A 57,045-nucleotide genomic window follows, 5' to 3' on the forward strand; every position below is an offset into this window, starting at 1 on the left:
CCGTCGTCTTGCCGGCGCCGTTGGGACCGATCAGCGCGTGGATGCTGCCCCTGCGGACTTGCAGGTTGACGTCCTTGACCGCGATGAAGCCCTTGAACTGTTTGGTGAGATTCCGGGTTTCCAGAATATTGACGCCCTGCATGCGCTTCCCCCGGGTTGCGCGGTCAAACCGCGCGTGGTCCATTATGGACCTTCTTGTGCTTCGATTCGCCACTGAGGCGTCCCGTGGCCGGAAATCAACGCCCGGACACGGGAGGATGCAACCTAGCACACATACTTCGTAATTTCATAGCTTTTGGTGAATAGACCATCTATCGTGAAAGGCTTGAAATATAAGCGATATATCATTCACCTCCCCACGCATCTGGAGTTGCACAAACGATGAGCGCCGGCTCCTTGCGGAGCCGGCGCTCATCACATGCCGAATTTGAAACGGACCAATACGCCTTCGGGTATCAGGCACGGCCGGGAGAGTAGGACGGCGGATCACTCGCCGGGAAGCTCTGGTCGAGCGCCTCGTCAACCCGGTTCCAGGGGCGGTCCGAGGTGGTGCCGGAACCGCGGCGATCCGCTTCCAAATAGTCACCGGCGCTGTAGCCGCCTTCGCCCGACCGCTCCTCGATCATCGCCTTGATGGCACAGTGCCCGCTCATGCCGCGCGCGGCCAGGAGGCCACCAGCGACGCCCATGATGGCACCCTGCACGCCGCCTCGGCGCAGGCCGGCGGCGGCCAAGACCACGCCGCCAAGCATCGAGGTCCAGCGTTCGACCTGGGAAAGGTTTTCCTCCCCACCGGCCACCCTCTCATAGATGTCTTCGATGACCTTGTTCACGCTCGACTCTCCATAACGGTTTTAACTCAACCGCTTGGGAAACACCTTCACGGGCCACAGGGTTCCCTCCGCATCGAACCCTCCCGATGGTACCGGCGCGATCAGCCGGGAGGCGGCAACCCACCGGCCTGGACGATGAACGAGACGATGTCGCTCAGCCCCTGCCCGCTCTTCAGGTTGCTGAATAGGAACGGGCGGTCGCCGCGCATCTTGCGGGCGTCGCGGTCCATGACCTCCAGGCTGGCGCCGACCAGGGGCGCCAAGTCGATCTTGTTGATCACCAGCAGGTCGGACCGCGTGATGCCCGGGCCGCCCTTGCGTGGGATCTTGTCGCCCGCCGAGACGTCGATGACATAGATCGTCAGGTCGGCCAGTTCCGGCGAGAACGTCGCCGCCAGATTGTCACCACCCGACTCGACGAAGATCAGGTCCAGCCCGGGAAAGCGCGCGTTCAACTGATCGACCGCCGCCAGGTTGATCGAGGCGTCCTCGCGGATCGCCGTGTGCGGACAGCCGCCGGTCTCGACCCCCAGGATGCGCGACGGATCGAGCGCCCCGCTGCGGGTCAGGAACTCCGCGTCCTCGCGGGTATAGATGTCGTTGGTGATGGCGGCGATATCCCAGGCGTCGCGCATCGATTTGCACAGCGAATCGACCAGCGCCGTCTTGCCCGATCCGACTGGTCCACCAATCCCAACCCGCAGGGGGCCTGTGTGCGAACGGGTGATCGGAGCGATGGCGGCGGGTGCCGTTACGGCGGTATGGCTCATGAGCGGAACAACCTCGTATACTGTGTTTCGTGGGACATCGCGGCCCAGTCGATCACGGGTGCCGCACTCCCGAGATCTTCGAGACTGGCCTCGTGGGCCTTTGTGGAGACACGATGCAGGATCGTGTCGAGCAGCGCCACGGCGCGCTGGCCGTCGGTCTGGCCCAGGGGCACGAGTCGCACCCCCGCCGATACCAGATTGGCCGCGAAACCGTGGAGGAAGGCGCACAGCGCCAAGTCGGACGGCATCCCGGCGCAGGTGGTCGCGATGGCGACGGCGACCGCGTGGGCCGGTGGCCGTCCGGTACGGTCCAGCACCGCGTTCCACCGTTCCAGCCCCTCGGGTGCCCAACTCGCCCTGACTGTCCTGAGAAAGGCGGTGCCCTGCGCGGCGCTTTCCAACGCCAGCTCGCTGGAGCCGCGCATGACATCGGCCCGCTCGGCCGCCCACTCGAGCGCGGCCTCGTCACCGGCCCGGACCGCGCGCGACGCGGCGACGAACAGGACGGCGTCGGTCCAGCCGGCGCCGCGCGACAGGGCCGCGTCGATCCAGGTCACCAGGGAGCCCAAGTCGCGGACGCGCCCGGTCTCGACCGCGTATTCGATGCCATGGCTATAGGTGTAGCCACCGACCGGATAGCTGGGCGACAGCCAAGTCAGCAACCGCGTCACATGCTCAAGGTACCAGGCCCCGGTGACCCCGGCCTCAGTGGTCATGATGGGCATAGGCGCCGGATTCCGGAGTGAAGCCTGCGCTCGTCCTGACCACCTCGGCGCCCAGGCCGGTCAGCATGTCCACGATGACGTGGTCCCAGCGCAACCGGATCGCCGCGCCGGCGATCTGGACCGGCAGGTGGCGGTTGCCCAGGTGCCACGCGATGCGGGCCAGCGTCTCGGGAGTGGCGCAGGTCACCTCCGCCAGATCCTCGGGCGCCGCGCGCACGGCGACCAGGGTGCCGTCATCCAACTCCAGGGCGTCGCCGTCGTTCAGCACCACGGCGCGGGCGAGGTCCAGCAGGAACGGCTCGCCGGCGTCGTCGTTCAGTTGGATGCGGCGCCGGAAGCGGTCGTCGAAGGTGAGGGTGACGGTGCCGGCGGCATCGGCGGCCGGCCAATGACCGGCGTGGTGGACTAGGGTGGCGCGGCGAAGCATCTTGGGTTCCCGTGGGGTTCAGAACAGGAAGTATCGCTGGGCGAGCGGCAGGACATCCGCCGGCTCGCAAGTCAGGAGCTGGCCGTCCGCCCGCACCTCGTAGGTCTCCGGATCGACCTCGATCACCGGGGTCAGGTCGTTGTGGATCATCTGTTTCTTGCCGACGGTCCGGATGCCCCGGACCGGCAGCAGCGAGCGCGCCAGTCCCAGCCGGCCCGCCAGATCGTCCTCCAGACCCGCCTGGCTGACGAAGGTCACCGTGCTGGACGCCAGCGCGCGGCCGATCGCGCCGAACATGGGACGGTAGTGGACGGGCTGCGGCGTCGGGATCGACGCGTTGGGATCGCCCATCACGGCACCGGCGATCATGCCGCATTTCAGGATCATATCCGGCTTGACGCCGAAGAAGGCTGGCGACCACACCACCAGATCGGCCAGCTTGCCGACCTCGACCGAGCCTACATGCTCCGAGATGCCATGGGTCAGCGCGGGATTGATGGTGTACTTGGCAATGTAGCGCTTGACCCGGAAGTTGTCGTTGTCGCCCCGCTCCTCCGGCAGGGCGCCGCGCTGGCGCTTCATCTTGTCCGCCGTCTGCCACGTCCGGATGATCACCTCGCCGACCCGGCCCATCGCTTGGCTGTCGGACGAGATCATCGAGAAGGCGCCGAGATCGTGCAGGATGTCCTCGGCCGCGATGGTCTCCCTGCGGATGCGGCTCTCGGCGAAGGCGACGTCCTCGGGGATGCGCGGGTCCAGGTGGTGGCAGACCATCAGCATGTCGAGGTGCTCGTCCACCGTGTTGACCGTGAACGGCCGGGTCGGGTTGGTCGAGCTGGGCAGGACGTTGGCGAGGCCGCACAGCTTGATGATGTCCGGCGCGTGGCCGCCGCCCGCTCCCTCGGTGTGGAACGCGTGGATCATGCGGCCCTTGAAGGCGGCGATGGTGTCCTCGACGAAGCCGGACTCGTTCAACGTGTCGGTGTGGATCGCCACCGCCACGTCCATCTCGTCGGCCACACTCAGACAGGTGTCGATCGCCTGCGGCGTTGTGCCCCAATCCTCGTGGAGCTTCAGCGCGCAGACCCCCGCCCTGACCTGCTCGACCAAGGCGGCGGGCTGGCTGGCGTTGCCCTTGCCGAACAGGCCGAAATTGACGGGCAGCGCCTCAACAGCCTGGAGCATGCGGGAGATGTGCCAGGGTCCCGGCGTGCAGGTGGTCGCCGAGGTGCCCGCCGCCGGACCGGTCCCGCCGCCCATCAGCGTGGTGACGCCGCTGTACAGCGCCTCCTCCGCCTGCTGCGGGCAGATCGCGTGGATGTGGACGTCGAGCCCGCCCGCGGTGACGATCTTGCCCTCGCCGGCGATGACCTCGGTGCCGGGTCCGACGATGATCGTGACGCCGGGCTGGATGTCCGGGTTGCCAGCCTTGCCAATCGCCGCCACCCGGCCGTCCTTGATGCCGATGTCGGCCTTGACGATACCCCAGTGGTCGATGATCAGCGCGTTGGTGATGACGGTGTCAACCGCTCCGCCCTGCCGCGTCACCTGCGACTGGCCCATGCCGTCGCGGATCACCTTGCCGCCGCCGAACTTGACCTCCTCGCCGTAGACGGTGTGGTCGGCCTCGACCTCGACGATCAGGTTGGTGTCGGCCAAGCGGATGCGGTCGCCGGTGGTCGGGCCGAACATGGCGGCGTAGTCGGCGCGGTCGATGCGGTAGGCCATGGCGGACGCTTCCCCGTGGATGGATGTTTTGCCGAAATGCTGGTTTGGTGAATGCGGCACCGGATCGGAGCTTGCCGCTAGAGCTTGCCCCTAGAGCTTGCCATTGATGGCGCCGGTGAAGCCGTGGACCTCGCGTCCGCCGGCATAGGCGACCAAGTTGACCGATCGGGTCTGCCCCGGCTCGAACCGGACCGCCGTGCCGGCGGGGATGTCCAGGCGGAAGCCCCGCGCCTGGGCGCGGTCGAACGACAGCGCCGCGTTGGTCTCGAAGAAGTGATAGTGCGAGCCGACCTGGATCGGCCGGTCCCCCGTGTTGGCGACCTCCAGGGTGACGGTGTCGCGACCGGCGTTAAGTTCGATCTCGCCGGGCTGGATCAGCATTTCGCCGGGATTCATGGCGGCTCTCCTTCAGCGGATCGGCAGGTGGACGGTGACCAGCTTGGTTCCGTCGGGAAATGTGGCTTCGACCTGGATGTCGTGGATCATTTCGGGGATGCCGTCCATCACCTGATCTCGGGTCAGGACCTCGGCGCCATCGCGCATCAGGTCGGCGACGCTGCGGCCGTCGCGGGCCCCTTCGACCACGAAATCGGTGATCAGCGCGATCGCCTCGGGATAGTTCAACTTGACGCCGCGCTCCAGCCGGCGTCGCGCCACCATGGCCGCCATGGCGACCATCAGCTTGTCCTTCTCACGCGGTGTGAGGTTCATCGCTCCGCCCCCAATTCCTTGGTTATCAAAAACGTCCAGCGACAGGTTCGCGCGGGATGAATCATCCTAGACATCCCACAACCTCGGCAACCGGGCCGGCAAGCCGGCGACATGGGACCTGAAGCCGGCCCAGAAACCGGCATAGGCGCGCCGAACGTCATGCGCCCTGACGCCGAGCCACCGGATCACCAGCATGCCGTCCAGGCAGGTGGCGGCCGCCAGAACGCCGGGAGTGTCCGCGATCGCGCCACCGATCAGACCGCGCGCGGCGTCGAGACACGCCGAGGCGTCGGGCGCCGCGTAGAGGATCGTGCCATAGGCGGTGGCGCCGCCGAAACAAGCGCCGTGATCGAGCGTCGACCGGATGTCGCCATCGAGATGAAGCGCGTCCGCCCAGATCAGCCGGCCATCGCGCCGCACCTCCCAGGCGTCGCGGGCGAGGCCATGGGTGAAGCACTCGCCTCTGGCGATCCGCCCGAAGACGAGCAGTTCTCCAGCCATTAGCCGGGCCGTCGGCGCCATGTCGATCCTGGTGGAGCGGCGCAGCCGGGCGCCTTCGAACAGGATCGCCTCCTGCGGCAGCCATTCGAGCCAGCCCTCGGGCTCCACCGAGACGGAGGTCGTGACCCGGACATCGGCACCGGTCGAGCGGTAGATCTTTTCCGCCGCCTGGGTCGTGATCAGCGCCGCGGCGCCCGGCCCGACCTGGAGGCCGACGTCCAGCCGGTCGCCGCCGACCAACCCGCCGGAGGTGGTGACCAGGGTGGCCACGGCGATGTCGCCGGTCCGGGGGTTGGGGAACAGCACCCGCATCGGATCGTGATGGTACAGCTTCGCCAGCCGGGTGGCCCCGGCCCGGCGTTCGAACCGCACGCTGGCGCCGCCATGGATCGTCAGGCGGGGTTGGACGGCGGGGGAAAACACGGCGGTGGCGGCGGGTGGCAAGGTGTCCGGCGCCATCGTCAGAAGCGGGCACTAGTGGAAGGAGTCATCCATCGTCATCCCGCGAACCCAATGATGCGGCATGATATCGCGCCCTGACGCGGTGCGAAAGAGTATCAAGAGGCCAGAATGGACGCCGGGCATATTCCGTCCGTGGCGCGCACCCGTCAGCCGACCCGATCGTTCCGATCCCCGGGCCGATCCCCGGGCCGATCCCCCGGATTGACCACGGTGAAGCTGCTGAGGTCCTCCTTCAGCCGCTCCTCCCCCGGCAACCGGCCGCGGACGAGGAAGCAGACGGTCTCGGCGACGTTGGTCGCGTGATCGCCGATCCGCTCCAGGTTCTTCGCGATGAACATCAGGTGCGTGCACGCCGTGATCTGCTGCGGCGATTCCATCATGTATGTCAGCAACTCGCGGAACAGGCTGGTGTAGACCGCGTCGACCTCGGCGTCGCGGTCACGCACCGCCATGGCCAAGTCGTAGTCCTCGTCGACATAGGCCTTGACGACGTCATGGACCATGCCCGCCGTGGTGATCCCCATGCGGTTCAGCGACTTCATCGGACCCGCCGGCGGAACTTGCGACAGCGCCATGACCCGCTTGGCGCAGTTGCTGGCGAAATCGCCCACCCGTTCGAGGTTCGTGCTGATCTTGAGCGCCGCGATGACCTGCCGGAGATCCTTCGCCATCGGCTGGCGCAGCGCCAGCACGCGGACCGCCAGGGCCTCGACCTCGGCCTCGCCGCGGTCGATCTCGGTATCGCGGGCGATGATGCTGCCGGCCAGGTTCTCGTCCCGGGAGACCAGCGCCTCCATCGCCCGCATCAGCTGTTCCTCGGCGAGCCCGCCCATTTCGGCGATCTTCCGGTGCAGCGTCGCCAGTTCGGTGTCGAAGGCGACCACAGTGTGTCCTGACGGCATGTTCCGTTTCCTTGAGTCCAGGGTCATCGGCATTCCCAACCAAGGGTACCCGACACCATAACGGAGGGTTCCGCCCAGGTGTTCACCGATTCGCGCCGGCGCGTCAATCCCGCCGTTCGATGAGGACCAACTCCCCAGCCTCGGAGCCGGCCCCGGACAGCGCTGGCGAAGGCGTACCGGCGGGAGAGGCGGCAACTTGATTTTAACCGCTTCGCCATAACAGTTGGATAAAATGCGTCGCTTCGAGCTCCGCTCGATCATGCCGGCTTTCGACAATCGACCGTCACACGACGCGCCACTCCAAATCTTGGGTCAAATCTTGGGACGGATCACTTCATGACCCCACACGAGTTGGTCGCCATCCTCGACAAGCATGAGCGCTGGCTGGGCAACCGCAACGGGGGAGTGCGGGCCAATCTGGCGATGATCGACCTTCAGGGAATGCACCTCGCCGGCTGCACGCTGCAGTCGGCCAAGCTGTCGGGCGCCATCCTGACCGCGTGCGACATGACAAAGGCCAATCTCAGCTACGCCGACCTGTTCGCGGCGCATCTGACGAAGGCGGAGATGTCCGGCTGCAACTTCTTCCGCGCGGACATGAGGGGCGCCCACATGCGGGGCGCGCGACTGAAAGGGGCGATCCTGCGCGAGGCCGACCTGCGCGGCGGCGCTTTGCTGGATGGCCGGTCGTCCGGGACCAGCGTGCTGAAGTCCGATCTCGGTGGCGCCAACTTCGACGACGCCCTGCTGTCGCGCGCCAATCTCTCGGGTGCCGACATGTCCGAGGTCAGCATGTCCGGCGCGGATTGCCAAGGCGCCATCATGACCGGCGTCAACCTGTCCGGCGCCACCCTCAAGAACTCCAACTTGGCGAAGGCCGATCTGAAGGGCGTCAACCTGTCCGGCGCCAACCTGAGCGGAGCCATCCTGCGCGACTGCAACCTGGCCGGTGCCATTCTGGCGGGCGCGATCCTGAAGAACGCCGACTTGCTGGGCGCCAAGCTGGACGGCGTCGACCTGTCCGGCGCCGACTGCACGGGAGCCAACATCGCGCGCGGCGCCGAGAACTTCTCGCTGCGGATCCAGCGCAGTCTCGAAGGTCATTATACCTGGATCAACAGTAACGGCGCCTCCGGTCAGCGCGCCGACCTGCAATCCGAGGATCTGGCCCATATCGACCTGAGCGGCGTCAACCTGTCCGGCGCCAACCTGAAGGGGATCAAGCTGGTCGGGGCGAACGTCTCCGACGCCCTGCTCGTGATGTCGGACCTGTCGCTGGCGGACCTGCGCGAGTGCAATCTGGCGGATGCCACCCTGGACGGCACCAATTTCAGGGGCAGCGACCTGTCGGGCGCCCGGCTGGATGGCGCCGAGCTGGGCTCGGTCGACATAAAGGGGCCATCCGGCAAACCAACGGGACGGATGTGGCCGGCCAACTTGACCGATACCAAGCTGATCGGCGCCAGCCTCAAGCGCACCAACTTGCGTGGCGCCAACCTGACCGGCGCGGACCTGAGTTACGCCGACCTGACGGACGCCATCCTGATCGACGCCAATCTCAAGGGCGCAATCCTGGAAGGTGCCATCCTCGACGGTGCGGCGATGCCGGTCCGATCGGACGACGATGACGACTAACCCAGGGAGAGGTTCGATTCGACGCGGGCCACGATGCCCATTCGATCACCGTCCCCGGCTTCAGCCGAAGATCGCGCGCTTCGCCGAAACCAGCGGCGAAGCGCGGTTTCCATCTTTCAGATGGAAACCGGTTAGATGGTATCCGGTCAGATCGTGTCCGGATTGTCACCGAGATTGATGATCATGCGGTGCAGGACGTCGATCGTCAGGGCCAAGTCGGCCGGCGCGATTCCCCGTGTCGCCAGGTCACTGACCTCGGCGGCGCAAGGCAGCAGGACATCACGCAACCCGCGGCCCTTGGGAGTCAGGTAGATGTTGACCTTGCGGCGGTCGTGAGGATTTCTGACCCTTTCGACCAAGCCGCGCCGTTCCATGCTGTTGAGCGCGGTGACAGTCGTTGGTTCCATCATCCCGACGCGTTGACTGAGTTCGCGCTGGGTCAATCCATCCTCGTCCCATAATGCCCGAAGGAAAAACCATTGTCCCATGCTCACGCCATGAGCGGCGATCTTGGCCTGCAATGAACGGGAGAAGGCACGATGAACGTCCCTTACCACATATCCGACACTAGTGTCAGACTGCGGACTAGCATGTCCAAGCGACCTCTCAGACGCATATTGGATTTTACGACCAAAATTCGCGGCACTTTCGGACATGTAATTAATCTCTCATCGTCTATGGCGACTTGACTGTGTCTTGGATGATGGCGTGTGTCCGTGGAGCTACCAACTCACGAAAAATACTGTTCCGCGGAAATAACCATTCTATGAACCACATCGCACTACCATACCCACTATGCAACGTGGCAAATCGATTTTGAAGGAAGATTAGCAGATACGCTAATATTTTTTCCCTTCGTAGTCTACAACTTCAAAAAAACACACCATAACGGCACTATCAATTAGATACCTAACCATTAGGTCTCACCGTTTTTTTGTGTGGCAATAACTTTCCATGTATTACCCCGACACGCGCGACCGTATTCCGAGTCCGTAAACTCTCTCTTAATCGGAGAAAATTAGCTGAGCCCCGTGTGGCGCTTGGTGGCGGCCCCTACCATTGACAGGTCCAAGGCCTTATTTGATGCCCGGCCCCACACGCAACCACGCCGCGGCGCTGGTCCAATAGACGGAATCCCGGCACGGGCCCGATTGTTTCGCGAGGAAAACGATGACGAACGTGACACTTGCGGCGACCCAGACAAGCTGCACCTGGGACCGCGACGCCAACGTGGCGACAGCGGAACGACTTGTGCGCCATGCGGCGCGCGAGGGAGCGCAGATCATTCTGCTGCAGGAACTATTCGAGACGCCCTATTTCTGCCAGGACCAGAAGCCTGAGTTCTTCGCCCTGGCGGCTCCGGCTGATGATCATCCCGTCCTGCGGCGGATGAGCGCATTGGCCGCCGAACTTCAAGTGGTGCTGCCCGTCAGTTTCTTCGAACGGGCGAACAACGCGTACTACAACTCCATCGCCATGATCGACGCCGATGGCAGCACTCTCGGCATCTATCGCAAGTCGCACATACCGGACGGTCCCGGTTACCAGGAAAAGTACTATTTCAATCCGGGAGATACGGGGTTCGAGGTGTTCAGGACCCGCTACGCCACGATCGGCACGGCGATCTGCTGGGATCAATGGTTTCCCGAGTCGGCGCGCTGCATGGCGCTGATGGGCGCCGAGGTCCTGTTCTATCCGACCGCGATCGGATCCGAACCGCAGGATGCCGGCATCGACAGCCGCGACCATTGGCAAAGGGTGATGCAGGGCCATGCCGGCGCCAACCTGATGCCCCTGGTGGCGAGCAACCGCATCGGGGTCGAGACGGGCGCCAACTCGAGCATCACCTTCTACGGCTCGTCCTTCATCGCGGGCCCCCAAGGCGAGAAGGTGGCGGAGGCTCCGCGCGACCAGGAGGCGGTCCTGACCGCGACCTTCGATCTCGACAAGCTGCGCGCCGCCCGGGCATCGTGGGGCCTGTTCCGCGATCGGCGTCCCGAGCTCTATGGCCCGGTCCAGACCTTGGACGGCCATCTCTCCTCCAGGCGGTGAGCGAGGACGGCGGATACCCGTGGGGCGCCGCGTTGCAGCGGCGCCCCGGAACGGCGAAAATGCCGCGGGCCAGTGTGCCAGTGAGGTGCCGCACCGGGCGGAATCAAACTCCCGGTAGGTGCCCCATGTCTGTTGCGGACGCTTAATGCGCATGCGATAGTCTGCGCGATGTTCTGGGTTGAAGTTTTTCGCCAGACGCACGCACAGATATGAATGACAGGTCATGTTCACCGCCGCGCGCAGCTTTATCGTCCGGTTCATACCGTTGGCGCTTGCCTTGGTATGCCTGATCGGAATCGCGGACGGAGCCGAGTCATATCGCGCTCCCGCTGGAGATCCCGTGCGATCGCGAAAGCTACCAGCGCCGGCATCGGCATCGGCACCGCCCGGACCTGTCGCGACCGACCGGCCCGCCACCGCGGTGGAGGCGGCGTTCAGCCGGCGCGCGGCGACGACGCTGCGCCTCTATGGTCATGAACTGTTCGATCGCGGCGTGAAGCCGGTGGCGCCGTCGTTCGGGACGGCGCAGAACGACTACGTGATCGGTCCCGGCGACGAGTTGAGGATCACCATCCACGGCTCCGCCCATCCATCGAGCCGCCGCTATACCGTCGACACCAATGGCGAGGTCATCGTCGACGATCTCCGCCCCCTGCGCGCCGCGGGGCGCACCCTCGCGGATTTCCGCCGGCAACTGGAGACGGAGGTGGCGTTCGGCATCAGCGACCATGAGGCCTTCGTGTCGCTGGACGGCATGCGGCGGATGCGCGTGCTGGTGACCGGTGCCGTGGCGGAGCCCGGGCGGCACGAGGTCGCGGGGTCCGCGACGGTGCTCGACGCCTTGCTGGCGGCGGGCGGCGTCGATCGCCTGGGCAGCCTCCGGACGATCCGCCTGATCCGGGGCGGTGTCAGCTCGACGATCGATTTCTACGCCTTGCTCCAGGGCGTCGAAGGCTCCGATCCGGAATTGCGGGACGGCGACCGCATCGTGGTGCCGCCGATCGGCCCCACCATCGCCGTGGCGGGACAAGTCAAGCGTCCCGGCATCTATGAGCTTCCGCCCGACACGACCCCCGGCGGCACCCAGCCGATGACGGTCGGCGAGGCGGTGGCCCTGGCCGGTGGCCCGATCCTGCCCTCCGCGACGCGCGTGGTCACCTTCTCCATCGGCGCGGATGGGATCGAGGAGCCGCTCGAGACGACAAGCGACCACATGGCCAGAGACCACGGCGCCGGCGTTGCCAGTGGCGACTTGCTGATCGTGAGCGCAGAGCGCGACCAGCGCCGTGGCACCGTATCCATCGTTGGACACGTCCGCCAATCCGGCCCCCGCGCTCTGGACGAGGCGGACTCGCTGGCGTCGCTCCTGGGCTCCGTCGACCTGATGCCCGGCCCCTACCTGCCCTTCGCGGCCCTCGAGACGACCGGACCGGGTGGCTTCGCGCGAATCCTCACGCCGGTCGACCTGCGGGCGGTCCTGGACCTTCGCCGTGACAGGCCGCTGGCCGACGACGACACGTTGATCGTGCTCAGCCTGTCCGACATTGGTTTCCTGACGTCACGCCCCGTCATCGATCTTCTGCGGGACGGCGGGAGTTCCCGGGAACCGCTCGGCTGCGCGGGGCTGGAGGTTCTCGCGCGCCGGCTTTCCGGCGACCTCGACGGCCCCCTGGTACGTGGCCCGCTCGGGCGCGCGGCCGCGGAACTGACTCCAGCCTCCCTGCCGTGCCCCAAGGTGTTCGACGATCACCCCGACTTGCTCGCCTTCGCCTTGGAGCACGCCGTCCTGTTGCGAGGCGGCGTGGCGCGGCCGGGTCTCTACCCCGTGGTCGACGGATCGGAGATCGCGACCGTATCCCAGGCGGCGGGCGGCGGCGCCCGGAAGCTCGCGGTGACCTCGAACAGCCAATCCGGCGGCCCCCGTGGCGCTGGAGGGACGGCGGGACTCCGGGGCGGCGACATCGTCGACTCGGTGGCGCCCCGGTTCGAGTTGACCGGCCACGCGAGGCATCCTGGAACCCGGCTCCTGTCCGACACCCCCTCGCTCCGCGCGGTTCTCGGCGACGGCGGCCAAGCGCTGTCCGGGCTTTACCCCCTGTTCGGCGTCATCGAACGCTATGATAGGAACCGGCTGGCCGGCCGACTGATCGCCTTCTCCCCCAGGGAGGTTTTCCAGGGCTCCGCGGATCGCCCGCTGGCGGACGGCGATGTCGTCAGGCTGTTCTCCTTCGCCGAAATCCGGCGGAGCACCGCTCGGCATCCAACGCCGCCGAGTTCCCGCGGAACCACGGTCGAACCCTTGGCTGCCGGCATCCTGGCCCTGATGGCCGAACGCGCCGTCGAGGTCCGCGGAGCCGTTCGCGAGCCTGGCGCCTATCCCGTCGAAGGCTTGGTCGGTCTCGACCAGATGATCACCATCGCCGGCGGGATTGGCGATCTGGCGGACCGGGACGGCATCGAAATCACCAGCCGGGAGCCCGCGACGGAGCCTGGGGACATGACCAACACGAGGAGGATGGTGTCGATCGACGCCGCCAACGGCCGCTCCGCCCAGGTTTCGGCCGGGGACGCGATCCGGGTCAATCCGCTGTTCAACGACCGCGAACCCCGTGCCGTCACGATCGACGGCGAGGTCAGGCGGCCTGGAAACTTCGACGTCACCCGGGGCGAACGGCTGTCATCGCTGCTGAGGCGCGCCGGGGGGTTGACCGAGCAGGCCTATCCGGCCGGCGCGGTGTTCGCGCGGGAAAGCGCCCGGCGTCAGCAAGCCGAAACCTTCGGCGCCACCGCGCGGAACATCGACCACGACATCGCCGCGGTGACCGCGATGCCGAACCCGCCTCCAGCAGCCGAGATCGAACTGGCCCGCCAGATGGCGACGGCGTTCCGCGACGCCCGGCCGATCGGACGCATCACGATCGAGGCCGATCCGGCGATCCTGGCCCTAAGGCCCGAGTTGGACATCGTTCTCGAAGCGGGCGATCACATCCACTATCCGAAGCGCCCGTTGACCGTCACCGTCACCGTCACCGGAGAGGTGCTCGCCCCCGCGAGCCTGCAATTCACCCAATGGAAGAACACCGACCACTATCTCGATGAAGCCGGGGGCACCACCCGCTACGCCGACGCCTCACGGGCGTTCGTGCTCAAGCCGGACGGCAGCGCCCAGCGGCTGCGATTGTCCTACTGGAACCATGAATATGTCGCGGTGGCGCCCGGCTCGACCATCATCGTGCCGCGAGATCCGGAACCCTTCCGATTCTTCCAGTTCACCCAGAACATTGGCGGGCTCCTCAGCCAGTTGGCGGTGTCGGCCGCCGCCGTCATGGTGCTGAGCGACCGCTGACCATGCGGGCCCCCGCCACTTCAGCGCCGCACGGCCGCGGGATACCCCTGTTCAGCATCATCACCGTGGTCCTGAACGACAGGGATGGCCTGGAGGCCACCCGTCGAAGCCTGCTCCGCCAAACCTGCCGCGACTTCGAGTGGATCATCGTCGACGGCGGGTCGGCGGACGGAACGGCGGCCGCCATCCGGAGCTTCGGCGACGAGGTCGCGTGGTGGAGATCCGCCGCCGATCGCGGTCCCTATGACGCCATGAACAACGGGATGGCCGCCGCCAAAGGCGAATACCTGCTTTTCCTCAACGCGGACGACACGCTGGTTTCATGCGGATCGCTGGCCTGGCTCAAGGGTGAGATCCTGGCCGGCGCGACGCCGGATGGCCCGCTGGATTTCGTCTACTGCGCCACCCTGGAGCGGTCGGCCGGCGGCGGCCTGAGGATCAAGCCAGCGAGATCGCATCGCATGGTTTGGTACGGGATGTTCACCCATCATCAGGCCATGATCTATCGGCGCGCCGTCGTCGCTGGCCTCGCCTACGATCTATCATTCACGGTTGGGGCGGATTACGCCTTCACCATCGAGGCGCTAGGACGCAGCGCTCGAGTCGCCCGCGGGAAGCAGCCACTGGCCGTTTTCGCACCCGCGGGCTTGTCCGGCAGGCTGGATCGTGTCGGTCGGCTCGACCAAACGAGAATCCGTCGCAAGTTTCTCAGCCTGCCGGTTGTTTTCTGCTTTTTAATAATACAAGTGCAATCTATGACCATGTTGGTGCGTCGCCGCTGGCCGGTCATCTACGAGATTTGTCGGTGCTGGCGGATGTACGGGTAGCCAAGTCACCACTCACACGTGTAGTATGTGTGGAACCTGTACTACACATATTCCATTCCTCTAATCAGATGAGGGTACGCTCGACAGGTTGCGCCGTACTCCACATCATGCACGCGAAAGGTCCTTGCATTTGAGCCATATAAGTCCTTTTGAAATCTAAATTTTTGCGCTACACCTTAATCGCCGGGCAAGTACTCAGGGGTAGATGATGAAATCGAAAAAGTCCCAACCCGCAACTGCGAACACGATATCGCGTCGCGGCGAAGGGCCCCATCCAATTGACATCCATGTCGGAGCCAGGCTCCGTCTTCGCCGAACCTTGCTTGGGCTTAGCCAAGAGAAGCTCGGAGAGGCTGTCGGCATCACATTTCAGCAATTACAGAAGTATGAGCGGGGCGCCAACCGTATCAGCGCGAGCCGATTATATCATCTGGCGTTGGTGCTCGACGTGCCGGTCGGCTTCTTCTTCGAGGACATGCCGAGCGGACACCCCTCCCCCGAGGGCGCGGACGTCATCCATGAGCCGACGGAAACCGACGAGTTCGAGTCGATGGCGAAGCGGGAGACCCTCGAACTGGTCCGCGCCTACTATCGCATCAGCGATCCGACCGTGCGCCGCAGGGCGTTCGAGTTGATCAAGGCGCTGGGCGGCGAACCCAAGGAGAGTGAGACGGCGGTTCCCTGATCCTACGGATAGGGGACGGGCCCACGCCGCCGGGCCCGGACCTTGACGGCGATCTGCCAGTAGTAGAAGGCCCGGGCGATGGCATGGTCCAATCCGTCCAACCCATCGAGGAATCCCAGCCGCAGCACGTAGCTGTGAAGGAAGACCACCAAGGGGCGCGCCGGCAGGCGGACGAAGATCCGCTTCAACAGCCGGCGCGCGCCCTTCTCGCGCACGGCTATCGACTCCAGCCTGCCATCCATCATCAAGGCCGCCTCCCAGTCGGAATAGCGATTGTGCCGCTCGAACCAAGCGTAGGGTGGCTTGGCGTCATGATGGATGACGGGGTGGCGAAGGCGCCCGGCGGTGCCCGCGAGGCGCGGCTGGTAATGGCCCTCGACCTCCCACATGGAAGCGACATCCAGATCGGGAACCGGTGGAAAGCTGGCCCGCCGGCGGTCTAGCAGCGCGATCTTGCTGTTCCACGCCCCGAACCGCAGCGGCCGCCCCGCGAAGACTGGTCGCCCAGGAATATGGTAGCCACTGGCCTCCGGGCCCGCAGCCATCAGCCCGGCGATCTCGCCCGCCAAGGCCCCGGTCACCCTTTCGTCCGCATCCAGGTACAGCACCCAATCGTGACTGAACGGCAGGGCGTCCAGGCACCATTGCTTCTTCTTCGGATACTTGCCGTCCCAGTGGAAATCGATCACGCGCGCGCCCATCGACTTGGCGATCGCGGCGGTGCCGTCCCGGCTGCCGGAATCAACCACGAAGATTTCGGCGAAGCGGCTGACCGACGCCAGACAGGCACCGATGTTGGCGGCCTCGTCGCGCGTCATGACGATCACCGAAACCGGAATGAGGGCTGACCGTCCCGCGGCACGCTGGATCATCGGCGCCAGTCACCAGCATCGCCATCCGCGCCATCTCCCGCGATGACCGCCGCGCGGAACACCATGCCCAGCCCCACGACCAATCCCATGGCGGCCGCGATCGCGAGCACCACGACCGGATCGGGTGTGTCGGGCAGCGCTTCCGCCATGGCTGGCTGGATCAAGGTCGCTGTCAGCGGCAGATCCACATCCATCATCATCGCGAAACGTTCGTGGCCGATCAGCAAGTCGCGCAGCGCCCGCCGGTGGTCGATATCCGTGACGGAGCCGATCTTGCGGCCGATCTCCTCGATCATCTTGCGATTGTCATGGATCGCGGCCGATCGTAGCCGTCGTTCCGTCGTGGCGTATAGGAGGTTCAGGAGCAGCCGGGCGAATTCCGGATCGGCGTGCCGATAGGTGACCCGGCGAAATGGCGTGCCACCGATCCGCTGGATGCGAACCTCCTTCTGGATATAGCGCGCCAAGGTTCGGGCGTCCGGAGGTGTCCACGGGGTCCGTCCCACCAGTTCGTTGATCAGACGCCGCGCTTTCCCGGCGGGACCATCGTCGGGCTTCCAGCCGGATGTGGCCGGATCCCACATGGTCTCGAATACGCGCGGCGCGAAGTTTGGCACCAACGCGAGTTCCTCCGCGACGGGATAGGAGGTCATTTCGTAGATGAACCGATCATAGCTCGACATCATCTCGCCGACACCATGATCTCCAATCGATTCGCCGCCCGTCTCGGGAACCGCGGGCGACGGGGCGCCCCGTCCGAGCAGCCCCCCCGGCGCGATGGGGCCGATGATCAGGGTCGCGGTGAACTCGGGCGGGATAAGGCGGAGCCCGAACACCGCGCAGGCGATCGCCACGACCATCACGCCGACCACGACACGGCGTCCGGTGATCGCGATGGCCAAGCCTTCGCGCAGGAACTTCCGCATGTCGCCCATCGGGGTGACGAGATCGGTCTCGACGGACATGTCAGTCGCCTCCGGCGGCGAGGCTTCGGGGAGGTGGCCGGCCCACCAACCGGGGTCCGGAACGCGCCGGGCGGGCGATGGCCGCGGCGAGTGCCAGGAACGCGTCAGCCGCCTGGTCGGCCGACCACAGCGCCGCGGCGGCCGCGGCTTTCGCCCGTGCCGCGCGATGGAAGCTGGGATCATTGGCGTGGGCCAGGATCACGGTGGCCAGACGCGTCGCGTCTCCGGGGGCCACCACCTCGCCACATCCGTTTTCCGTCAGGAGCTTCGCAGCGGCGCCGCCCGCCGGACCCAGCAGGACGCAGGGCCGGCCGGCGGCCAGCGCGCCGGCGATCTTGCTGGGCACCAGCATTCCCTCCGCGCGCGCGTCCATCGCGGCCAAGTGAAGATCGGCGGCGCCCAGGCTGACGGAAAGGTTGGCGGCGGGCTGCCAGGGAAGCGCCAGGACGTTCCGCAGCGCCATCCTGTCCAGGGCGCTCTTGATCCGCTTCAATCCCCGACCCTCCCCGATCAGCAGGAACATGACGTCGGGAGCGCGAACCGCCAGATCCGCGGCGGCCTCCAGCACGGCGTCGAGCGGATGCGCCAAGCCAAAATTGCCCGAATAGGCGACGGTGAAGCGGTCACCCAGTCCCAAGGCGTCGCGCATCGGATTCCCCGACCACGGGACCGGCGCCACGACCGGATCGGCCCAGTTGGGGATGGTCACGATCCGGCTGGCCGGAACGCCGTCCCGCGCCAGCCGCGCCGCCATGCAATCCCCGATCGCCACGACCGCGTCGCAGCGACGGAGCGACGCCAGGGCGAGCCAGCGCAGCGACGCCATGGCGGCATCGGTCAGCTTGACGTCGATCACCGGCAACAGGTCGGGGTAGAGGTCGTGCGACCAGTTGATCACGCCGCAGCCCCAGCGGCGTCCCAGCGGCGGCCCGAGCGACGCCAGCATCGGCGGGTCGGTCATGGTGACGACGACGTCATGCCGCGGTAGGCGTTTGGCGGCGCGCCACAAGCCACCAAGCGCCATCAGATATCCCAAGCCGCCGGGGACCCGACGTCCGCCCGGCTCCCCGGAGCGGACGACCGCGACACCTGCCAGGGCCTCGTGGGGCGCGTCGACGGCTCCCTGGGCCAACACGGTGACCCGCCAACCCCGCGACGAGAACCGTCCAGCCAGATCTTTCAAACAACGGCCAGTTGCGCCTCGATCAGGCGGAAATACCCTATTTATGAAAAGGATCGAAGGAATATGCACTTTTTCTGATCCAAATCCGGCGCCACACCCCATACAGAAGCATTCGCCCGGCGTCCAGGCAAGTTATTTGGCATCGCTCCGTCCGGTCGGAGGCGGCGTGGCATTCGCGCCACCGCGGGTGACGACGGCGAGAAGCAAGCCGAAGCAGAGATACTTGAAGCTCGTGTGGGCGAAGAGTCCCAGGCCGAGGGCCGGCGCCAGGGCGAAGGCCAGCGACGGCTCGCGGGATATCAGCCTGACCATGGACGGCCATAGCGAGAGCAGGTACGCCAGCGTGGCCAGCGCTCCGATGATTCCGGTCTTCAGCAGCATGTAGGTCGCGAGGCCATGCGTGTACGAGACCCAGAGCTCGCCGACGGCGGGATTGCGGACCAAGGCTCCCCAGCCTTCGCCGAACGCAACGCTGGCGAAGGAGGCACCGACCTGCCGGAACACCACGGCCGTCTCGGCCAGTCGCTCGTTCAGGCCGTAGGTCTCGGTCTTGGTGGCGATCCGCTGGACGGTTCCAAGCACCAAGTCCGGTATCACGGCCGCCACCCCGGCGACCAGCACCGCGACGATGACGAGCGCCATCGGCATCCGTCTGGTCTGATAGAGCACATGGCAGCAGACGGAGGCCAGCGCCATCATGATGGCGGCTCGATGCACCACTCCCGCCAGCGCCGCCGCCGCGATCGCACCTCCGGCGACCAAGGCGGCGGCGCGTGCGATGGATCCAGCGCCAGGCTTCCGGGTCAGTGCCGCCGCCCCTTCGAGGGGCAGCCAGACCGCCGCGAAGAGGACGGCCGGACTATTCAGGAGATAAAGGTCGCCCTCCTCCAGCATGAAGTGCCCGATCGACCACGGGTTCACTCCCGACCACCACCAGCGCGACGCGAAGAGCAGTCCGACGGCGGCCATGCCCCAGGGCAGCTCGTCCCGGCCAGCCTTGACGGCCGGCACCAGCAAGATCGGCAGGAAAAGGTAGATCAGGGGGATGACATCGCGGAGCACATCCTCCGGATCGTTGCCCATCAACGCCGCCCGCAAGGACGGCACCCACAGCAGGTAGAGGAACGCGGCGGTGCCGGTGATCTCATGCGGACGGGCCGCCGGAGCGATCAGCATCAATCCGCTCCCGACACCGAGCGGACGCGCCACCCCGACGGCGCAGAACAAGCCGAAGGCGATCACCGCCTCGGCCGGTCCGATCCCCGGCGGCGCGGGAGAGCCGAGGCAACCATACACCAGCAGCGCCACCGCCAAGCCCACGGCGTGAACCATCGCGCAAATGGCTCGCCATCGATCCGAATTCCGCGTCACGCCGCTCACTTTCCGTCCACCGCGACCGCCTTGACGACATGCCGGTGTGTGCTCTCGGCAGATGACCGCCGATTGGCCGCGAAACGCAACCCGCGACGCGCGGCAGCGTCACCATGTCCCGGGGGTGGCGGAAGCCCGCGGGACCGAACAGAAACATGGCATTGCATCGCGTTCTAAAGTACAGGTGGAGAACCCGCGCGCGTTACCCCATCAAGGTGGCGGCGTGGGACCGATCGAAGGACGCCGCGACGGCTCCGCATCCCGTCGAAGCGCAAAACCACGCGAAGTGAATGCCATGGCCGCCGGACTGAGGCTCGAGGAAATCAGCGTTCTGGTCGTCGAGGACGACGCGTTCACGCGCAACCTGATCGTCTCGATCCTGCGCGGTCTCTGCGTGCGATCCATCACCGAGGCGGAAGGTGCCGGACCGGCGCTGGAGAAGCTCTCGGAGCAGCCGGTCGACGTCATACTCAGCGACATACAGATGGCGCAGGTCAACGGCATCGAGTTCCTGCGGCATCTGCGATCGGGAACGCGGCCCGCCGGCGTGGTTCCACCACGGGCGCAACCGTCGCAGACGCCCTTCATCTTCTTGACCGCGCATGCCAGCGCGAAACTGGTCGAGATGGCGCGCGCGGCCGGCGTTTCGGCGTTCCTGACCAAGCCGATCCGTCCCGCCTTGCTGCGCGACCGGCTGGTGCAGATCGCGGCGACATTGCGCCAAGCGGACCCGATCGGGGGCTTGGAGCGGCAGGATCAGCCCGGTCGCGTGGATCTACCGGCGTGACATCCGGGCTCGTCGTGGGAGCGATCCAGGTCAAAATCCCGGTTCCGAAGATACCGAACGGCACGAGAGAGGGACGGCGATGACCATCACCCAGTTATCCAGAGCGACCAGCCCCCTTCGGCCGCGCGTCCCTGGGGATTGGCGCGGCCCACTGGGCGCGATGCTCGTGGCGCTGCTGGCGGTCCTTTCGCTCTCCGCCTGCGACGATCCGAAGCCGGCCGGGAAAGGCACTATCGCCGAACGGACAGACCAGCCCGCGGCGCCTACGCCCCCAACTCCGGAACGGCGGCGCGTCGCCCTGGTCATGAAGACGCTGACCAATCCCTTCTTCATCGAGATGGAACGCGGCGCGCGCTCCGCCGAGGCGGAACTCGGCGTCGAACTGCTGGTCAAGACGGCGGCGCAGGAAACCTCCATAGAGCAGCAGATCGCCATCGTGGAGGATCTGGTGCGGCAGCGGGTCGACGCCATCGTCATCGCCCCGGGCGACAGCGTCAAATTGATTCCCGCGCTGAAGCGCGCGCGGGACGCCGGACTGGCGGTGGTCAACATCGACAACAGGCTGGATGCCGACGTGGCCCGGGCGGCCGGTCTGGCTCCCGTTCCCTTCATCAGCGTCGATAACGAGAACGGCGCCTTCCTGGCGGGACGGACGCTGGTCGACGGCGTCACGGAGCCGGTCAAGGCGGCGATCATCGAGGGCATCCGAACCGCCGCCAACGCCGAGGCGCGAAAGGCCGGGGCCCTGCGGGCCTTCGCCGGCAACCCGCTTGTCACGGTGGTCGCCCAGGAGACGGCGGACTGGAAGATCGACGAGGCGTACGACGTCGCCAAAGCCATGTTCGCCCGCCATCCCGACATCTCGCTGCTGTTCTGCGCCAACGACATGATGGCGCTTGGCGCCGCCAAATACATCCAGGAGGCTGGTGGCACCAAAGTGCGCATCGCCGGCTTCGACGCGCTCAACGAGGGGGTCGAAGCGGTCAAGAACGGCCTGCTGGTCGCCACGATCGACCAGCAGGCCGGACGTCAAGGCTATCTGGGCGTCGTCACCGCCGTCAGGATGCTGTCCCACCAGGAGGTCCCCCTGGAGACGATGGTCGATGTGCGCGTGATCACCGCCCAGCCAGCCAAGCCGTGATCGCGCGATGTGGCCGCCCCGCCCGAGGCTGAACATTACTGGCCGGTTCATCGCCTATCTGATGTTCCTCAGTTTCCTGCCGATCCTGGCCGTCGGCCTGACCTCGATCGAGGTGTCGCGCTCCATCCTGGCCGCCGAGGCGAAGCGGCACGCGGCGGAGCAAGTGCGGAGCCAAGCGGATCATCTGCATGTCCAGATGGACCAGGTGGAGAGCCTGATCGCCAACATCTCCGGCGTCGACGCCATCGCCGAGGCGGTCAACAGCGATGGCGAACCGCGGGACAGCTTCACAAGCCTCGCCACCCAGGCGCGCATCGGCTACATCCTCAACAGCTACCTGAACATCAAGGGGCTGGTGTCGATCGACATCTTCACCACCGATGGGACCCATTACCACGTCGGTGACACCCTCGATGTCATCCACAGCCGCGACGATGTCCGCGAGCGGATCTACCAGGAAGCGCTGGCCAGTCCGAACATCGTCCATTGGGCCGGGATCGAGGACAACATCAACGCCAGTTCGAGCCACCGCAAGGTCATCACCGCCGCCAAGGTCATGCGGAGGTTCGACCGGGCCACGCTCCGCGAAACGCCGGTGGCGCTCCTCGTGGTCAACTATAGCGTCGACCTGCTGTACCAGCATTTCCAGGACACCGAGACCGAGCAGTCGTCGCACATGCTGGTGACGGACGCCGCCCAGCGTATCATCTACCATCCCGACCGGTCCTTGATCGGCGCCCGCCTCGATAGCGCCTTCGCGGGCGGCTTCGTCGGCGATTCCGGAGATTTCACGCATCCGGTCGATGGCCGTACGGTCGTTGTCACATACCTGCGTTCGGGCCGGAGCGGCTGGCTGATCGCGGAACTGGTCGAACTGGATTCGCTGAACCGCCATGTCGGCACCATCGGCCGGGTGACGGCGGGTGTCATGGCGGTTTGCCTGGCGGTGGCGCTGCTCGCCGCCATGTCCTACTCGCGCAGCGTCGTCGGACCGATCCGCCGCATCACCTCCCGTTTCCAGGCCCTCCAGGATCGGGACGCGCGGGCGGGTTCCGGCGGGACGGACACCCTCCCCAACACCCCCCTGGGCCAGGGCGAGCGGCTGCCGGTGCTCGGCAGCGGCGAGGTCGCCGATCTGACCCGCTGGTTCAACGCCTTCATGGACGGCCATGAGGCGCGCCGTCTTTCGGAAGCCGCCTTGAGGGAGAGCGAACAACGGTTCCGAAGCCTGCACGAGGCGTCGTTCACCGGCATCGCGATCCATGAGCGCGGTGTCATCCTGGAAGCCAACCAAGCGCTCTGCGCCACGACCGGCTTCGCTTACGACGACCTGATCGGCCGCAGCGTCCTCAACCTGATCGACCCGTCGGACAGGACACGGGTTTCGGTGCCGGTCCTGACGGGATCGGCCGAGCCCTGCGACGCCTCGGGCCTACGCCGCGATGGCTCCTGCTATCCGGTCGAACTGCGGTCGCGCCCGATCCCATTCCGCGGCGTCGCCGCCTGCGTCACCGAACTCCGCGACATCACGGAGCGGAAACGCGGCGAGGCCGACCTCCAAAAGGCGAAGGAGGAGGCGGAGATCGCCAACCGCGCCAAGTCCGAATTCCTCGCGACGATGAGCCACGAGATCCGCACGCCGATGAACGGCGTGATCGGCATGACCGGGTTGCTGCTCGAAACCAGGCTCGACGAGGACCAGCGCCGCTATGCCGAGATCATCCAGGAATCGGGAGAGGCCCTGTTGACGATCATCGACGACATCCTCGATTTCTCGAAGATGGAGGCCAACCGGCTGACCTTGGACGAGATCGATTTCGAGTTGCCGCAATTGGTCGAAAGCGTCCTGGAGATCCTGGCGCCCCGCGCCAGCGCCAAGAAGATCGAACTGGCCTACCTCGTCCCGGCGGAACTCCAGGGCGTCTTCCGGAGCGATCCGGGCCGTCTCCGCCAGATCCTGCTCAACCTCGCCGGCAACGCGGTCAAGTTCACCGAGAACGGCTGGGTGTCGCTGGTCGCCAGCGTGGCCGGCCAGCCCAATGGACACGTCACGGTCAGGTTCGAGGTGACCGACACCGGCATCGGAATTCCGGCGGATGCGCTACCGCGCCTCTTCACGATGTTCACGCAGGTCGATGGCTCCGCTACGCGCAAGTTCGGCGGCACGGGCCTGGGGCTGGCCATCTCCAAACGCTTGGTCGATCTGCTCGGGGGAACGATCCGCGTCCGCAGCGAGCCCGCCCAGGGCAGCGTGTTCACCGTCGATATTCCGCTGAAGGTGGTGGCCGACACCGCTGGCCCGGGGACCGGCCGGGCCATGACGCGCGCGACGCCAACGGTCGCTGGAAAGCGGGTCCTGATCGTCGACGACCTTCCGATTAACCGCGACCTGCTACAGCGCCAGCTCGAATCATGGGGAATGGTCGCTGACACCGCCGCCTCCGGCCCGGAGGCCCTGGCGGGACTGATCAAGGCCAGCGGATCGGGCCGGCCATACGACGCCGCCATCATCGACCAGATGATGCCAGGCATGACGGGCGTCGAGCTGATCACGGCGATCAGGGCCGATGCCAGGATCCAAGGGGTGATCATCATCCTGGCGTCGAGTGACGGGTCGGAGGAGTTGCGCCGGCGGGCGCAGTCGGCGGGTGTGGCCGCCACCATCATGAAGCCGATGCGGTGCCACAATTTGCTGGAGCAATTATCCCAGGCGGCGGGCCCCACCAGCCCCGATCCCACCCAGCCGACACAGGTCGCGGGATTCGCCGCCGTAGCCGCCGCGAACGCGCCGGGCAAGGGCCTCCGCATACTCCTGGCGGAGGACAACCTGATCAATCAGCAGGTGGCGGCCCGGCGCCTGCGCAAGATGGGGCATGAGGTCGATATCGCCAGCAATGGCGTGGAGGCGGTGGAGATGCTGGGCGGCCAAGCCTATGACCTGATCCTGATGGATGTCCAGATGCCGGAGATGGACGGGTTCGAGGCGACGGCCGCGATTCGCGCCTTGCCGTGCGGAAAGCGCCGGATCCCGATCATCGCGATGACCGCCAACGCCTTGCCGTCGGATTGCGAGAGGTGCCTCGCCGCGGGAATGGACGACTACATCGCCAAGCCGGTTCACCAGAAGATCCTGGTCGACATGATCGAGAAATGGGGAGCCATCGGCTTCGCCACGTCCCACGCGTCGCAGCCCACGCCCAAGGATCCATCCCCCTCGCGGAACCCCGCTCCCGACTTGTTCGATGCCGGCCCGCTTGATCCCGAGGCAATCGGCGAGTTGATCTCCGTCATCGGCATCGAGGACTACCGCGCGCTCACGCTCCAGTTCTTCGAAAGCCACGCGCGGACACTCGACGCCCTGCGCGCCGCGTCGATCCATGGCGACATGATCGCCGTCGAGCGTCTGGCCCATCAGCTCAAGGGAGCCGCGTCGAACCTGGGGCTGGCGCGGCTCGCCGCCGTCGCGGACGATCTGAGGCGGGACGCGGAGGGCGGCGGGGGTCGGGAGGTCGCGGCCGCGCTCGGAGACATCGATCGCCTGTTGGAGACGTCCCGGACCCTGCTGGCGGAATTCATCGACGCGCGGCGCGCCGAAACGGTGGAATTCCCCCACTGACCGGACATCGCCCCTTTTTTCATCTTGTGCCGCGGCCGTTCGCGTCGCTTAGTTGGCTGACAACGAACCCGGCACAGAAGGTCACATGGCCAAATCCACCGTCACGATACCGCTGCCGTCACAGCACCTTGGCACCACCCGGGTCGTGACGACCCACCGCTATGGCGCGCAGGGTGCCCGTCCCAAGGCCTATGTCCAGGCGGGTCTGCACGCGGATGAGATCCCGGGAATGCTGACCGCCCACCACCTGATCGCGAGGCTGGATCAAGCCGACAGCGACGGTGCCGTGAGGGGTGAGATCATCATCGTTCCGGTGGCGAACCCAATCGGGCTGGACCAATACATGGCGGGACGGCTTCATGGCCGCTCCTCGCTGGAGCAGGGGCAGAACTTCAACCGCGGGTTCGCCGACCTGATCGAGGCCGTGGCACCCGCGATCGAGGACAAGCTGGGAGCCGACGCGGCCGGGAATGTCGCGATCATCCGGCAAGCGCTGCTGGAGGCCCTGGGCGAACGCCGATCGGCGAACGATGTCCAGGAATTGCGCCGCACCCTGCTGGGAATGGCGATCGACGCCGATATGGTCTTGGACCTGCATTGCGACCTGGAATCGCTGATGCACATGTACGTGTCCGACGACCTGTGGCCGGATGGCTCCGACTTGGCGGCGCAACTGGGATGCCGAGCCGTCATGCTGGCCGGCGACAGTGGCGGCGATCCATTCGACGAGGCCTGCTCCATGCCGTGGTGGAAGTTGCGCCTCCGGTTCGGCGACCGGTTTCCAATCCCGGCGTCCTGCCTCTCCGCGACGATCGAATTGCGCGGCAAAGCCGATGTCGACGACGAGACCGCGGCCTCCGACGCCGACAACATCTTCCGTTTCCTCCAGCGGCGGGGCGTGATCGCCGGTACCGCCGGCCCGATCCCGCCGGCGCGTTGCGAGGCCACTCCGCTGTCGGCGGTCGACCGCATGGTGGCACCGGTCCCGGGAATCATCGCTTTCAAGCGCGCGATCGGCGACTCGGTCCAGGCAGGTGAGGTGGTCGCGGAGATCGTCGATCCGACGGCGGAGGATCCGCTGACCGCCCGCGTGCCCTTGGTCAGCCGGACGACAGGCGTGCTGTGGTCGCGCTCGCAGATGAAGATGGCCGCGGCCGGCGAGACCGTCGCCGCCGTGGCCGGCTCCATTCCGCTTTCGGAAAGGTCATGGAGCTTGCTGGTGGACTGAGGATGCCCGGCCCCGATGCGGCCGCCGTGGCCTTGATACCAAGGCGGCCTTGATACCAAGATTGCCAGACCTGATCTTTATCACCTGAACCGCCGAATCGGACCCAATCCATGCTGAAGCCGACCTCCGCCAGAGCCCTGCCCGCCCATCTGCGGCTGTCGGAGGATCAGACCACCGAATTGGCCGACATGTTCAGGCTGATGAGCGATCCGAGCCGGCTGCGAATCATCCTCTCCTGCCTGGAGACGCCGGTGTCGGTCGGCGACATGGCCAATCAGCTTGGCCTGTCGGCGTCGCTGGTGAGCCATCACCTTCGCCTGCTGCGCGCCGGCCGGCTGATCCAGGCGGAACGACGGGGCAATCGCGTGTTCTACCTGATATCCGACGAGCATATCCGGCGCGTCCTGTCGGACATGGTCGACCACGTCGCCGAGAGCGAGCCCGACCTGGAAGCGTGACACCGGGGACGCCTCTCGCAACCGCGTAATAAATCCGACATATCGTTTGACCCTCAAACGATCTTCATTGATAGTGCTTTGGTCATACTCGGATCGTGGCCGCTCCAGGGCGGCCGTACCTTCTCTTGGCCACCCCGCCCTTAGCCCAAAGGGACGTTGGGACGTGAGGAAGCGATGGAGACTTACCGATTTCAACCGGGCGAGACCCCGGTCCTGATCAGCCTTCCCCATGTGGGCACCGATCTCCCGTTGGATATCGCCGCGGGCATGACCGACACGGCGCATCAGGTGCCGGACACGGATTGGCATCTGGACCGCCTCTATAACTTCGCGCCAGCGTTTGGCGTTGGTTTCCTGGCCGCCACCCAGTCCCGTTACGTGATCGACTTGAACCGCGATCCCGCCGGGCACGGGCTCTACCGAGGCCGAGACAACACCGAGCTTTGTCCGACCACCAGTTTCGACGAAGCCGAAATCTACAACGAAGGCTGTCATCCCGATGGCGTCGAGGTCCGGCGCCGGATCGGCGCCTATTGGCAGCCCTACCACCGGCAGCTACGGGAGGAACTGGCATCCTTGAAGGAGCGGTTCGGCATCGCCGTGCTGTTCGACGCCCACTCGATCAACTCGACGGCGCCGCGTTTCATCGAGAGTGGGTTGTGCGACTTCAACCTCGTGACGGCCGACGGCACCAGCGCCAGCCCGCACCTTTCGCGGCGGCTGGCCAACGTTCTGGCCTGCACGGACGCCTACAGTTCCAAGTTCGACCGGGAGTCGAAGGGTGGCTACAACACGCGCCACTATGGCAGGCCGGAGGACAACATCCACGTGATCCAGCTCGAGGTCAGCCAAGCGACATATATGGAGGAGACGGCGCCATTCCGGTACCGGGCCGATCGCGCGGCGCTGGTCCGGCCCGTCCTGGAACGATTCGTCTCGGCGTTGGTGGAGTGGTCCTGGGAGAACGCGGAGGTCCGCCGCCAGCGCGTCGCGTATTATTGAGCGGTCCGATAACCAAAGGAGTGCCGCTGCGGATCGCGGCTCACTCCGGCCAAAGTCGCTCCTCGTCGGCACGGCGGTAGAGCGTCTCGATGACGCTTTTCAGCGCGGGATCCACGGCGATGGGGAAATCGGTCCGCTGACGGGTACGCTCCCGCGCGATGCCGTTTTCCCGCCACGCCAGACCTTTCGAATTGTAGTTCTGGGCGAACCCCTGCATCCGGTCGATGGCCTTGGCGAAGCGCGCCTCCGTGGTCTCGCCAGCCTCGAACTCGCGCCACCAGGCATGGAGATTGGCGCCCAGGTCGGCGGGCAGATCGGCGAACAGCCGCTCGGCAGCCGCGATCTCGCGCTCGGCCTGTCCGATCAGGCCGGCGTCGTCATAGGCGTAGGTGTCGCCCGCGTGGATCTCGACCAGATCATGGACCAGGATCAGCGTCAGCGTATGGCCGAGATCGACCTCGAACCCAAGTTCCTTGTGGAGCAGCAGGGCGAACAGGCCCATGTGCCACGTGTGTTCCGCGTCGGTCTCCCGGCGTGAGCCATCGGCGATGTATCCCTTCCGCTCGATCGTCTTGAAGCGGTCGATCAGCAGCAGGAAGTCGAGGATACGCTCCAGGCGCGGCTGGCCGGTTGGGATTTCGGTGATCAGTGGTTCGGTCGTCATCAAGTCTCCCCTTTCCCCGACACGGGGCGCGTGACGGAGCATAGCATCGGCGGCCGGACAACCCGACGCTGATGTCGTCACCGGCGATCGGGGCGGTTGCCCCAATTTCGATCTGGTCTCGATTTCAAACTGGACTCGGTGGCGCGCCGCCGTCAGATCTTGATCCGACATGAACCCACGCCGATGGGGGCGAACCGCACCATGACGACCGATCCGGCCCTGCTCTCCGCCATTGAACTCCTGGATCTCTACCGAAGCCGCGAACTTTCCCCCGTCGAGGTCACGCGGGCCTGTCTGGACCGCGTCGCCGCCATCGACGCGGAGCTGAACGCCTTCGCGCTTGTCGATGGCGAGGCGGCGCTGGATGCCGCCCGCGCCAGCGAGGCTCGCTGGTCGAAGGGCGAACCGCTCGGCCTCGTCGATGGCGTGCCCGCCACCATCAAGGACCTGATCCTGACCAAGGGATGGCCGACCCTGCGGGGCAGCAAGGCGATCAGCCCGGAGCAGCCGTGGGACGAGGACGCTCCCGCCACCGCCCGCCTGCGGGAACAGGGCGCCATCCTGCTCGGCAAGACGACCACTCCCGAGTTGGGCCACAAGGGCGTCACCGACAGCCCGCTGACCGGCGTCACTCGCAATCCCTGGAACCCGGCGATGACACCGGGCGGGTCCAGCGGTGGCGCCGCCGTGGCGGCGGCCACCGGCATGGGCGCGCTGCATGTCGGGACGGACGGCGGCGGCTCGATCCGCATCCCCGCCTCGTTCACCGGCATCTTCGGGCTCAAGCCCAGTTTCGGGCGGGTTCCGGCTTATCCGTCGAGCCCATTCGGAACGGTCGCGCATGTCGGCCCGATGACGCGCACGGTTTCCGACGCCGCCCTGATGCTACGGGTACTCGCCGGCCCCGATCCCCGGGACTGGACGGCCCTGCCCCATTCCGACAAGGACTATCTGCCGGACCTGGACGCGGGTGTGGACGGTCTGCGGATCGCCTACGCTCCCACGATCAACGGCGCTCCGGTCGATCCGGAGGTCGCCGCCCTGGTTCGCCGCGCGGCCGAGGACTACGAGCGTCTGGGCGCCGCGGTCGAGGAGGTCTCGCTGGAGATGCAAGATGTCGGTCGGATCTTCTTCGCGCACTGGTCGGTGGGTGCCGCCACGGTGATGGCGGGCTTCACCGCCGAGCAAAAGGCCATGATGGATCCCCACCTGCGCGGTTTCGAGGACGCGGGGGCCGCCGTCGGTCTGCTCGATTATCAGCGGGCCGTGCTGGCGCGAGGGCGCTTGGGCGTCCAGATGAACCTTTTCCACCAGCGCCATGACCTGCTGCTGACCCCGACCATGCCCCTGGCCGCCTTCCAGGCCGGGCTGAACCAGCCCAGCCTGCCCGATGAGACCGGCTGGATCGAGTGGACCCCGTTCAGCTACCCCTTCAACCTGACCCAGCAGCCAGCGGCCTCGATCCCTTGCGGACTGACCGCGGCGGGATTGCCGGTCGGGCTTCAGATCGTCGGACCGATGCACAAGGACGACCTCGTGCTGCGCGCGGCGCGGGCCTACGAGATGCGCCATCCGATAGTCCTGCCGCCGCTTCGAGCGCCGTGCCAGGCGTCATCGGGTGGAGCGATGCCGTGAGCGGCAAGATGCGGCGCAAGGGCGACTTGCCGACCAAGACCTGCGCCACCTGCGGGCGCCCGTTCGCGTGGCGCCGGAAGTGGGCGGAGGTTTGGGACACCGTCAGATATTGCTCCGACGCCTGCCGCCGGAACCGGCGGCAGGCGCCCAAATGAGCCCCGACATTACTACCTCGCCATTGCCTTGACGCTGTTTTGAACTCCACGACGGCTTAGGCGTTACTGAGGCATCACAGGGGTACATCCAGAGGAATCAATACCATGGGCATCATCGGCACAATCATCATCGGCCTGCTGGCCGGTATCGTCGCGAAGTTCCTGATGCCGGGCCGCGATCCTGGCGGCTTCATCATCACCATCCTGCTCGGCATCGCCGGCGCCTTCGTGGCGACTTGGCTGGGCCAAGCCGTCGGTTGGTACAGGGTTGGCGAGGGTGCCGGGTTCATCGGCGCGGTGGTCGGCGCCATCATCATCCTGGCGATCTACCGGATGATCGCGGGCCGTTCCCGCGCGGTCTGACGCCAGTATCGGGATTGATCGAAACGGCGGCTCCGGGACCCCCCGGAGCCGCCGTTTTGATTCCAGGCCTCGGCATGGCAAAACCGCGCCTAGTGAAGCAGCATCTCCGGCAGCGGCGCGAAGACGGCTTGGGTGATGGCGTCCCGCACGGCGTTGGGGGAATAGGGCTTGCGGATCACCGGGCCCAGTCCCTCCTCATCCAACAGACGAAGGTCGCCGGCATAGGCGGTGACGAAGATCACCGGAACCGCGAACCTATCGCGTAAAGTCCGCGCCACCGAGATCCCACTGCCGCCCCGCGCCAGCCGGATATCCAGCAGGGCCAGCGTCGGGCTCTCGGTGTTGGCCAGCGCCAGCGCCTCGGGTTCGGTGGTCGCGGTGCCACACACGACATGGCCCATGCCGCTGATCACCTCGCCCAGATCGACGGCCGCGATGGCGTTATCCTCCACCACCATGACACGCGCCGTCATGGCGTCGCGCAGGAACTCGCGGGTCGTGATCAACCTACCCATCGCCTCCGCCACGCTCAGGTCGGTCAGTTTGGCGGCCTGGGCGACGGGCAATTCCTCCAGCGCGACCAGAAGGTACAGGCGCCGGTCGGTTTCCGGACGACGCGCCAGCACGCGCTCGATTGGATGCGGGGAACGGTCCGGCCGGCCTTCGCCATCCTCGTCGAACAGGGCGTGCAGCAGGGCGTAGAGGGATCCATTGGACGGCAGCGCGACGCCGAACCGCGTGGGAGCCATGACGGCGATCTCGACGCAGCGTGTCACCAAGTCGTCACCCCGCTCGACGGACCCCGTCAGGGCCCGGGCGTAGCGGCGCAGGCTGGGCAATCGCGCGTTCATTTCCCGTGCGTAGACACGCATTGGTTTCGCCTTCCCTCCTGCCACGATGGCCAGCGTTCCCCTCGTTCGTCGGCGTGGGGCGGCTTAACGCGAGGGGAGCCCCCCATGGCGTCGCGGCGATCGACGCGCCACCGGGACGCGCGCGCATTAGGCACCGGGATGGCGCGCTTCATCAAGTCGAGTCTCGGTGACCTTGGTCGATTTCGCCTTATTCGCCCACCCGCCCCTTTCGGTTCCGGTGGCGGGCCCAATCGCTCCTGCGGCACGTCATTCGTTCAACTTGCGGGTCCGCCATAACCAGGGAGCCTCCGCCCTGACCCCCCACAGGCCGACCCTGCGCGACTGCGCCCGCGCCTCCAACCCAAGATAGTCATGGCTGAGGTGCGAGAAGGCGAAGGCCCAGCCCCGCACCAGCATGGCGGCCGCGAGATCCTTGCCCAAGACCTTGCACACGCCGACGCGCTGGCGCGAGCGGTCCAGTTCGTTGGACGTACAGGTCACCGGTCCGAGGTCGAGCATCGATTGCAGCTGATCACGCGACGCCGCGAAGCAATCGAACTCGACGCCGCGCAGGGTGCGGCACATCTGGCCGGGGTCGGGAGCGTCGATGCCGCGCAGATGCACCAGGGTTCCCTTGACGCTGACGGTGTCGCCCTCCATCGCGCTGCCGGTTCCCGTCAGGTCGGCCGTCGCCGCCGCGGCGCATGTCGTGTCGCCCGCGGTGGAGAAGACACCGAGCAGGAAGCCGAATAAGGGCACAAGAAAGCGAGACATGACGAGCGCATATCAAGTTCCTCTTAACATCAGCTTAATCGTTCCGGGTTCGAGGTTGAATTAATCCCTCCCCCCGATAGCAAATTTGTGCGGCGCGGTAACTTGGGATTAGGATAGGATGCCGCCATCAACCACGTTCTGGTTCCAAGATTTCTCCCGATCGGCAAGGATAGTTCGACAGCATGTATCGGCGAAGCCCCGGATGGCTGGCGTGACGACCGAACCGGCCACGCAATACCTCGATGTGGTATGGCTCAGCGTCGCGGCCATCCTCGTCTTCCTGATGCAGGCCGGCTTCGCCTGTCTGGAGAGCGGCCTTGTCCGTGCCAAGAACAGCATCAACGTCGTCATCAAGAACTTGGTCGACTTCCTGATCGCCGCTCTCAGCTTCTGGTGTCTTGGTTTCGCGTTGATGTTCGGGGATAGTTGGTTTGGACTGGTGGGAACCAGCGGGTTCCTGTTCGAAGGCGGCGCCACCCCTTGGATGGCCACCTTCTTTTTCTTCCAGATGATGTTCTGCGGCACGGCGACAACCATCGTTTCGGGAGCCGTGGCGGAGCGGATGCGCTTCGCCGGGTATTTCATCTGTGCCGCGATCCTGTCCACGCTGATCTACCCGATCGTCGGCCACTGGTGCTGGGCCGGGCTGGAGCAAGCCAACCCGTCGGGCTGGCTCGCGAAACTCGGTTTCATCGATTTCGCGGGATCGACGGTCGTCCACAGCGTCGGCGGCTGGATCTCGCTGGCGGCGGTGCTCGTCATCGGCCCCCGCGCCGGGCGCTTCGACCCGGAACCCAAGGAGATCGAAGGGCACAACCTGCCTCTCGCGGTGCTCGGCGTGTTCCTGCTCTGGGTCGGCTGGTTCGGCTTCAACGGCGGCAGCACGCTTCGGATCAACGCCACCGTTCCGGTGATCCTGATCAACACGGTGCTGGCCCCGGTCGCCGGCGGCCTGACGGCCGTGGTGATCACCTGGGTTCTGCACCGCAAGCCGAAGGTCGGCATCATCATGAACGGCGTCCTGGCCGGACTGGTCGGCATCACGGCCCCCTGCCACGTGGTCGGCCCCACCGGCGCCGTGGTGATCGGCGCGGTCTCCGGTGTCGTCCTGTTCGTCGGCATGTGGATGCTGGAAAGATTGCGGATCGACGACGCGGTCGGCGCCGTGCCCGTCCACCTGTTCTGTGGCGTCTGGGGAACGCTGGCGGTGGCGCTGATAGGCCGGCCCGAGATGTGGGGGAACGGCCATGGCCGCTGGGAACAGTTCGTCACGCAGGTGACCGGCGTGGCGGCCGTCGGTGCCCTCTCCTTCGGCGGCGGATTGGCCTTGCTGCTGCTGATCAACCGATTCTGGCCCCTGCGGGTCTCGGCCGAGGATGAGCGCATCGGCCTCAACGTCGCGGAACACGGAGCCAACACCGCCCTGCTTCGCCTGTTGATGGAGATGGACCAGCAGCGGCGGGATGGCGACTTCTCCCGGCCGGTCCAGGTCGATGCCGAGACCGAGGCCGGCCAGATCGCGACGCTGTACAACCGCGTGCTGGAACGCGTCCGGGTGGAGACGCGGCGGCGAGAGAAGGCGGTCCAGGACATGCGGATCGCCAAGGAGGCGGCGGAGGAGGCCAGCAAGGCCAAGTCGCACTTCCTGGCCAGCATGAGCCACGAGCTGCGGACGCCGCTGAACGCGGTCATCGGCTTCTCGGAGATGATCAACCAGGAGGTCTTCGGCCCGCTTGGCCACGCCCGCTATCGCGAGTACATCACCGACATCCATTCCAGCGGCACCCATCTGCTCACCCTGATCAACGACCTGCTGGATCTCTCCAAGATCGAGGCCCGGAAATACGAGCTGGATGAACAGGACGTCGATATCGCGGTCGTGGCCCTGTCGGCCGCCCGCTTCATCCAAAAGCCGATCCACGACAAGCAGCTGAAGTTCAACACCCAAATCACCCCCAACCTGCCGCCGCTGAGGGGCGACGAGAGGGTCCTGCGCCAGATCCTGCTGAACCTGCTGTCCAACGCGGTCAAGTTCACGCCGCGTGGTGGCGCCGTGGAATTGAAGGTCGAGAGCGAGCCCGACGGCAGGATCGCGATCACCGTCAGCGACACCGGCATCGGCATCGCCCGCAAGGACCTCGCCCGCGTCATGGAACCCTTCGGACAGGTGCCGGGCAAGGCCAACCCAGAGACCCAGGGCACGGGCCTGGGTCTGCCGCTGACCCGCTCGCTGGTCCGTCTGCACGGCGGCACGTTGGTGCTGCGCAGCGAGGTCAACGAGGGGACCACGGTCACGATCCGCCTGCCGCTCTGGCGTGTCGTGCGCAAGAACCGGAACGTCGCCTGACGCCGCCCGGCGTCGCTCAGCCGCCGTCTCCAGTCCAACGATGTATGGATACAATCCCGCCGTTGCCAAAGCTCCGCTGGGAAGCTAGCCCTGCCGTCCGGCACCGGCCGATCCGGTAAGCGACAGGTAACGTGCGATGTCGAACAGCACCCTCGCCCCCACCACCCGCCCGATCTGGGTCAGGCTGACGCCGGTGGTCTTCGTCCTGCTGTGGAGCACCGGCTTCATCGGCGCCAAGTTTGGACTGCCCTACGCGGAGCCCCTGACCTTCCTGATGATCCGCCTGGGCATGGTCGCCGCCGTGCTGGCGGTGGTCGCCCTGGTGACGGCGGCGCCGTGGCCGAGCCGGTGGATCGACGCGGCCCACATCATGGTCGCAGGATTGCTGGTCCACGGCATCTATCTCGGCGGCGTCTTCACCGGCATCGCCCATGGATTGCCAGCCGGCGTGGTCGCGCTGATCGTAGGCCTCCAACCACTGCTGACGGCGGCCGCCTCGGGCAAGGTGTTGGGGGAAAGCGTCTCGACGCGTCAGTGGCTCGGCTTGACGCTGGGTCTGTGCGGCGTGCTCCTGGTCGTGTGGGAGAGCCTGTCGGTCCGCGCGGATTTCCTGATCGGCATCGCGTTGTGCCTGGGAGCCCTGGCCGGCATCACGGCGGGAACGCTGTATCAGAAGCGCTTCTGTGGCGGCATGGACCTGCGGAGCGGCACCGCCCTGCAATACGCCGCCACCAGCGTGGTCCTGTTGGCCCTGGCTTGGAACATCGAGACCATGGAGGTCGATTGGACCGGTGAGTTCGTGTTCGCGCTGATGTGGCTGGGGTTCGTCCTGTCGGTCGGAGCGGTGTTCCTGCTGTTCATCCTGATCCGCCGCGGCGCCGCGGCGGAGGTCGCCAGCCTGTTCTACCTGACGCCACCGGTCACCGCCGTGATCGCGTGGCTGATGTTCGATGAGCGGTTGGGTGCCCTGGCGCTGGTCGGGATGATGGTCACGGCGGCTGGCGTCGCCCTCGTCAACAACCGGAAGCGCGCCACCTGATCGGGTCGGCCGTCAGGCGGCGCGACCGAAGGGGTGAGGGACCGTCGGGGCGTTCGCCAAATGCAGCAGGATATCATCGGGATCGCCGATCTCGGGCGCCAAACGATGGATCGCCGCGACCTCCAGACGGGACCGCAAGCCAAATTCCGCCAAGGCCGCGTAGATCGCCTGCACCGTCTGGGCGTTGGTGATCCGGACATCGTTGTCCGTCCCGATCAGCAGCAGCGCGAATCCGCCCATCGTCAGCGAGCCGATCATTCCCCGCGCCCCAAAAGCGCGCGTCATGACCGCCGCACCTTGCTCGCGCGTCACGTCCGTCAGCAGGATCTTGAACAACGACAGGTGAAGGCTGGTGCTTCTCAGCAAATCCAGGGAATGGGACAACTGAGCGGAATCCGCGTTCGGGACCGTCGGATCATCCGCGCCACCACCAGGGCCCCGCGTGAATGAATACTGGTACACCGTCGGCTTCTGGCCCGCACCCACATCGCTCTCTGGCAGGGACATGATCGCTCACTCTTCCGGTGTACGCCATCCCCACGATATCGGGGCGACGTTGGGACTGATGTGTCAATGCTGTGATATGCCGAGGGCACGGCACCAATCAGTGGGCCATCGGCAGGTCGACCCGTATCAACAGGCCACCTGTCTCGCGGTTCCGCGCGATGACCTTGCCGCCGATCGCCTCGATGTTCCGCCGCACGATCCATAGACCGATGCCGAAATGGAGCGAATCCCCGGTGCCGGCCGGCTGGACCGGCTGATCGAACGGGACGATCGAAGATCCGCCATCCGTCCCCGTCGCGTCCATCGTCCTGTGTTCCGCCGCGTCGTTCGACTCGCGCTGCGAGAAATACCGTTCGAAGATCCGCTCGATATGCGCCGGATCGACGCCCGGCCCCTCGTCCTCGACGGTCAGCACAGCCATGGCCCCCGACCGCGCCAAGCGAACCTGGATGCTGGCGTCTGGTGGCGAGAAGCTGATCGCGTTCTCCACGATGTTCTCGACCACGGTCTCCAGCAGGTCCTCGCCGGCACGGACGACCACGTGCGGAGTGATCAGCAGCCTCAGATGCAGGTGCCGCTCGGCGAGCAGGCCGGCGTAGCCGCTCAGCATGTCCTCCAGCAATTCCGACATGTCGACCTTGCGGCGCGGCGGTTCCAGCAGGTCGGCCGCCGCCTCCTCCATGCGCCGGGCGAAGGACACCAGCCCGTCGAGCCGGTCCAGCGAGCGGTCGATCATGACGATGGCGCGCGGGCCGCGGCCATCGTTGCCCGGGATGATCCGCTTAAGCGGTTCCAGCGACTGCCGGATCACCGCGATCGGCGTCTTGAACGCGTGGGCGTTGTCCTCGGCGGCGCGGCGCAGGTTGTCCGCCGAACTGCGCAGCGTGTCGACCAGACGGTCGAAATCCTCCGCGACGCTCCGCAGTTCCGGCACGGTGTTCTGCTCGGCGAAGGACGGCCGTCCACCCTCGTGGTTGCCGATCTGGCGCGCCAGCGATCCGAACCGGCGCAGATTGCTCCAAACCCCCAGGAACAGCAGCAGCACCAGGGCCGCCATGCCGAGGTAAATCAGCGCCGCGGCCTGGACCTCCGGCGTCTGCCAATAGGGCTGGCCGATCGACGAGCCGAGATATGTGGGCGTGGAGTGCGACGTGACCACGGCCCAGCAGCCGAACGGGCTGTTGATCGGCGTGATCGAGGTCAGCACCTCCAGCGCGCCGGTCGCCGTCTGGAGCCGGATCGCCAGCGGCTGGTTGCCGCTGCACGTGTCGGCCAGCCGGGCGAGGATGCCTTGCTCGAGCAGGCGCTGGCGCTCGATGTCCAAGTTGACGTTGGGCGCCTGGGGCGCCGCGCCGACGTAGTAGAATCCCTGCGCGCCCGGCACCGCCTTGGGCCTGAGCAGCAGTTTCAGCCGGGTGTTCTCGTCCGCGAACCGGGACAGTTCCTCGCCCAGGCGCGGCAGCAGGCTGGCGTCCGCCTTGGCGAGCAGCGGCTCCAACGCGCGGGCGATCAGCTGCCCTTGCTGCTGGGCGCTTTGCAGCAGCAGCGTCTGCTTGTCCTCGTCGGCCGCCCGGAACTGCTGGTAGATCAGGATGGGCACGGCGATGAAGACGACGGAGACCAGCACCAAGCGGCTGGCCAGCGAGCGGAGGAGCCAGCGACCGCCGGTTCGGGCTCGCGGTTGCTCCATCAGGACCTGGCCCTCTTCCCCGCGATCTTGGGGCCCGCGACCTGGAAGCGTGGCGAACGGGATGCCGTCAACTCAAGCCCCCGCTCAAACCCCCGCCGTGACCCCGCAGATCGTCGTCACCACCATCCATGTCGCCGCCAACCGGATCATCGCTCCAGCGGTAGCCGAAGCCCGGATAGTTGTCGATCAGGTCGAACTCTCCATCGACCATCCGGAACTTCTGGCGGATGCGCTTGATGAAGGCGCGGACATTGGCGCGGTAACCGGCCGGACCATAGCCCGCGACGAAGCCCTTGCCATGAACGAGGTCGTAGATCTCGCGGTACGAGATGTCCTCGCCGGGGCGCGTCGCCATCAGGCGTACGATGTTGAACTCGGTCAGTGTCAGGTCGACCCGCGTGCCGCGCCAGAACGCCCGGCTGCCATCGAGCCTCAGTTCCAATTCGCCCCGGTTGAACAGATTGGGGTTGCCGCCGCCGGCATTAGCGGGAGCGGTGCCCGGCTGCTGCGAGCCCGGGATCGCGGTGGCGTCGCCGCCTTCGTCCGGTCCGGTCTTGCGTCCGCCCAGGATCAGTTGCATCCGCTTCAACAGGATCGGCAGCGACCGCGATTTTTCCACGAAGTCCACGGCGCCGCCAGCCAGCGCCGCCTCCTCGTAGATCTGGTCCGACAGCACCGTCAGGAAGATCACCGGCACCTCGATGCCGCTCGCGCGCAATTGGCGCAGCACGTCGATGCCGTCCATCTTCGGCATCCGCCAGTCCAGCAGGACCACATCGGCGTTGCCACCGCGGAGGAAATAGTCGAGAGCCGGGGCGCCCCGGTCGAAGGGGATGACGTCGTATCCCTCGTCGGCCAAGTTCATGCCCAGCGATTCCCGAAAGAGGTCGTCGTCGTCGACCAATGCGACCTTGGATGGCATGATGCCGATCACCGGGTTAGTTGATGCGATTGCCATGGGCCGTCTGACGGCCTGAAGCCTGGGCGAGGAGTTGTGCGAAGCACCGTTCATGGACATTGGGGGCATCGTCGCTGCTCGTCAGTTCATAGGAAAGGGCACGGAAGTTCTGCGTTGTCATCTCCATGAAGAAGAAGACGCGCAAGACGCAGGAGGGCGTGGCGTATTGCCAGTATTTCGCGGGCGGCACATCCTCGGTCCAGGATGGCTCACCGAGCAGCCGAACGGTGGCTTGTTCGTCCAAACCGACCAGAGCCTTCGGCCCCGGATGCTCCGACGGGGCCGAATTGGCGCTGGAGGGTGGTGCCGGAGGCGGCAAGGCCGAGGGCAAGCTTTCAGCTGGAGCCGGCAGGGGTTCGGGCAAAGGTGCCGCGGGAGGAACCAAAACGACGGAACCGGTGTTGGCCTGATGGGTTTCCGGATCCGCCCCGCCCCCCCGGTCGGCTTCCGCCATGTCGTCATGGGCCCGCGCCCCGGCGACCGAGGCGTCGGGTGCCGGCTTGCGGGCGACGGGAACATTGGCGCCAGACACGGCGGGAGGTTTGGGCTTGGTCTTCGGCACGGGGATCTGGGCGATATCGGCATTGATGGGTTTGGCTTCGGCCTGTGTCAACTGAAGGGGCACTGTAGCACCCCGCTCCACGCAAGCCGTCAGCATAATCGCCGACATTATGGCAATAGCCGTTAAATGACGCAATGAATGCCCCCGCGCGGAGACTTCCCCGCCTGTCCAGTGCAAGGCGTGCAGCACACCGGCCCGACAAACTTGTTTGTCGATATACAGGTTGTGCGGATCTGCATTTTATCGCCCAAAGTTATACAGCCTTACGTGCGGAGTTGGCTTCACCATCCGCGCTGTATACATCGTATGACTAATGAAGGGCAAACTGGTGAACAGAAGCTTAAGATTTTTCCCAATTCGGCCCCTTTACCACCATTGCGCTGGGGAAAAAACGACAGGCACGGCGGCAGCGTTAAGCGGATCGGGCGGCGGGGCGATACCCATCGCTCCCGCCGCCTCCCAGTCGGATGGGCAAAAGCGCTTTCGCACATCGCTTGGGCTGAAGAGCCCGGGGCGATAGGGGCTTTGCCATCGGGATATCCGACCGCTTTCCCGGATCATCCCGCGACGAACCGGGTTGACCAAGCCGTCTCCACCGTGCGTTGGGCCGTACACTGGAGTGGGTCCCCCGCACGATCCTCGACAACCTGGGACCGCTATACTGTCGATAGGGACAGGATGGGTCAAGAGGGCTGGATCGCCAAAGGCGTACGCATTCGGCGCGGACCTAACCCATTTGATAGGACGTCGGCGAACGATGTCGGAGTAAAGTATCTCAACCTGTTTGGAACTCAACTCCATCACTCGCTGTTGCTGCCACATCTGAACGCGTGAACGCACGCGGTTGAGAACAGCGTCATGAGGAGGTCTCGAATATGGCTACGCGCGACACGACTGGCTCCCCCGGTGGGTCCTTGGGCGGTGGTTCCTTGGGCGGCTCCCCGGGCAGTTCGACCGGGTCGGGGTTGGGCGCCTCCCGCACCGGCGGTCCTGGCTCCGGTGGTTCCAGCACGAATTCAACGGTGGACCAAGCCCGCGAGACAGCCGCCAACACCATCGACAAGGTCAAGCGCGAGGCCGAGTCCGAGGGTGGCCGTTTGGCCGGCGCCGCTCGCACCCGCGCCCGCTCGGCCTTCGAACATCAGCAGAACCGCGTGGCCGACAGCATCGGCAGCGTCGCCGAGGCGCTGCATCAGGCCGCCGACCAATTGAACGAGCGCAACGAGGACGTCGTCGCCCGCTACACCGACTCCGCCGCCCAGCGGATCGAGCAGTTCGCCGACAGCCTGCGCAACCGTGATCTGGACGATTTGGTCGGTCAGGCCGAGCAGTTCGCCCGCCGCCAGCCCGAGATCTTCCTGGGTGGCGCCGTTGTCGTCGGGTTCGCCATCGCTCGTTTCCTGCGGACTTCCGGTAGCCGGCAGGCCCGGTACCGGTCCGGCTCCGGCAGCGGCGCCACCTACGGCGGCTCCTACGGCGACCGGTCGCGGACGGAGCGTTCCACCGGTGGCTACCCCAGCGGCTCGGCCGGTGGCTCACAGGGCGGCACCGCTGATTTCGCCCGCCGTGAGACGGGAACCCGGAACTACTCGACCGGCTCCTCGTCGGCTGGCATGAGTGGCGCATCGATGGGCACGCCTCCGCTCGGTGGCGTGTCGCCCGGTGGACCGGCGGGAACGTCCGGCGTTTCGGGCACGGGTGCGGCGACGACGCCGGTGGGTTCGACTACGACGTCCATCGGGACCTCGCCGGGCGGAAGCTCGATGGGTTCGGGCCTCGGCACCACGCCGACCCCTTCGACCGGCACCACCGCCTCCACGGTGAAACCGGACACATTGTCCAAGGGCACCACCCCGCCGCGGGGGACCACCCCATGATCGGGCGGCCGGACGACAACCTCCGCGGATATGACGATGCCCAGCGGACTGGTGGCGACCGGCCGCTGACTGGCCTGCTGACCGAACTCGCCCAGGAAACCACCACCCTGGTGCGGAAGGAGGTCGAGCTGGCCAAGGTCGAGATGTCCGAGAAGGTCAACCAAGCCACTACCGGAGCCATCTCGTTGGCGGCCGGCGGCATGGTGGCCTTCGCCGGGCTGATCTTCCTCCTGCTGGCGCTGACCTACTATCTGGCGACCTTGATGGAGCCCTGGTTGGCCGCGCTGATCGTCGGCGGCGTCGTCACGCTCATCGGCATCGTTTTGGTGTCGATGGGCAAGAGCAAGCTGACCGCGCGCAACCTCCAGCCGAATCGGACCTTGTCATCCCTCCAGGACGACAAGGACTGGGCCAAGGCTCAGATGGGGCGCTGAGGCGGTCCCGATCAGGCCATCGAGTTTCCGTCACCGAAATCAGGGCGCGCCGTTTCCAACCGGAGACGCGCGGCGCCCACAACGAACCAGGCGGTATATCATGAACAGAACTTATTACGAGAACTACAGCAACTATCCCGACGACCGCGACGACGACAGCTCGATCCTCGGCAATCCCATTCCGCTGGCGCTGATCGGGCTTGGCGTCGGTTGGCTTGTCTGGAGCAACACCAGCCATCCCGGCGTCGACAACCGTTTGCGCGACGCGCGCCGCCGGGCCCGCCAGTACGGCAACACCGCCCTCCACCGCGCCAGCGAATTGCGCGATCAGGCGATGAACCGGGCCGGCGAGTTCCGCGACCAAGCCGTCAATCGGGCGTCCGAGCTTCGCGACCAAGTCTCCGACCGCGCGTCGGATCTGCGGGACCAAGCCGGCGACGCCACCCAGTCGATGCGCGACCGGGTCAAGAGCCAGACCGGCGGACAGCAGCGCCAAGGTTTCTCGGATTATTCGTCGAGCGACAGCTATGGCCGCCAGACCGACTACAAGGAGCGTGCCCGCCAGTATGGTGACAAGGCATCGCGCCGCGCCCGCCAGGGCTATGGCAGCGTCGTCAGCCTGGTCGACGAGCATCCGCTGATGGCCGGTGTCATGGGCATCGCCGTCGGTGCCGTGATCGGCGCCAGCATCCCGGCCAGCCGCTATGAGAACGAGTTGCTGGGCGATTACAGCGACGAGTTTTACAGCCGCGCCCGCGAGTTCGGCAGCGAGGCGGTCGATCGCGCCACCACCGTCGTCCGCACCGCCGCCGAAGCCGGTGTCGACGCCGCCCGCGACGCTGGTCAGGAAGAGGCCCAGAAGCAGGGTCTGACCGCCGAGCAGGTGGAAAAGCGCGCCGAGGAAAAGACCAACAACGCCTGATTGGCGGGTTCGGTCGGAACGATCAGGGAGGGGTGGCTTCGGCCATCCCTCTCTTTTTGCCTACTCGCTGATCCACAAACGAAAACGGGCCGCCCCATCCGAGGCGGCCCGTCTCGTACATGGTGCGGCCTGTCGTCAGCCGCGTGTCTGGCTCTGCGGTTTCACACCCTGGTCCGCGACGCCGTCGCTAACCGGGGCCTGCGCGGAGTGGGTCGTGTGCGAAGGGCAGGCACTGGCGACCCCAGCCATCAGAAGAGCCGAAACGCCAAACACAGCGGCAATGACCGGCTTTGCTCCATGAGACATTGGACCACCTCCTTTCGGTTGTTTGCAGATGGATTAAGGGTGGCACATTCACGGGCCGCGTCAAGACGCTTATCGCGGCTCAGCCAAAACGGCCGGTCACGTATTCCTCCGTGCGCTTCTTCTTGGGCGTGGTGAACAGCTCCTCGGTCACGCCGAATTCAATCAGTTCACCCAGATACATGAAGGCGGTGAAGTCGGACGCGCGGGCGGCCTGCTGCATGTTGTGGGTGACGATGCAGATCGTGTAGTCGCTCTTCAACTCGTCGATCAACTCCTCGATCTTGGAGGTCGAGATGGGATCGAGGGCCGAGGCCGGCTCGTCCATCAGCAGGACCGACGGGTTGACCGCGATCGCCCTGGCGATGCACAGACGCTGCTGCTGACCGCCGGACAGGCTGAGTCCACTCTGGTTCAGCTTGTCCTTGACCTCGTTCCAAAGCGCCGCCCGGCGCAGCGCCTGCTCCACCCGGCTATCCATCTCGTCCCGCGGCAGCTTCTCGTAGAGGCGGATGCCGAACGCGATGTTGTCGTGGATGCTCATGGGAAAGGGCGTCGGCTTCTGGAACACCATGCCGATCCGCGCCCGCAGCAGGTTAAGGTCGATGTTGGGCGACAGCAGGTTCTCGCCATCCAGCAGAACCTCGCCGACCGCGCGCTGGTTCGGATACAGGTCGTAGATCCTGTTGAGGATGCGCAGCAGGGTGGACTTGCCGCAGCCGGACGGACCGATGAAGGCGGTCACCCGACGATCGTAGATCGGCAGCGTGATCTTCTTCAGCGCCTCGAACTCCCCATAGAAGAAGCTGAGGTTCTTGATCGAGACCTTCTCGACCAGCTTGTTGGCCTCCATAGGCTTGCCGGTCGAGGCATCGCCCGCCACCGCCCGGCCCGCCGTGCCGCTCGTCAGGGAGAAGGAGGAGTTTCGCATGGTCAGCGTCCCTTGGAGCCGAGACCCGCCAGGAAGCGGGCGGTGATGTTGATGACGAGGATCATGAAGGTGATCAGCAGGGCGCCGGCCCAGGCCAGTTCCTGCCAATCCTCGTATGGGCTGAGCGCGAAGCGGAAGATGACCACCGGCAGGTTCGCCATCGGCGCGTTCATGTCGGTGCTCCAGAACTGGTTGCTCAGTGCTGTGAACAGGAGCGGCGCCGTCTCGCCGCTGACCCGCGCCACCGCGAGCAGCACGCCCGTGATCATGCCGTTGCGCGCCGCGCGGTAGGCGACCATCACGATCACCTTCCACTGCGGCGCCCCCAGGGCCGCAGCGGCCTCGCGCAGGCCGGCCGGCACCAGGTTCAGCATGTCCTCGGTCGTCCGCACCACCACCGGGATGACGATGACCGAGAGCGCCACGGCCCCGGCCCAGGCCGAGAAGTGGCCCATGGGAACCACCATGACGCCATAGATGAACAAGCCGATGATGATCGATGGCGCGCTCAGCAGGATGTCGTTGATGAAGCGGATGACATGGCCCAGCATGTTGCCGCGGGAATATTCCGCCAGATACGTCCCGGCCATGACGCCGATCGGCGTGCCGATCAGCGTCGCCAGCAGGGTCATGACGACGCTGCCGTAGATGGCGTTGAGCAACCCGCCGGCGATGCCGGGAGGCGGCGTGCTGAGGGTGAAGACGCTGGGGACCAGGGCTCCCAGGCCGTTGTACAGCAGCGTCCACAGGATGGCGACCAGCCAGAAGATGCCGAAGGCCGCCGCGGCCATCGACAGTCCCAGCGCGATCTTGTTGGTCAGGCGGCGCCGCGCGTAGATTTCCATCGGGATCATCCCCCCGCCCGCTTCCGCATGCGGAGCAGCATGATCTTGGCCAGGGCCAATACGGTGAACGTGATGAAGAACAGGATCAGGCCCAGCCCGATCAGCGACGAGATGTAAAGCTCGCCGACCGCCTCGTTGAACTCGTTGGCGATGGCCGCCGAGATCGTCGTGCCCGGCGCCATCAGCGATTTGCCGATCCGGTGCGCGTTGCCGACGACGAAGGTCACGGCCATGGTCTCGCCCAGCGCCCGCCCCAGCCCCAGCATGACGCCGCCGACCACGCCGACCCTGGTGTAGGGAAGCACCACCTTCCAGACGACTTCCCAGGTGGTGGCGCCCAGGCCATAGGCCGATTCCTTGACCATCGGCGGCACCGTCTCGAACACGTCGCGCATGATGGACGTGATGAACGGCAGGACCATGATCCCCAGGATCAAGCCGGCGGTGAAGATCCCGATGCCATAGGGCGGACCGGAGAAGATGTGGCCGATCAGCGGCAGCTTGCCGACCGTGTCGATCAGGAACGGCTGGAGCGTCTGCTGGAAGATCGGGGCGAACACGAACAGGCCCCAAATGCCATAGATGATGCTGGGAATGCCGGCCAGCAGCTCGATCGCCGTTCCGACCGGACGCTTCAGCCACGGCGGCGCCAACTCGGTCAGGAACACCGCGATGCCGAAGCTGGTCGGGACGCCGACGGCCATGGCGATCAAGGCGGTCATCAAGGTGCCGTAGATCGGCGCCAAGGCTCCGAAGCGATCGGTCACCGGGTTCCAGACCTCGGTGGTGACGAAGTCGAAGCCATAGGCGTTCAACGCCGGCAGCGAGCCGTGGACCAGCGTGAAGAACACGCCACCCAGGATCACGAGCACGGTGATGGCGAAGAAGGCCGTCGCCGACTTGAACGCCTTGTCCATCAAGCTCTGGCGTCTGGCTTGCCGGCCGCTGAGGACACGGGTTTGTGCGGGGATGGCTGTGTCGGTCATTGCTGAAAGTCCAGTCGCGGCGTCAACGCTGGTCGCCGTTCCACAGGGCTTCGCCGTTCACGTTGGCGAAACCGCTGGCCCAGGTTTGTTCGACCTGTTTCACGACGGTGTCGGGCATCGGAACATAGCCCAGATCCTCCGCCATCTTGTCGCCGTTCGCGTAGGCCCAGTCGAAAAACCGCAGCGCCGACCGCGACGCCTCGGCGTCTTTGGGCTCGCGCGGCATCAGGATGAAGCTGGCCCCCGTGATGGGCCAGCTTCCGGGGCCGGGCTGATTGGTCAGGATCACGTAGAAGCCGGGGTTCCGGGTCCAATCGGCCCCGGCCGCCGCCGCCTGGAAGGCTTCGCTGGCGGGGGCCACCCACTCGCCGTCGCGGCTTTTCAGGACGGCGTCGGTCATCTTGTTCTGCTTGGCGTAGGCGAATTCCACATAGCCGATGGCGCCGCGCGTCCTGCCGGCCATGGCGGCGACACCCTCGTTGCCGCGGGCGCCGATGCCGGCCGGCCACTGGACCGACGTGTTGCTGCCGACCTGCTCCTTGAACTCGGGGCTGACCTCGGAGAGGTAATTGGTGAACAGGAAATTTGTGCCCGATCCGTCCGCCCGGTAGATCGGGGCTATCGCCAAATCGGGAAGCTCCAGGCCCGGGTTCAACGCCTTGATGGCCGGATCGTCCCAGGTCTCGATCGTTCCGAGATAAATCTTGGCCAGCGTGGCTCCATCCAGCTTGAGCTGGCCTGGCTTGACACCCTTGACGTTGATGATGGGGACCACTCCGCCCATCAGCATCGGGAACTGGACCAATCCGGCTTTCTCCAGATCCTCTGGCTTCAGGGGACTGTCCGACGCGCCGAAGGTGACCGTCCGCTCCTTGATCTGGCGGATGCCGCCACCGGACCCGATCGCCTGGTAATTGACGCTGGTCCCGGTTTCCTGCTGATAGGCCTGGGCCCAGCGGGCGTAGACCGGGTATGGGAACGTGGCGCCAGCACCGGAGATGTCGATCGCCTGGGCCGGAAAGACAAACGCCATCGATCCGAGAACGGCGCCGGCGAGGCCTGGGATCGCGCCGCGCGCGACGGTCTTGGCGAAGATGGTCATCGGATCCTCTCACTCAATCTCAATGGGGCCTCGATGGGGCGGCCTGGAAGAGGCGGCGGGAAGAAAGTGCGACCCTTGATCGCCCATGGCCCGAGCGGATAACGGAAGAGCGGCGGCGAACGGCGAGCCTTCAAACACTCTTGACCAAACCTTCACATCTCATCGCCTCGGTCCATTCCCCCCGACGCCGGCGACATATGGGGCGGCGAGGGCGTCCGCCAACCGTCCGTAGGCGCACCGAAGCCCTATGTGCCAAATCACGTGTCGTCAGGCACGCGAAATCGGACATCACGCCGAAGCGGGGACCGCGGAACAAGCACCGCCACATGATCGCGGCGCGTCAGACTGGGATGATCGACCGGGCGTGCGGCATGGACACTGGCCGCCTGCCCTGACATTCCGGTCCGCGACGGATCGGGTCCCAACCATGTCCAAGCGACGAATTCCCATGTGATCGAACAGGCGGCGTCATGATTTGACACCTGTCGGACCGAGAGATGGGGCCGCGTAAGAAATACTATTTCAAGGATACGGTTTCATTCGTCAAAAGTTTCAAATCTTCTAGACCAATCGGTCCATTTCGATAACTTTCCATATTTTGGAAAGCTTATTCCCCCTTTGACGGTTAGCTATTGTACTGTTTCAAATGATGTCATGGTTGGGGAAGTGGCACGATGCTGGTGGGCGACAAGCGCACGAAGCGGGGTAAACGGCCCTGTGACGTCCGGAGCGAGCAAGTATCGCTGGTCGTCAGACAGCTGCCTCTCGTCTTGTCCGCGAATGTCATCAATCCCATCCTGATCGCCGCCATTCTGGCTGAAGTCGCGCCAGTCATCGAGGTCTCGGCTTGGGCGGCCCTTCTGGTCGGTCTGGCGGGCGCCCGGTTCATTCACTTGCGCGGGCGGGACACCGGCGTCCTGGCCAACTCGGACCCACGGCGCCTGACCCTGAGGTTGGCCGCCGCGTCCGGAGTTTCAGGATGCCTTTGGGGCGTGGGCCTCGCGATCCTTCTGCCCGAGCCCCTGCTCCACCGGCTGTTCGTCACCTTCGTCCTGGGGGGCATGGCGGCGGGAGCCGTCGCCACCCTGTCGCCGCTCCTGCCGGTGGTGACGGCGTTCCTGCTGCCCTGCATGCTGCCGCTGGCGCTGCGCTTGGCGATGGAAGGCGAGGACCCGGTCTATCTTGGGATGGGCGTGCTGGCGCTGCTCTTCACCGGCGGTCTCTGGCTGGCCGCCTGGAAGCTCAACGGCTGGATCACGGAGATGCTTCGCCTGAAGGCGGAAAAAATCGATCTCGCGGAGGAGTTGTCATCGGTGCTGGGCGATTTGGAGCGGCAGGTGGAACAGCGGACCGCCGACCTGCGCGCCGCCCGCGACGAGGCCGATCGCGCCAATCAAGCCAAGACCCGCCTGCTCGCCGCCGCCAGCCATGACCTGGGGCAGCCGTTCCAGGCCATGAGACTGTTCATCGACCTGCTGGAAAAGCAACTCGCGGGGTCGCGCCACGAGGAATACCTGCGCCGCTTGGCCCAGGCGCATGACAGTGGCGAGCGCATGCTGGCGAGCCTGCTGGACCTGTCCAGGCTGGAGACGGGTGCGGTCGAAGTCCGGACCGAGCCCTTCGCCATAAACCCGCTGCTCGAACGGCTGGCCGGGGAGTTCCAGCCATTGGCCTCCAGCCGGGGGCTTGGGCTCAAGGTGCGGTCCAATGGAGACGTCGTGGTCAGCGATCCGGTGCTGTTGCAGCAGATCCTGTCGAACCTGCTGGCCAACGCGCTCCGCTACACCCCGGCAGGCCGCGTGCTGCTGGCCTGCAGACGGCGCGGAGGACATCTCCGGGTGGAGATATGGGACACCGGCATTGGCATCCCGGCCGACCAGCTGGACGACATCTTCGAGGAGTTCCGCCGCATCGACCAATTGGAGCAGGCCGATTTTCGCGGGGTCGGCCTCGGCCTCTCGATCGTGCGCCGGACTGCCGCCTTGCTCGACCATCCCGTGACGGTCCGCTCCCGCCCCGGTCACGGATCCTTGTTCGCGGTCTCCGTCCCCGTCATGGCCCCAAGCCAGGGCGCGGCGGAGACCGCGGAACGACTATCCGGATCGACCCGGATCACCTGACTTAGAACGGGATCTCGTCATCCAGGTCCTGGTCGAAGGCCGGCTTGCCACCGCCGCGCGACGCGCCGCCGCCGCCGGCCCCACCGCGGTCGCGGTCGCCGCCACCCTGGTAGCCGCCTCCGCCACCACCGCCATAGCCACCGCCGCCGCCGCCTTCGTAGCCGCCGCCTCCGCCGCCTTCCTGCTTGCTGCCCAGGTCCATCTCATTGACCCGGACGCTCAGCTTGGAACCAGGGGTGCCGTCGCGGCGCTGGAATTCCTCCAGCTTCAGCTCGCCGCTGACAACGACCTTGTCGCCCTTCTTGACGTAGTTGGAGATCGACTCGGCGCGCTTGCCCCACATGGAGCAATCGACCCACTGGGTGGTCCGGCGCTCGCCGAACCCGATGTCGTTAGCGACCCGGAAGCTCAGCACCTTCTCGCCGCTCTGGGTGGTCCGCAACTCAGCATCGGCGCCGACGCGGCCACTGAATGTCCATACGTTCATGGTCTCTCTACTCCTGATCCGCTGGTGGCGCGGTGATGTCCTACCGTAGGCGGGAGAGGGGCCGAACGCAACGGGCGCCGGCTCTCTGGACGGAAGCGCAACGCACGACTCCAGCACAAACCAGCATCCCGGCGTTGACACCGGTGATTGGGCGAACGGAGAGTCGCAATTCGATCCCGCGTCGCACATATGTCTGTGGTTTGCTGCCGTGGTTTGCCGCTTCCCATCTCCCGGTCTTCCTGATAAGAACAACTCATGAACAAATCTATCACCGTCCGCGGCGCGCGGGAACATAATTTGAAGAATGTCGACGTGGATCTGCCGCGCGACAAGCTGGTGGTGATCACCGGCTTGAGCGGGTCCGGCAAGTCCTCGCTCGCCTTCGACACGATCTACGCCGAGGGGCAGCGACGCTATGTCGAGAGCCTGTCGGCCTACGCGCGTCAGTTCCTGGAGTTGATGCAGAAGCCGGACGTGGATTCGATCGAGGGGCTGTCGCCCGCGATCTCGATCGAACAGAAGACCACGTCGCGGAACCCGCGCTCCACCGTCGGCACGGTGACGGAAATCTATGACTACATGCGCCTGATGTTCGCGCGCGTGGGCGTTCCCTACTCGCCCGCGACCGGCCTGCCGATCGAGAGCCAGACCGTCAGCCAGATGGTCGACCGCGTCATGGCGATGCCGGAAGGTACCCGCCTGCTGCTGCTGGCCCCGATCGTCCGCGGCCGCAAGGGCGAGTACCGGAAGGAGCTTCTGGACCTCTCCAAGCGGGGTTACCAGCGCGTCAAGATCGACGGCGAGATGTACGAGATCGACGAGGCGCCCGCCCTCAACAAGAAGCTGAAGCACGATATCGAGGTGGTGGTCGACCGCATCGTCGTGCGCGAGGGCCTGGGCAACCGGATCGCCGATTCGCTCGAGCAGGCCCTGGCCCTGGCCGACGGGCTAGCCTTCGCGGAGAACGCGGACACGGCGGAGCGCACCACCTTCTCCGCCAAGTTCGCCTGCCCGGTCAGCGGCTTCACCATCCCGGAGATCGAGCCCCGGCTGTTCTCCTTCAACAACCCGTTCGGCGCTTGCCCGGCCTGCGACGGACTGGGCGAGAAGCTGTATTTCGATCCGCTGATGGTGGTGCCGAACGAGGACCTGTCGCTCGACAAGGGCGCCGTCGCGCCGTGGGCCAACTCGACCTCGCAGTATTACGGGCAGACGCTGGAAAGCTTGGCGCGCCACTACAAGGTCGCGACGACCAAGCCGTGGAAGGACCTGCCCGAGGATGTCCGCCACGCCATCCTGTACGGCTCCGGCGGCAAGCCGGTGACCATGCGCTATGACGACGGCTTGCGGAGCTACGAGACCAACAAGCCGTTCGAGGGCATCGTCACCAACCTGGAGCGCCGCTGGCGCGAGACGGAGAGCGCCTGGGTCAAGGAGGAGCTTGGCAAGTACCAGTCGACCCAGCCGTGCGAGGCTTGCAAGGGCGCCCGCCTGAAGCCGGAGGCGCTGGCCGTCAAGATCCGCGGCCTGCACATCAGCCAGGTCACCGAGATGTCGATCCTCAAAGCGGGCGAGTGGTTCGGCGAGTTGAACCAGCACCTCACGCCCAAGGACCAGGAGATCGCCTATCGCATCCTGAAGGAGATCAACGAGCGGCTGGGCTTCCTCAACAATGTCGGGCTGGAATACCTGACGCTCAGCCGCAACTCGGGGTCGCTGTCGGGCGGCGAGAGCCAGCGCATCCGCTTGGCTTCCCAGATCGGCTCGGGCCTGACCGGCGTGCTCTACGTGCTGGACGAACCCTCGATCGGTTTGCACCAGCGCGACAACGATCGGCTGCTCGACACGCTGCGCCGCCTGCGTGACATCGGCAATACCGTGATCGTGGTCGAGCATGACGAGGACGCCATCCGGGCCGCGGATTATCTGGTCGACATGGGACCGGCCGCCGGCGTCCATGGCGGTCAGGTGATCGCCGCCGGCACGCCGGAGGAGGTGATGGCGAACCCCAACAGCATCACCGCCGATTACCTGACCGGCCGCAGGTCCGTCCCAGTGCCGGCCGAGCGGCGCAAGGGCCACAAGGGACAGTTCCTCGAGATCGTCGGTGCCCGGTCGAACAACCTCCAGGATATCGCCACCAAGATCCCGCTCGGCACCTTCACCTGCGTGACCGGCGTGTCGGGCGGCGGCAAGAGCACGCTGGTGATCGAGACGCTGTACAAGGCGCTCGCCCGCAAGCTCAACGGCGCGCGGGAGCATCCGGCCGACCACGACGCGATCAACGGCATCGAGCACCTGGACAAGGTGATCGACATCGACCAGTCGCCGATCGGCCGCACGCCGCGGTCCAACCCCGCGACTTACACGGGAGCCTTCACGCCGATCCGCGACTGGTTCTCCGGCCTGCCGGAGGCGAAGGCGCGCGGCTACGGTCCCGGCCGCTTCTCCTTCAACGTCAAGGGCGGCCGGTGCGAGGCGTGCCAGGGCGACGGCGTGCTGAAGATCGAGATGCACTTCCTGCCCGACGTCTATGTCACCTGCGACGTCTGCCACGGCAAGCGCTACAACCGCGAAACGCTGGAGATCCTGTACCGCGACAAAAGCATCGCCGACGTGCTCGACATGACCGTGGAGGAAGGCGCCGAGTTCTTCAAGGCGGTCCCGTCGATCCGCGACAAGATGCAGACGCTGGAACGGGTGGGCCTTGGCTACATCCATGTCGGACAGGCGGCCACCACCCTGTCGGGCGGCGAGGCCCAGCGCGTCAAGCTGGCCAAGGAGCTGAGCCGCCGCGCGACCGGCCGCACCCTCTACATCCTGGACGAGCCGACCACCGGCCTGCATTTCGAGGATGTCCGCAAACTGCTGGAGGTGCTCCACGCCCTGGTCGACCAGGGGAACACCGTGGTGGTGATCGAGCACAATCTGGAGGTCATCAAGACCTCGGATTGGATCATCGACCTGGGTCCAGAAGGTGGCACCGGAGGCGGCGAGATCGTCGCGGAGGGTCCGCCGGAGAAAGTGGTCCAGGTGGAGCGCAGCTACACCGGCCGCTATCTGGCGCCCTACCTGCCGACCCCGACGCGGAAATCCCGCAAGTCGGCGTGACCCGGACGTAGGCGCTCACCCGCCGCGTGGCGTCCGGCACGGCGGCGATCCACCCTCCGCCGCGTCGCACGCGGCGGCCGGCACGCCGTCGTCATGCTCGACATGGGCGGCACCGGCGGCGCCCGGCATTCCGGCACCCGACGGCATCGGTACCATCAGGCGGCGTTTCTTGGGGCGGACCGCCTTGCGCGACACTCCGGCGTAGATCTGCTTGGTCGCTTCCTGGATGTAGACGCCGGCGAAGGCCTTGAACCAGCGTTCGCCGACCTCCTCCCAGGCGGGAGCCGAACCGAGCAGGAATCGCGACTTGATCGGCGGGATGAACAGCGCGCGGGCCGAGCGCTCCGGGACGAACATGTTCTCGCGCAGGACATGCTTGAGCTGCGACGGCGAGAACGGGCTGCCGTGTCCGAAGGGCGTCCGATCGATCCGCGCCCAGATGCCCCGCCGATTGGGCGCGACCACCAGCAACCGTCCGCCGCCCGCCATGACGCGCCAGATCTCGCGCATCATCGGGCGGAGCTGTTCGGTGCATTCCAGCCCGTGGACCAGCAGCACGCGATCGACCGACATGTCGGGCAGCGGCAGTTCCGCCTCGTCGGCCAGCGCGGACAGGCCCGGTCCCTCCGCCGGCCAATAGACGACCCCCTGCATGGCCGGCATCAGCGCTATGACGCGCTCCGCCTCATCCCGGAACGGCCGCAGATAGGGCGCCGCGTAGCCGACACCCAGGACGACCTGACCGCCGACATCCGGCCACAGCTCGCGGACACGCCGACGGATCATCCGCCGGGCGACTTGTCCCAGGCTGCTCTCGTAAAACTCTCGCAGATCGATGGCATCGGTATACATTGCGGGCGGAGCCTAACACGAAACAACCGGACGGGTCATGTCCCGGCCTTTGCTTGATCCGCGGCCATGAGGTAACCTTTTCATCATGGAAATCCAGCTCATCCCAGCGTTAAGCGACAATTACGTCTACCTGTTCAAGGATCCCGACAGCGACGCGGTCGGCATCGTCGATCCCGGCGAACCAGGCCCCGTGCTGGCCGCCCTGGAAAGAACAGGTTGGCGTCCCACCCACATCTTCAATACCCATCATCACGCCGACCACATCGGCGGCAATGGCGTGCTGAAGCAGCGATTCGGCTGCACCATCGTCGGGCCGGCGGCGGAGCGTGGCCGCATTCCGGAACTCGACGTCACGCTGGCCGACGAGGACACCTATCACTTCGGAGCCCACGAGGTCAGGGTCTTCGAGACACCGGGCCACACCAGCGGCCACATCTCGTTCTGGTTTCCCGACGTCTCCGCGCTATTCAGCGGCGACACCTTGTTCGCCCTCGGCTGCGGCCGGCTGTTCGAGGGCACGCCAGCCCAGATGTGGCATTCGCTGCTCAAGCTGCGGGGCCTGCCCGCCGACACACGGGTCTATTGCGGCCACGAGTACACCCTGTCGAACGCGCGCTTCGCGGTCACCGTCGATCCGAACAATCCCGCGCTGAAGGAGCGTGCCGCCGACATCGCCGTGCTGCGCGACGCCGGCAAGCCGACCATTCCGACAACACTGGGGGTCGAGCGCGCGACCAACCCGTTCCTCCGCGCCGACGATCCCGACATCGCCGCCGAACTTGGGCTCAAGGGCGCCGATCCGGTCGAGGTCTTCACCGAGATCCGGCGGCGCAAGGACCATTTCTAGAACCCGCTCCACAATCGGAACGGGCAGTTTCGAACAAAATAACTGGGGAAGGACCCGGACATGAAGCTGCGCTATAGCGCGACCTCGCCTTACGTGCGCAAGGTCATGATGGTCATCCACGAACTTGGCCTCGCCAAACGCGTCGAGTTGGAGAACACCGACGCCTGGAGCCCGAAGACCGACCTTCCGAACGACAATCCGATCGGCAAGGTTCCGGCGCTCGTCACCGACGACGGCATGGCCTTGTTCGACAGCCCGGTCATCTGCGAATACCTGGACAGCGTCGGCTCCGGCACCTTGTTCCCGCCAGCCGGACCGGCGCGCTGGACCGCGCTGCGTTTCCAGGCGATGGCCGATGGCATCTGCGACGCCGCCATCCTGCGCCGACTTGAAGGCAACCGGCCCGAGCAGCTGCGCTCGACCGACTGGATGGAGCGGCAGAAGGCGGCGGTCGGCCGTTGCCTGGACCTTCTGGAGAAACAGGCCGGCACCCTGGGCGATGGCGCCGACATCGGCACGCTGGCGGTGCTGTCAGCGCTTGGCTACCTGGATTTCCGCTTCGGCCACGAGGACTGGCGCGCCGGCCGCCCCGCCCTGTCCGCCTGGTTCGACAAGGCCAGCGCGCGGGAGAGCTTCACCGCGACCAAGCCGCCCGCGGCCTGAACCAAGACGGCATTGTCCATGAACGACCTCTCCGCCGCCGAGATCATCAAGCTCCTCGGGATGCGCCCGCATCCCGAGGGTGGCCACTATGTCGAGACCTTCCGCGACGCGCCGGCGGATGGGTCCCGCGGCTCCTGCACGGCGATCTATTTCCTGCTCCAAGCGGACGAGTTCTCCGCATGGCACCGGGTCGACGCCGTGGAGATCTGGCACTGGTACGCCGGGGGCCCACTTGTCCTGACGGTCTCGGCGAATGGGCACGACGCCGAGGCGGTCCATCTCGGTCCCGCGCTGGGCCACGGGCAGCGGCCCCAGGCGGTCGTCCCCGCCGGAGCCTGGCAGACGGCGGTCTCGCTGGGTTCCTGGACCCTGGTCGGCTGCACCGTCTCCCCCGCCTTCGACTTCGCCGGCTTCGAACTGGCTCCGCCGGATTGGCGGCCGACGCCGCGGCCTGGTCGGACCTCCTGAAGGCGCCCGCCGCCGTGACGCTCAGCCCCGCTTGACGCAAGACTCCGGCAGGACGAGCGTCACGGTGGTCCCGGCTCCCGGCACGCTCTCCAGCAGCAGGTCGCCGCCATGCAGCGTCATCAGGGACCGACACAGCGGCAGGCCCAGGCCAGTCCCGTCATGCGGGCGGGTATAGGCGTCGGACACCTGACCAAACGCCTCCAGCACCAGCGGAATGTCCTTTTCGGCGATGCCGATGCCGGTGTCCGCGATCGTGACCAGCAAGCCGCCGGGCGGCATGTCGTGGCGTCGGGCGGATACCGTGATCGTACCACCGCGCCTGTTGAACTTGACGGCGTTGGTCAGCAGGTTCAGCAGCACTTGGCGGAAGCGGAGCGGGTCCACCGCCAAGGCCGGCAATCCGGCCGGCACGTCGATCTCGATCCTCAGGTTCATCATCCTGGCGCGGTCGGCCACCAGCCTGACGCAGGAATCGACCATCGGAGCCAGCGCCACCGCGTCGGGGCGCAGTTCGACCCGTCCGGCCTCGATCCGCGCCACATCCAGGATGTCGTTGATCACCTCCAGCAGGTGCTCGCCGGACTGTTTGATATCGATCAGGTACTCCCGGTACTTCTCCGCTCCCAAGGGACCCAGCGCCTCCAGCCCCATGAACTCCGAGAAACCGATGATCGCGTTCAGCGGTGTCCGCAATTCATGGCTCATGTTGGCGAGGAACTGCGTCTTCAGCCGGTTCGCCTGTTCCGCCAGATCCTTGGCCGTCAACAGGTCCCGCTCGGCCCGTTTTTTCGCGGTGTCGTCCCGCGCGATGCCATCGATGCCGGTGAATTGCCCGCGGGCATCGAACCGCGCGGCGGCATTGGTCGAAACCCAGACCTCCGCGCCGGACTTGTGGCGCATCATGCCCTCGATCATGACGACCTCGCCCTGGGCGGCCAGCACCCGCTCGCGCTCCCGCAGATACAGTTCCGGGTCGACGTGATGGTCACTCATCCTGGTGCCCAGGAACGTCTCCGGCGCGTAACCCAGGATCGAGAAGACGCCCGGCGACACCATCACCACCCGATCGCTGTCGCCGGTGCGGAAGAAGATGTCGGGGATGGTGTTCAGGATGGCCTGGAGGTCATGCTCGATCAGCAACAGTTCCCGCCGGGTCTTCCGAACCTCGACGTGCAAGCGCTGCTCACGCTCGTGGCCGGATCGCTGATCGCGGCGGAGTTCCAGAAAGCTGGCGATGATGCCGAGGGTGGTGCGGATGAAGGGCAGGATCGCGTCGAACGACTCGGCGTCATCGATGGCGACGGCGAAGCCACCGAAGCTGTCGC

The 57,045-nt window shown here is 66.0% G+C and carries 53 protein-coding genes (1 of these 53 only partly in view); 24 read left to right on the forward strand and 29 right to left on the reverse strand.

What is annotated here, in order from left to right:
- The 10 genes from N825_RS19485 to phoU all read right to left on the reverse strand — a co-directional run.
- Positions 1-142 (reverse strand): ATP-binding cassette domain-containing protein (locus N825_RS19485; RefSeq protein ID WP_037455806.1); only part of this gene is annotated, 142 nt, incomplete at its 3' end.
- A gap of 313 nt (positions 143-455) precedes the next feature.
- Positions 456-833, reverse strand: coding sequence for a YgaP-like transmembrane domain (locus N825_RS19490; RefSeq protein ID WP_051512622.1), 378 nt, complete (start codon positions 831-833; stop codon positions 456-458).
- Positions 834-934: 101 nt separating this feature from the next.
- The gene (ureG, locus tag N825_RS19495) at positions 935-1,603 is read right to left on the reverse strand and encodes an urease accessory protein UreG (RefSeq protein WP_051512623.1); all 669 of its coding nucleotides are present in this window, start codon (positions 1,601-1,603) and stop codon (positions 935-937) included.
- Complete coding sequence (locus N825_RS19500) at positions 1,600-2,319, reverse strand: urease accessory protein UreF (protein ID WP_051512659.1); 720 nt, start codon at positions 2,317-2,319, stop codon at positions 1,600-1,602. The genes ureG and N825_RS19500 overlap by 4 nt, the downstream gene beginning before the upstream one ends.
- A complete protein-coding gene (ureE, locus tag N825_RS19505) occupies positions 2,309-2,755 on the reverse strand; it encodes an urease accessory protein UreE (RefSeq protein ID WP_037455809.1) in 447 nt (148 codons plus the stop codon). Before ureE ends, N825_RS19500 begins: the two co-directional genes overlap by 11 nt.
- 18 nt (positions 2,756-2,773) lie before the next feature.
- Positions 2,774-4,483 carry an urease subunit alpha gene (gene ureC, locus N825_RS19510; RefSeq protein WP_037455812.1) on the reverse strand — a complete coding sequence of 570 codons (1,710 nt, stop codon included), beginning with the start codon at positions 4,481-4,483 and terminating at the stop codon, positions 2,774-2,776.
- A 90-nt stretch (positions 4,484-4,573) separates the two neighbouring features.
- The gene (locus tag N825_RS19515) at positions 4,574-4,879 is read right to left on the reverse strand and encodes an urease subunit beta (RefSeq protein ID WP_037455816.1); all 306 of its coding nucleotides are present in this window, start codon (positions 4,877-4,879) and stop codon (positions 4,574-4,576) included.
- A 12-nt stretch (positions 4,880-4,891) separates the two neighbouring features.
- Positions 4,892-5,194, reverse strand: a complete 303-nt coding sequence (locus tag N825_RS19520) for an urease subunit gamma (protein WP_037455818.1) — start codon at positions 5,192-5,194, stop codon at positions 4,892-4,894.
- A gap of 66 nt (positions 5,195-5,260) precedes the next feature.
- Positions 5,261-6,154, reverse strand: a complete 894-nt coding sequence (locus N825_RS19525) for an urease accessory protein UreD (protein ID WP_051512624.1) — start codon at positions 6,152-6,154, stop codon at positions 5,261-5,263.
- Between the two features lie 149 nt (positions 6,155-6,303).
- Positions 6,304-7,059 carry a phosphate signaling complex protein PhoU gene (phoU, locus tag N825_RS19530; RefSeq protein WP_037456049.1) on the reverse strand — a complete coding sequence of 252 codons (756 nt, stop codon included), beginning with the start codon at positions 7,057-7,059 and terminating at the stop codon, positions 6,304-6,306.
- A gap of 336 nt (positions 7,060-7,395) precedes the next feature.
- Between phoU and N825_RS19535 the strand changes: the two genes are divergently transcribed.
- Positions 7,396-8,694: a pentapeptide repeat-containing protein gene (locus N825_RS19535; RefSeq protein ID WP_037455820.1), complete on the forward strand. Its 1,299-nt coding sequence runs from the start codon at positions 7,396-7,398 to the stop codon at positions 8,692-8,694.
- A 146-nt stretch (positions 8,695-8,840) separates the two neighbouring features.
- Here N825_RS19535 and N825_RS19540 read toward each other — a convergent pair whose 3' ends face one another.
- Positions 8,841-9,350 carry a MarR family winged helix-turn-helix transcriptional regulator gene (locus tag N825_RS19540; RefSeq protein WP_051512625.1) on the reverse strand — a complete coding sequence of 170 codons (510 nt, stop codon included), beginning with the start codon at positions 9,348-9,350 and terminating at the stop codon, positions 8,841-8,843.
- Positions 9,351-9,864: 514 nt separating this feature from the next.
- On the opposite strand from N825_RS19540, the gene aguB reads away from it, so the two are divergent.
- From aguB to N825_RS19560, 4 genes are all read left to right on the forward strand, one after another.
- On the forward strand, positions 9,865-10,746 hold the full coding sequence (aguB, locus tag N825_RS19545; protein WP_037455821.1) for an N-carbamoylputrescine amidase: 882 nt from the start codon (positions 9,865-9,867) through the stop codon (positions 10,744-10,746).
- A gap of 340 nt (positions 10,747-11,086) precedes the next feature.
- Complete coding sequence (locus tag N825_RS19550) at positions 11,087-14,092, forward strand: SLBB domain-containing protein (RefSeq protein WP_198038570.1); 3,006 nt, start codon at positions 11,087-11,089, stop codon at positions 14,090-14,092.
- Between the two features lie 2 nt (positions 14,093-14,094).
- Positions 14,095-14,919 carry a glycosyltransferase family 2 protein gene (locus N825_RS19555; RefSeq protein WP_051512626.1) on the forward strand — a complete coding sequence of 275 codons (825 nt, stop codon included), beginning with the start codon at positions 14,095-14,097 and terminating at the stop codon, positions 14,917-14,919.
- Positions 14,920-15,127: 208 nt separating this feature from the next.
- Complete coding sequence (locus tag N825_RS19560; RefSeq protein ID WP_037456056.1) at positions 15,128-15,604, forward strand: helix-turn-helix domain-containing protein; 477 nt, start codon at positions 15,128-15,130, stop codon at positions 15,602-15,604.
- A gap of 2 nt (positions 15,605-15,606) precedes the next feature.
- Here the strand turns inward: N825_RS19560 and N825_RS19565 are convergent, their stop codons facing one another.
- Genes N825_RS19565 through N825_RS19580 form a run of 4 tightly spaced genes read right to left on the reverse strand, consistent with a single transcriptional unit; the run spans position 15,607 to position 19,956 of the window.
- Entirely contained in the window at positions 15,607-16,476 is an 870-nt protein-coding gene (locus N825_RS19565) for a glycosyltransferase family 2 protein (protein WP_037455826.1), read from the reverse strand.
- The gene (locus N825_RS19570) at positions 16,473-17,441 is read right to left on the reverse strand and encodes a hypothetical protein (protein WP_037455829.1); all 969 of its coding nucleotides are present in this window, start codon (positions 17,439-17,441) and stop codon (positions 16,473-16,475) included. The genes N825_RS19565 and N825_RS19570 overlap by 4 nt, the downstream gene beginning before the upstream one ends.
- Position 17,442: 1 nt before the next feature.
- Complete coding sequence (locus N825_RS19575) at positions 17,443-18,726, reverse strand: glycosyltransferase (RefSeq protein ID WP_051512627.1); 1,284 nt, start codon at positions 18,724-18,726, stop codon at positions 17,443-17,445.
- A gap of 30 nt (positions 18,727-18,756) precedes the next feature.
- Positions 18,757-19,956 carry a hypothetical protein gene (locus tag N825_RS19580; protein WP_051512628.1) on the reverse strand — a complete coding sequence of 400 codons (1,200 nt, stop codon included), beginning with the start codon at positions 19,954-19,956 and terminating at the stop codon, positions 18,757-18,759.
- 334 nt (positions 19,957-20,290) lie between these two features.
- Between N825_RS19580 and N825_RS19585 the strand changes: the two genes are divergently transcribed.
- The 6 genes from N825_RS19585 (at position 20,291) to hutG (ending at position 28,227) form a co-directional block, all read left to right on the forward strand.
- Entirely contained in the window at positions 20,291-20,782 is a 492-nt protein-coding gene (locus N825_RS19585; protein ID WP_037455832.1) for a response regulator, read from the forward strand.
- Between the two features lie 79 nt (positions 20,783-20,861).
- A complete protein-coding gene (locus N825_RS19590) occupies positions 20,862-21,923 on the forward strand; it encodes a sugar ABC transporter substrate-binding protein (RefSeq protein WP_198038601.1) in 1,062 nt (353 codons plus the stop codon).
- 7 nt (positions 21,924-21,930) lie between these two features.
- Positions 21,931-25,539, forward strand: coding sequence for a response regulator (locus N825_RS36680; RefSeq protein WP_051512629.1), 3,609 nt, complete (start codon positions 21,931-21,933; stop codon positions 25,537-25,539).
- 85 nt (positions 25,540-25,624) lie between these two features.
- The gene (locus tag N825_RS19600; RefSeq protein WP_037455838.1) at positions 25,625-26,767 is read left to right on the forward strand and encodes a succinylglutamate desuccinylase/aspartoacylase family protein; all 1,143 of its coding nucleotides are present in this window, start codon (positions 25,625-25,627) and stop codon (positions 26,765-26,767) included.
- A gap of 110 nt (positions 26,768-26,877) precedes the next feature.
- Positions 26,878-27,225, forward strand: coding sequence for an ArsR/SmtB family transcription factor (locus N825_RS19605; protein WP_051512630.1), 348 nt, complete (start codon positions 26,878-26,880; stop codon positions 27,223-27,225).
- A 174-nt stretch (positions 27,226-27,399) separates the two neighbouring features.
- The gene (hutG, locus tag N825_RS19610) at positions 27,400-28,227 is read left to right on the forward strand and encodes an N-formylglutamate deformylase (RefSeq protein WP_037455839.1); all 828 of its coding nucleotides are present in this window, start codon (positions 27,400-27,402) and stop codon (positions 28,225-28,227) included.
- A 40-nt stretch (positions 28,228-28,267) separates the two neighbouring features.
- Here the strand turns inward: hutG and N825_RS19615 are convergent, their stop codons facing one another.
- On the reverse strand, positions 28,268-28,891 hold the full coding sequence (locus N825_RS19615) for an HD domain-containing protein (RefSeq protein ID WP_063833884.1): 624 nt from the start codon (positions 28,889-28,891) through the stop codon (positions 28,268-28,270).
- 201 nt (positions 28,892-29,092) lie between these two features.
- On the opposite strand from N825_RS19615, the gene N825_RS19620 reads away from it, so the two are divergent.
- The 3 genes from N825_RS19620 (at position 29,093) to N825_RS19625 (ending at position 31,044) form a co-directional block, all read left to right on the forward strand.
- On the forward strand, positions 29,093-30,526 hold the full coding sequence (locus tag N825_RS19620; RefSeq protein ID WP_051512660.1) for an amidase: 1,434 nt from the start codon (positions 29,093-29,095) through the stop codon (positions 30,524-30,526).
- Positions 30,523-30,681, forward strand: a complete 159-nt coding sequence (locus tag N825_RS37980; protein WP_425423740.1) for a DUF2256 domain-containing protein — start codon at positions 30,523-30,525, stop codon at positions 30,679-30,681. Before N825_RS19620 ends, N825_RS37980 begins: the two co-directional genes overlap by 4 nt.
- Before the next feature lie 105 nt (positions 30,682-30,786).
- Positions 30,787-31,044, forward strand: a complete 258-nt coding sequence (locus N825_RS19625) for a GlsB/YeaQ/YmgE family stress response membrane protein (RefSeq protein ID WP_037455841.1) — start codon at positions 30,787-30,789, stop codon at positions 31,042-31,044.
- Positions 31,045-31,133: 89 nt separating this feature from the next.
- Here the strand turns inward: N825_RS19625 and N825_RS19630 are convergent, their stop codons facing one another.
- A complete protein-coding gene (locus N825_RS19630; RefSeq protein WP_037455843.1) occupies positions 31,134-31,916 on the reverse strand; it encodes a response regulator in 783 nt (260 codons plus the stop codon).
- 246 nt (positions 31,917-32,162) lie between these two features.
- On the reverse strand, positions 32,163-32,669 hold the full coding sequence (locus tag N825_RS19635) for a thermonuclease family protein (protein ID WP_037455845.1): 507 nt from the start codon (positions 32,667-32,669) through the stop codon (positions 32,163-32,165).
- A 211-nt stretch (positions 32,670-32,880) separates the two neighbouring features.
- Between N825_RS19635 and amt the strand changes: the two genes are divergently transcribed.
- Together amt and N825_RS19645 are read left to right on the forward strand one after the other, a co-directional pair.
- On the forward strand, positions 32,881-35,016 hold the full coding sequence (amt, locus tag N825_RS36685; RefSeq protein ID WP_198038610.1) for an ammonium transporter: 2,136 nt from the start codon (positions 32,881-32,883) through the stop codon (positions 35,014-35,016).
- 136 nt (positions 35,017-35,152) lie between these two features.
- The gene (locus tag N825_RS19645; protein ID WP_051512633.1) at positions 35,153-36,055 is read left to right on the forward strand and encodes a DMT family transporter; all 903 of its coding nucleotides are present in this window, start codon (positions 35,153-35,155) and stop codon (positions 36,053-36,055) included.
- Between the two features lie 12 nt (positions 36,056-36,067).
- On the opposite strand, the gene N825_RS19650 is transcribed toward N825_RS19645, so the two are convergent.
- From N825_RS19650 to N825_RS36690, 4 genes are all read right to left on the reverse strand, one after another.
- A complete protein-coding gene (locus tag N825_RS19650; RefSeq protein WP_157619409.1) occupies positions 36,068-36,439 on the reverse strand; it encodes a hypothetical protein in 372 nt (123 codons plus the stop codon).
- Between the two features lie 220 nt (positions 36,440-36,659).
- Entirely contained in the window at positions 36,660-38,252 is a 1,593-nt protein-coding gene (locus N825_RS19655; protein WP_037455850.1) for a sensor histidine kinase, read from the reverse strand.
- A 67-nt stretch (positions 38,253-38,319) separates the two neighbouring features.
- Positions 38,320-39,174 (reverse strand): response regulator transcription factor, encoded by an 855-nt coding sequence (locus N825_RS19660; RefSeq protein ID WP_051512662.1) that lies wholly within the window; start codon positions 39,172-39,174, stop codon positions 38,320-38,322.
- 16 nt (positions 39,175-39,190) lie between these two features.
- Entirely contained in the window at positions 39,191-39,880 is a 690-nt protein-coding gene (locus tag N825_RS36690; RefSeq protein ID WP_157619411.1) for a hypothetical protein, read from the reverse strand.
- A 767-nt stretch (positions 39,881-40,647) separates the two neighbouring features.
- On the opposite strand from N825_RS36690, the gene N825_RS36695 reads away from it, so the two are divergent.
- From N825_RS36695 to N825_RS36700, 3 genes are all read left to right on the forward strand, one after another.
- Positions 40,648-41,649 carry an ATP synthase subunit B family protein gene (locus tag N825_RS36695; protein WP_157619413.1) on the forward strand — a complete coding sequence of 334 codons (1,002 nt, stop codon included), beginning with the start codon at positions 40,648-40,650 and terminating at the stop codon, positions 41,647-41,649.
- Positions 41,646-42,083, forward strand: coding sequence for a phage holin family protein (locus tag N825_RS19675; RefSeq protein ID WP_037455853.1), 438 nt, complete (start codon positions 41,646-41,648; stop codon positions 42,081-42,083). Before N825_RS36695 ends, N825_RS19675 begins: the two co-directional genes overlap by 4 nt.
- 100 nt (positions 42,084-42,183) lie before the next feature.
- The gene (locus tag N825_RS36700; RefSeq protein ID WP_051512636.1) at positions 42,184-43,005 is read left to right on the forward strand and encodes a hypothetical protein; all 822 of its coding nucleotides are present in this window, start codon (positions 42,184-42,186) and stop codon (positions 43,003-43,005) included.
- A gap of 385 nt (positions 43,006-43,390) precedes the next feature.
- On the opposite strand, the gene pstB is transcribed toward N825_RS36700, so the two are convergent.
- The 4 genes from pstB to pstS are packed head-to-tail and all read right to left on the reverse strand — an operon-like array spanning position 43,391 to position 47,172.
- On the reverse strand, positions 43,391-44,239 hold the full coding sequence (gene pstB / locus N825_RS19685; protein ID WP_084164889.1) for a phosphate ABC transporter ATP-binding protein PstB: 849 nt from the start codon (positions 44,237-44,239) through the stop codon (positions 43,391-43,393).
- 2 nt (positions 44,240-44,241) lie between these two features.
- A complete protein-coding gene (gene pstA, locus N825_RS19690) occupies positions 44,242-45,084 on the reverse strand; it encodes a phosphate ABC transporter permease PstA (RefSeq protein ID WP_084164903.1) in 843 nt (280 codons plus the stop codon).
- A 5-nt stretch (positions 45,085-45,089) separates the two neighbouring features.
- A complete protein-coding gene (pstC, locus tag N825_RS19695) occupies positions 45,090-46,070 on the reverse strand; it encodes a phosphate ABC transporter permease subunit PstC (protein WP_037455861.1) in 981 nt (326 codons plus the stop codon).
- 22 nt (positions 46,071-46,092) lie between these two features.
- The gene (gene pstS / locus N825_RS19700; RefSeq protein WP_037455864.1) at positions 46,093-47,172 is read right to left on the reverse strand and encodes a phosphate ABC transporter substrate-binding protein PstS; all 1,080 of its coding nucleotides are present in this window, start codon (positions 47,170-47,172) and stop codon (positions 46,093-46,095) included.
- A gap of 674 nt (positions 47,173-47,846) precedes the next feature.
- Here pstS and N825_RS19705 point away from each other — a divergent pair.
- Positions 47,847-49,292, forward strand: a complete 1,446-nt coding sequence (locus tag N825_RS19705; RefSeq protein WP_051512637.1) for a sensor histidine kinase — start codon at positions 47,847-47,849, stop codon at positions 49,290-49,292.
- 1 nt (position 49,293) lies between these two features.
- Here the strand turns inward: N825_RS19705 and N825_RS19710 are convergent, their stop codons facing one another.
- Positions 49,294-49,779 (reverse strand): single-stranded DNA-binding protein, encoded by a 486-nt coding sequence (locus tag N825_RS19710; RefSeq protein ID WP_037455866.1) that lies wholly within the window; start codon positions 49,777-49,779, stop codon positions 49,294-49,296.
- A 255-nt stretch (positions 49,780-50,034) separates the two neighbouring features.
- Between N825_RS19710 and uvrA the strand changes: the two genes are divergently transcribed.
- Positions 50,035-52,890, forward strand: a complete 2,856-nt coding sequence (gene uvrA / locus N825_RS19715) for an excinuclease ABC subunit UvrA (protein ID WP_037455869.1) — start codon at positions 50,035-50,037, stop codon at positions 52,888-52,890.
- Between the two features lie 15 nt (positions 52,891-52,905).
- Here the strand turns inward: uvrA and N825_RS19720 are convergent, their stop codons facing one another.
- Positions 52,906-53,742 carry a class I SAM-dependent methyltransferase gene (locus tag N825_RS19720; RefSeq protein ID WP_084164890.1) on the reverse strand — a complete coding sequence of 279 codons (837 nt, stop codon included), beginning with the start codon at positions 53,740-53,742 and terminating at the stop codon, positions 52,906-52,908.
- 85 nt (positions 53,743-53,827) lie between these two features.
- Here N825_RS19720 and gloB point away from each other — a divergent pair, with 85 nt between their 5' ends.
- The 3 genes from gloB to N825_RS19735 are packed head-to-tail and all read left to right on the forward strand — an operon-like array spanning position 53,828 to position 55,720.
- Entirely contained in the window at positions 53,828-54,589 is a 762-nt protein-coding gene (gene gloB / locus N825_RS19725) for a hydroxyacylglutathione hydrolase (RefSeq protein WP_198038623.1), read from the forward strand.
- Between the two features lie 60 nt (positions 54,590-54,649).
- Entirely contained in the window at positions 54,650-55,252 is a 603-nt protein-coding gene (locus tag N825_RS19730; protein ID WP_037455877.1) for a glutathione S-transferase N-terminal domain-containing protein, read from the forward strand.
- 18 nt (positions 55,253-55,270) lie between these two features.
- On the forward strand, positions 55,271-55,720 hold the full coding sequence (locus N825_RS19735) for a cupin domain-containing protein (protein WP_037455880.1): 450 nt from the start codon (positions 55,271-55,273) through the stop codon (positions 55,718-55,720).
- Between the two features lie 21 nt (positions 55,721-55,741).
- On the opposite strand, the gene N825_RS36705 is transcribed toward N825_RS19735, so the two are convergent.
- Positions 55,742-57,045, reverse strand: partial view of a sensor histidine kinase gene (locus tag N825_RS36705; protein WP_051512638.1) — the 3' portion only. 220 nt of this gene lie beyond the right edge of the window; the window shows 1,304 of its 1,524 coding nt (coding positions 221-1,524); its start codon lies beyond the right edge, outside the window — the gene reads right to left on this strand; its stop codon occupies positions 55,742-55,744.

It is taken from the genome of Skermanella stibiiresistens SB22, assembly GCF_000576635.1.
GTDB lineage: Bacteria > Pseudomonadota > Alphaproteobacteria > Azospirillales > Azospirillaceae > Skermanella > Skermanella stibiiresistens.

Excerpts from the sequence above, each read along its gene's own strand:
- N825_RS19630 (WP_037455843.1), bottom strand. The coding sequence starts at position 31,916 with ATGCGTGTCTACGCACGGGAAATGAACGCGCGATTGCCCAGCCTGCGC.
- pstA (WP_084164903.1), bottom strand. The coding sequence starts at position 45,084 with ATGGAAATCTACGCGCGGCGCCGCCTGACCAACAAGATCGCGCTGGGA.
- ureE (WP_037455809.1), bottom strand. The coding sequence starts at position 2,755 with ATGCTTCGCCGCGCCACCCTAGTCCACCACGCCGGTCATTGGCCGGCC.
- N825_RS19500 (WP_051512659.1), bottom strand. The coding sequence starts at position 2,319 with ATGACCACTGAGGCCGGGGTCACCGGGGCCTGGTACCTTGAGCATGTG.
- N825_RS19675 (WP_037455853.1), top strand. The coding sequence starts at position 41,646 with ATGATCGGGCGGCCGGACGACAACCTCCGCGGATATGACGATGCCCAG.
- N825_RS19600 (WP_037455838.1), top strand. The coding sequence starts at position 25,625 with ATGGCCAAATCCACCGTCACGATACCGCTGCCGTCACAGCACCTTGGC.
- N825_RS19590 (WP_198038601.1), top strand. The coding sequence starts at position 20,862 with ATGACCATCACCCAGTTATCCAGAGCGACCAGCCCCCTTCGGCCGCGC.
- N825_RS19535 (WP_037455820.1), top strand. The coding sequence starts at position 7,396 with ATGACCCCACACGAGTTGGTCGCCATCCTCGACAAGCATGAGCGCTGG.
- N825_RS19575 (WP_051512627.1), bottom strand. The coding sequence starts at position 18,726 with ATGGGGTGTGGCGCCGGATTTGGATCAGAAAAAGTGCATATTCCTTCG.
- N825_RS19585 (WP_037455832.1), top strand. The coding sequence starts at position 20,291 with ATGGCCGCCGGACTGAGGCTCGAGGAAATCAGCGTTCTGGTCGTCGAG.
- N825_RS19515 (WP_037455816.1), bottom strand. The coding sequence starts at position 4,879 with ATGAATCCCGGCGAAATGCTGATCCAGCCCGGCGAGATCGAACTTAAC.
- N825_RS19525 (WP_051512624.1), bottom strand. The coding sequence starts at position 6,154 with ATGGCGCCGGACACCTTGCCACCCGCCGCCACCGCCGTGTTTTCCCCC.
- N825_RS19635 (WP_037455845.1), bottom strand. The coding sequence starts at position 32,669 with ATGTCTCGCTTTCTTGTGCCCTTATTCGGCTTCCTGCTCGGTGTCTTC.
- ureG (WP_051512623.1), bottom strand. The coding sequence starts at position 1,603 with ATGAGCCATACCGCCGTAACGGCACCCGCCGCCATCGCTCCGATCACC.
- pstB (WP_084164889.1), bottom strand. The coding sequence starts at position 44,239 with ATGCGAAACTCCTCCTTCTCCCTGACGAGCGGCACGGCGGGCCGGGCG.
- N825_RS19555 (WP_051512626.1), top strand. The coding sequence starts at position 14,095 with ATGCGGGCCCCCGCCACTTCAGCGCCGCACGGCCGCGGGATACCCCTG.
- N825_RS19615 (WP_063833884.1), bottom strand. The coding sequence starts at position 28,891 with ATGACGACCGAACCACTGATCACCGAAATCCCAACCGGCCAGCCGCGC.
- phoU (WP_037456049.1), bottom strand. The coding sequence starts at position 7,059 with ATGCCGTCAGGACACACTGTGGTCGCCTTCGACACCGAACTGGCGACG.
- N825_RS19625 (WP_037455841.1), top strand. The coding sequence starts at position 30,787 with ATGGGCATCATCGGCACAATCATCATCGGCCTGCTGGCCGGTATCGTC.
- N825_RS19605 (WP_051512630.1), top strand. The coding sequence starts at position 26,878 with ATGCTGAAGCCGACCTCCGCCAGAGCCCTGCCCGCCCATCTGCGGCTG.
- N825_RS19710 (WP_037455866.1), bottom strand. The coding sequence starts at position 49,779 with ATGAACGTATGGACATTCAGTGGCCGCGTCGGCGCCGATGCTGAGTTG.
- N825_RS19720 (WP_084164890.1), bottom strand. The coding sequence starts at position 53,742 with ATGTATACCGATGCCATCGATCTGCGAGAGTTTTACGAGAGCAGCCTG.
- ureC (WP_037455812.1), bottom strand. The coding sequence starts at position 4,483 with ATGGCCTACCGCATCGACCGCGCCGACTACGCCGCCATGTTCGGCCCG.
- N825_RS19660 (WP_051512662.1), bottom strand. The coding sequence starts at position 39,174 with ATGCCATCCAAGGTCGCATTGGTCGACGACGACGACCTCTTTCGGGAA.
- N825_RS19540 (WP_051512625.1), bottom strand. The coding sequence starts at position 9,350 with ATGTCCGAAAGTGCCGCGAATTTTGGTCGTAAAATCCAATATGCGTCT.
- aguB (WP_037455821.1), top strand. The coding sequence starts at position 9,865 with ATGACGAACGTGACACTTGCGGCGACCCAGACAAGCTGCACCTGGGAC.
- N825_RS19560 (WP_037456056.1), top strand. The coding sequence starts at position 15,128 with ATGAAATCGAAAAAGTCCCAACCCGCAACTGCGAACACGATATCGCGT.
- hutG (WP_037455839.1), top strand. The coding sequence starts at position 27,400 with ATGGAGACTTACCGATTTCAACCGGGCGAGACCCCGGTCCTGATCAGC.
- N825_RS19620 (WP_051512660.1), top strand. The coding sequence starts at position 29,093 with ATGACGACCGATCCGGCCCTGCTCTCCGCCATTGAACTCCTGGATCTC.
- N825_RS36690 (WP_157619411.1), bottom strand. The coding sequence starts at position 39,880 with ATGTCGGCGATTATGCTGACGGCTTGCGTGGAGCGGGGTGCTACAGTG.
- N825_RS19565 (WP_037455826.1), bottom strand. The coding sequence starts at position 16,476 with ATGATCCAGCGTGCCGCGGGACGGTCAGCCCTCATTCCGGTTTCGGTG.
- N825_RS19655 (WP_037455850.1), bottom strand. The coding sequence starts at position 38,252 with ATGGAGCAACCGCGAGCCCGAACCGGCGGTCGCTGGCTCCTCCGCTCG.
- N825_RS36680 (WP_051512629.1), top strand. The coding sequence starts at position 21,931 with ATGTGGCCGCCCCGCCCGAGGCTGAACATTACTGGCCGGTTCATCGCC.
- N825_RS19735 (WP_037455880.1), top strand. The coding sequence starts at position 55,271 with ATGAACGACCTCTCCGCCGCCGAGATCATCAAGCTCCTCGGGATGCGC.
- pstC (WP_037455861.1), bottom strand. The coding sequence starts at position 46,070 with ATGACCGACACAGCCATCCCCGCACAAACCCGTGTCCTCAGCGGCCGG.
- N825_RS19580 (WP_051512628.1), bottom strand. The coding sequence starts at position 19,956 with ATGGTTCACGCCGTGGGCTTGGCGGTGGCGCTGCTGGTGTATGGTTGC.
- N825_RS19520 (WP_037455818.1), bottom strand. The coding sequence starts at position 5,194 with ATGAACCTCACACCGCGTGAGAAGGACAAGCTGATGGTCGCCATGGCG.
- N825_RS36700 (WP_051512636.1), top strand. The coding sequence starts at position 42,184 with ATGAACAGAACTTATTACGAGAACTACAGCAACTATCCCGACGACCGC.
- pstS (WP_037455864.1), bottom strand. The coding sequence starts at position 47,172 with ATGACCATCTTCGCCAAGACCGTCGCGCGCGGCGCGATCCCAGGCCTC.
- N825_RS19705 (WP_051512637.1), top strand. The coding sequence starts at position 47,847 with ATGCTGGTGGGCGACAAGCGCACGAAGCGGGGTAAACGGCCCTGTGAC.
- uvrA (WP_037455869.1), top strand. The coding sequence starts at position 50,035 with ATGAACAAATCTATCACCGTCCGCGGCGCGCGGGAACATAATTTGAAG.
- N825_RS36695 (WP_157619413.1), top strand. The coding sequence starts at position 40,648 with ATGGCTACGCGCGACACGACTGGCTCCCCCGGTGGGTCCTTGGGCGGT.
- gloB (WP_198038623.1), top strand. The coding sequence starts at position 53,828 with ATGGAAATCCAGCTCATCCCAGCGTTAAGCGACAATTACGTCTACCTG.
- N825_RS19570 (WP_037455829.1), bottom strand. The coding sequence starts at position 17,441 with ATGTCCGTCGAGACCGATCTCGTCACCCCGATGGGCGACATGCGGAAG.
- N825_RS19645 (WP_051512633.1), top strand. The coding sequence starts at position 35,153 with ATGTCGAACAGCACCCTCGCCCCCACCACCCGCCCGATCTGGGTCAGG.
- N825_RS19730 (WP_037455877.1), top strand. The coding sequence starts at position 54,650 with ATGAAGCTGCGCTATAGCGCGACCTCGCCTTACGTGCGCAAGGTCATG.